Here is a 57,671-nt window from a genome sequence, read left to right as displayed (position 1 = left end):
TTTCGACGCCATATATCTGGCCTCGAGCTGTGACTGGGCTAAATCTTCGCTGTCAAAACCCTCATCCATGGATTCAGGCTCCGGTTCACTCTTATCATTTCCTTCAAGATCAATAATGGCAAGCTCCACAGGGTGCTCCTGATCCTCTGAATAGGGAGCTCCTTTAATAAGTTCAGCTGCCTGGTCATACTCAATTTCACCGACTGACGTCCCCATTATCTGCTTAAAGATATAATTGGTCCCATGCAGAACTTCTTTACGGCTTCTAAAATTTCGTGCCAGATCAATTCTAAGCCCTGCTCTTTCTCCGTCCCTGTCAAACCGGGTGTACTTGCCCAGAAACAGATTAGGCTCTGCAAGGCGGAAACGGTAGATCGACTGCTTAACATCCCCTACCATGAATAAATTCCCGTTCTCTTCTGAATCTGCCGTTACCAGCTGCAAAATAGCTTCCTGAACCATGTTGGTATCCTGATACTCATCAACCAGAACTTCTTTGAACTGATTTCTGCAGACAAGAGCCGCTTCTGAAGGCAAAAGCCTTCCCTCCTCATCTGGTGATGAAAGAATTTCAAGGCAATAATGCTCAAGATCAGCAAAGTCAACAAGCCCTTTTTCAGTTTTAATCTGTTCGAAGCGAATGGAAAAATCTTTAACTAACGAAACAAGCTCTTCGATATGGGGTTTCATTTCCGCCATATCACGCATGAAGCTTTCCTGTCTGCGGAAAAACAGTTCTTCCTGCAGGCCGGTAATGATTTTCTTGGCCTGATCCCTAAGTTTCTTTGCTTTTTCGACCAGATCTTCATCATAATCATCGCCCTTACACGTTTTGGCTCTGCCAAAAGACCAAGTTTGCATCGCTTCATACAGCATCGTCCATGAATCTTTTTTCGCTTCAATTAGTGTATTTACAACGTGCAGATCTGCGATAAAGTTCTCTGCTCTCGGAGCCGGCCCCCCTGGAAGCTTGGTCAGCTCAAGCCCATATTCAAGCAGCTGTTTGGCTCCTTTCAGTTGAAGATCAATATCCTCCAAAAGTGAACGGACAAATGGAAGCTGCTCTAGACTGCTGACTCCGTCCACATTATACATCTCCACAATTGAATCAAGATATTGATCAGGTGAAGGGTTGGAACGGGCAAAATCGTATAAATCCCTTATTATATCCTGAAGGGCCGTATCGCTTCTGTCATTTGTAAAAGTGTCCACTAGTGCAAAGAATCCTTCATTTCCCTCTTTGCCGTATTCCTCTTCAAAAAGCTCTTCGAGTACTTCATCCCTCAAAAGCTGTGCTTCTGTTTCATCAGCAATCCGAAACCCCGGATCAATATCGGTCATGTAGTAATATTTGCGGATCATCTCTAAGCAAAATGAGTGCAAGGTCGAGATGGATGCCCTGTTTAATAAGCTTACCTGCTTTCTGAGGTGAGCAGATCGCGGATTATCATTAATAGCTTTTTCAAGAGCCTCGCCGATTCTGTGCCTCATTTCTGCTGCCGAGGCATTTGTGAAGGTCACAACAAGCAGTTCATCGACATTTATAGGATCATCATCCTCGATAATCTTATTGATAATCCTTTCAACCAAAACAGCTGTTTTCCCTGATCCGGCGGCTGCAGCCACAAGGATATCCTGGCCCTTGGCCATAATTGCTTTCCATTGGTCATCAGTCCAGGTTGCATCTTCCGGCTTAGGCGGTATGGTCATTTTCATCGCCCTCCACCTCCTTCTTGATGATTTCAATCATGTCTTCTTTTGGCTTAGGAGTAAATACTCTGTAATCATTTGTTTCAAGAGATTCGTCAAATTGGCATACAGATTTATAGGCACAAAATGTACATGGTGTCTTTTCCTTCATTTTATATGGGGCAATTTCAACATTGCCCTCTGTAATCTTATTGCCTGTATTCCTATACATCTTTCTTACATAGCGGCGCAAATAATCAAACTCCTGCTTGCTTGCCACTTTAGACCGCTTCGAAAGAGTGCCGTCCTTTTTGAACCCGGCAGAGATAATGGATGAGTCGCCTGTCTCAAGCGTCTGGTCCATTAACCTGATAACATTTTCATCTCCAAGCAGCAGGCCATTCATTTTGAATTTCTTATAGAGTTCCTGCTCGATATCCTCCAGGGTCAGCATTTTTGATGTGCTGACGATTGGATTATGAACATGGAAGTAAAGGACTCCTGCCGGATCGGCTTTTGTTCCTATTAAAGAGCTGGAATGGGCAATTATGATGTCCAGATAGGTCAGCATCTGCAGGGCAATGCCATAGTAAACCTCACTTACATTCAGATCCTTGGAGCTGGATTTATAGTCAATTACCCGTAAAAATGTTCCGTTTGCATCCTGAGCCTTGTCTACTCTGTCAATTCTTCCGACAAGCTCCATTTTAGCCCCGTTTTTAAGAGGAAAAGCAAGCGAAGGAAGCTCTCCTTTCGGACCAAACCCCAATTCAAGGCCCACTGGCGAGAATCCGCTTGATTTGGCATGCTCGCTGATGACATAGGAAGCCCTGCTGATAATTTGCTCAAGCTTTCTCTTAATATAGTGATGCCTGTTAGAGCTTAAGAGAATTTCATTTTGAAGTTTAGGAGCAAGCATTTCAACTGCTTCTTTTGCAAGGATCTCACACTGTTCCCTCGTCATATCTGTCCATGAAAGTTTATGAGTCATAACTGTTTCTGCAATAAATTTCAAAGCAGCATGGAAAAGATCCCCTATATCCGGTGCCTCCAGGCGGTATACCTGTCTTTCCCGCAGCCTTAGTCCATGCTGTGCAAAATGGGAAAATGGACAGCTATGGAATAATTCCATTCTCGAAACACTCGCCTGAATATGGTCGCCATATAATTCCTTACTGACGTCCTCACCAAGCTGAAGTGTCCTGTTTTCATAATTAAGGCTGGAAAGCACCTTCAATGCAGGCCTTCTCCACTGCTCATTTTTAAGGTAATAGTTATAAACATCCCACCAAAGGTCATAGATTGGATAACTGCGTTTTTTGAGCTGAAGCTGTGAAGTCAAATACGATAATGCTGTATTAAGGTTATCAGCATACTCCAGCTGCTCCGTTTCCTTAAGCTCTGCCGGATCAGACATGAAGGAATGATGCCTGCAATCAGGAAATAAATCTCCCAATCTTTTAATATAAGGAGACGGCATAAGTGCTTTACCTTCTTCATTTGCCAATGGATAGCTGATATAAAGTTTTTCTGATGGAGTAACAAACGCTTTATAAGCTATAAATTCCTCATCAAGCAGACGTGTGCGGCTTCCCGGCGCCAGTTTCATTCCGTTTGTGTTCAGTATTTCCCTGTCGTCATCCGCCAGCACACCATCCTCCGAGAATTTGGCAGGAAGTACTCCTTCATTAAGCCCAATGACAAAAGCAGCTTTAATATCGGTTAGCCTTGATCTTTCCAAATCAGCCGCCATGACCTGATCAATGGCAGGCGGAACAAGCGTAAAGCGAAGCGACTCCAGTCCGGCATCAAGAATGGAAGCAAAACGCTTAAGCGTCACTTCTTCTTCACCAAGCATTTCTACATATTGATCCAGAAGCTCCATAATGGCATTCCATGCTTGACCATGTTCCCTGGACTTAACCAGGTTCCCTTTCTCCTCCTGGGCAGTTTTCCACCTTTCAATCTTCACAGGCACATCCAATTCTTCCAGGTATAAAAATAAAGCTTCACAAAAGCCGCGGCCATCAGCAGCCTTTCTTAAGCGCTTGTGCAGCCTTAATATTGGGCCTGTAATCTTTTCGCGCAGATCATTTAACTCATCTTCTACTTTTTTCTCGGCATCAGTCTGGGCAACTGCTTCAAACTCCAGCCCCCTGATTCTTCTGTATGTCCATCTCTTTTTCTTCGTCCATTTGTCTCCTTGAATGCCATAAGCAAGAACATAGTTCTCAAGTCTGTCCATTTGCTCACGAAGCTTTCCGGGGTTTAACCTGGACGGAAAAATCAGCTCTGTTTTTATAGCTCTGAAAATTGGTTCATAGCGCCAATTCCCATTGATTATTTCAAGTGTTGACCTGATTAACTCAACGAGCGGGTGATTCAGCATGGTTCTTTTCTGATCAATAAAAAATGGGATCTCATAGTCACGGAACACTGTTTCAATCATGTCATGATAATCCTGGCCGTTTCTTGCCAGTACGGCAATATCACGGTAACGATAACCATGTGTGCGAACAAGCTTGTTAATTTTCCTGGCAACGCCCTCAATTTCGGCCCTCCTGCTGACAGCCTGTCCAATGTGAATGTCCGCTTCCCCTGTAAATGCCTTTGCAGGCCTGCTGTCAAAATGTGCCTCAAGATGCTTAAGTGAAGGCTTAATCCACCTTTTTTGCTCGGAAAGGAGTATCTCTTCCACATCCAGCCTGTTGCTGGAAGCCAATTCTTTAATTGTCTGATAGTTCTCTCCCGGCATTCTGAATAAATGAAGCTCATCAGAAGCATTATTCTTAAACGGCTGGTCAAGCGTTAATGTGATTGTGACGTTTTTACAATGATTCATCAGCTGTTCAACAATTGCATATTCCTGTGGTGTAAAACTGTAAAACCCATCTATATAAACCTCGGAATTTTTTAGATACTCTGAATGGGAGGCTTTTTCCGCAAGCAGGCGGAAATAATCCTCGGAATCTGTATATTTGCCAGAAAGGGATTCCTCAAAATTTTTATAGATTATCTCAAGATCATGCAGCTTGTCCTGGAGTGCCTTATTTGACTTCCCGCTTGCCGAGAGCTGATTTTGCCTTTCCGCCAGTTCATCAGGAGCTACACAATAACGTTTGAATTCGGTCATTATTTGTTCAACTTGCTGAATAAAGCCATTTTTGTCTGCAGCCCTTTGAAATAGCTTAAGTTCATCCTTTTTATCTTCAATGATTTTGCGGATTAGCATGCTGATGCCTACACTATTAAGATGGTATCTGCTCATGCCTCCCGTTTCCTGAAGAATTCTCCAGGCAAGACGCGTGAAAGAGTATACCTGGCTGCGGATCATTCCGCCAAGGCCAGGTGTTGTTATTAATTTATATTCTGATAGGAACGTCATTTGTTCCGGCACTAAATAAATGATGGGATCTCCATCCGGATTAAACCGCAGTTCATCACGGATTTGGTTAAGGCAGTATTCCGTTTTACCGCTCCCGGAACGGCCTATCAATAAACGTACGGTCATATTACTCCTCCTTAAAAAAGCTCTCTCTCTATCATTATTTTATCATATCAGCTGTTCAATTTTTTGTATGGGGTTCTTCAAAATTGTGGAAATGACAACTTTCCTATACGGGGTATGGTGCATAAAGTATATCGGCAGGTGATAAGGATGATTTCAAAACAAATCCTGATTGCAACTTCAGTCATTTTGACAGTTACAGGGATTTTCGTAGCCAGCAACATTTATACACTAATCCCTATTTACGGGGATATTGCTGACTCATTTAAAGTAAATGAAAATTATATTGTTGGCGGAGGAAGCCTGTTTGCATTTTTTTATGCAGCCGGCCTGCTGTTCTTTGGTCCTGCCTCTGATACGTTTGGCAGGCGCAGAATTATTATTACAGGTTTGTTTGCTTCTGCTTTGTCCACTTTTGCCGTCGGTCTCTCTCCTAATGTAGAAGCTCTCTATATAACCAGGTCGATTCAGGGGCTGACTCTTGGGAGCTTTGCTCCTGTTGCCTTCGCTTATTCCTTTGATCTTTTTCAGCCGAGGAGCCGCACCCTGCTGCTTGTTTTTATCAATACAGGATTCCTTGTCGCCGGCATCCTTGGACAGCTGATCAGTTCGACAATTACATTTTATTTTAAATGGAACTATGCTTTTTATTTCTTTGCGTTTTGCTATTTAATTCTTTTCCTTGTATCGTATAAAATACTACCAGGCACTTCTCCCCCTTCCAAGTCAGGGGTTTCCGTTATTTCTATTATGAAAAAACTATTAATGAATGGAAGCCTGCTCCAAAGCTATGCTATTACCTTTACTTTGCTGTTTACCTTTGTAGCTTTTTACGATGCAATAGGAAGGAATTTCGAGGGAACCATGGAGGAGCTGTTCACATTAAGAGCTGTGGGACTAATCGGGGCGCTGCTGTCTCTCTTTACGGGAAAATTAATTGAGCGGATTGGTGCTCATTTGACATTAAAGCTTGGTTTATTTTTAGGAATCTTCAGCATCATAAATATGTTTTTCTTCAGCAGCACCATTGCATTAATGGCTATTTCAATAATGTTCGTGGCCTCTATATCTCTTCTTGTTCCCACAGTTATCACCCTGATTGGCATGATTGCAGGAGGTGATCGTGCAAAAGCGCTTTCTCTCTATTCTTTTTTTCTATTAACCGGAGCAAGCATTGCGCCGCCGGCGGTTATGATTCTGGAATATCATGATGTACTGTTTCTGCTTCTTGCCTTTTTCCTTACGAATATCGTTCTTAGCTATTTCTTGTCAAAAGATATTATTTTTGTCAGTCAGCCAGAATAAATCTTGAGCGCGGAATGTTTCCGCGCTTCTTCACTCTTTCCACTCCTTTCTCAGGAGCCCGTATAAATACATATCATGCCGTTTCCCATCGCGCTCAAGAAACTCTCTATAGCATCCTTCTTTCTGGAATCCAAGACTTTCATAAAGATTTTTAGCTCTAGCGTTATAGGAAAATACTGTAAGTTGGAGCCTGTACAGATTCAGTTCCCTAAAAGCATAGCGGATCAGGCATTGCATAGCTTCTTTTCCATACCCTTTTCCCCATTTGGATTCATGTGCAATGGCTATGGTAACCCAGCCTGTTCTGTGCGGCCATAAAATACCGTTTAACTCTGCAAAGCCGATTAATTCATTTCCTTCTTTTAACCTGAGCGAAAACCTGAAGGTGTCTTGCGGGCACTCATCAAGCCACTTCTTAATTTCTGTTTCCTGTTTAGGTTTTACCGGAAGAGCATCGAGATTTCTCATGATTTTTTCGTCCGTATGCCACTCGATTATTTTATTGATATCTTCGTCAATAAATGACCCGAGAATAATATTTTCCCCTGATAATACTGTTCTGCTTAACACTTTCTTCACTCCCATAAAAAATCAATTAATCAGAAGAGAAATCTCTTAGATAAATAAAGAGCTCCCGAAGGAACTCTTTATTCGTACGTTTCCACAAATACTGTGGCTCCCATTCCACCTCCGACACATAAAGATGCTATTCCTTTATGGCCTCCTCTTCTCTTTAACTCATGAACAAGACTCACCACAAGACGGGCACCTGTACATCCAATAGGGTGTCCAAGGCTGATTCCGCTTCCATTTACATTTACTTTTTCCCGGTTTAGGCCAAGTTCTCTCTCAACCGCCAAATATTGGGCCGCAAAGGCCTCATTAACTTCAATCAAATCAGCTTCTTCAAGCGACCAATTGACACTGGCAAGACCATTTTTAACTGCCGGAACAGGTCCTCTTCCCATTACTTTCGGATCAACTCCCGCAACAGAGAAGCCAGCAATCTTTGCCAGCGGCTCCAGTCCTCTTTCCAGAGCCAGCTCTTCCGGCATGAGGACTAGTGCTGCCCCGCCGTCATTGAGGCTGGATGAGTTTCCTGCTGTTACCGTTCCGCCCTTTCTAAAGACCGGCTTCAAGCTGCTCAGCTTTTCCGCTGTTAAGTCCGCACGCGGGTTTTCATCTTTTGCAACGGTTACTTCTCCTTTCCGGGTCTTCACAGTAATTGGAACGATTTGCGAATCAAAGTAACCGCTTTCAATCGCGTGCAGGGCTCTTTTATGGCTAAGCAATGCGACTTCATCTTGCTCTTCCCTTGTGATGGAATGAATTTCTGCCAGGTTTTCTGCTGTTTCCCCCATCATGATATGATGGATTGGATCTTCGAGAATCTCCCATACTGTGTCGGTTACCTGTCCATGCTGCATGCGGGCGCCCCAGCGATGCTGTTTTAATACATATGGACTGGAGCTCATGGCTTCTACTCCTCCGGCAATCACGATATCTGACATCCCTGATGCAATCTGCAGGGCAGCGGAAATAATGGCCTGCATACCGGATGCACACTGTCTCTGGACTGTGAACCCTGTTGTCGTATTGTCAAAGCCTGCAAGCAATGCTGCTGTCCTTGCTGTGTTCGGTTCATCTGTACGCTGAATGCAGTGTCCCAAAATGACTTCATCCACCTCACTGCTCTCCAAGCCGCTTCTTCCGGCAGCCTCTTTTAATATAGGTACAATCAAATCTGTTGGCAGAAGATCTTTAAAAGCTCCGCCAAATGTCCCGACTGGTGTTCTTACTGCTGACGTTATTACAACATTTCTCATTCTTATCCACCTCTTTTATTATCTGACTATCGAGCACTCGCTCGGATTCAGGTTATTACATCATAATACCGCCATCTACATGCAGGACTGTGCCATTCACATAATCAGATTCATCCGAAGCCAGAAACACATATGCATTCGCGATATCTTCCGGTTTTCCCAGCCTGCCCAGCGGAACCATGCCCTGCATTTGGCCAATCACCTTTTCCGGCACTTTTGCTGTCATGCCTGTAGAGATAAATCCTGGGGCCACGGCATTAACGTTAATTCCTTTTCGGCCGAGTTCTTTTGCCCATGTTTTAGTCATTCCAACCACACCCGCTTTGGCTGCAGCGTAGTTTGTCTGTCCGACATTCCCATAAATTCCGGAAACAGAAGATGTATTGATAATTTTTCCGCTTCCCTGCTCCAGCATGAATGGAAGCACTGCTTGTGTACAATGGAAAACACCTGACAGATTCACATCCACAACCGCCTGAAAATCATCCGGGGATAACTTTGAAAGCATCCCGTCCCTGGTTATTCCTGCATTATTGATAAGGATGTCAATTTTCCCAAATGCCGCTTTTACAGCTACCGCCATACTGTCTATGCTTTTCCTGTCAGCTACATTAACCTGAAAAAACTCTACTTTTAAGCCTTTTTCCTTGAGCTCTTGAGCCCTGGTTATTCCCATATCTGCATCATAATCTGCCATGGCGACTGCGGCTCCTTCACGTGCGAACCTTTCTGCTGCAGCGAGACCAATCCCATTGGCAGCACCCGTAATTATAGCGACTTTATCCTTAAGCCTCATTATTTGCACCTCACTTTTTGTTCCAATATTCCGACAACAAAAACCAAAACAAATCCGTTAACGTGTACATCAGCTTTAATTCGACAAAGCCCGCAGATTCTCCTGTATCCCCTTGCAATTATTATTTAAAAACGCTCCTAGTCTTCCAAGGGAGCTGATGGGAATTTTTTGAATCGGTTTAACTGCAGCTAAAAAAGGCTAAGAAATATAAACAATAGACAGCAAATTGGAAAGGGGCATTTATCATGAAAGTTGTTTATGGATTGATGGCACAAAACGGAGACGCCCAAGAGCTGTTGTGGGACTTGGGATTCTGGGAAAGTGAAGAATCCGCAAAGGAATACTTAAATGCCGAAATGGCCAATTCACGCGGAATTACAGTAGAGCCTATTAATATTAATGACGCTATACCCATTTACCCGGAAGAACTGGAAGAAGAGAAAATGGTTGCCTGCTCCCTTTGCGGAATTGAATACAATCGTGAAGATGTGAATATGACTGACTATGATGAAAACGTGTGTGTAAACTGTGAACCTGAATATAGGAATAATCCCAATTTGCATGTTATCTAAGACGAGTCTTTTCTGCAATAAGAAAAGCGCAAGCACCTTGCCCACGAAGGAACGCAGACTAAGAACGCCACGTCCTGTGGCAACGTCTGCATGACCCGCATCCTCTCAAAAGCTGTCGCTTTTGGTCGGGCGATGATTATGCTGACGAAGCCTTCCTTGTCCTGCGGGCCTCAGGCATAAGACGGTTCCTGTAAGAAGGTGTTTTTCCTTCTGAAAGGAAACGGCTTATGACCCCGAGTCCCTAGGAGCCGCAACTAGACAGGCTTGTGACCTCGAGGGGGTAGGCTGCTTGCGCTAGACAGTTATCGACGTTCAAAAATTATATACTTTCTTATCTTTAAATAAAAGGACTCGAATATATCGAGTCCCTTTTACTAAAAGTCTGTTAGAATGAAGCATCCATTTCATCAAGCGGCCAATAGCGCAGGTTTACTTTTCCTACAACCTGGCCGGCAGAAATAAATCCGAAATGCCGGCTGTCCCAGCTTCCTAGTCGATTATCCCCCATGACAAAAAGTTTGCCCTCTGGTACCGTTTCTGTGCCTGTCATCTCCAGCAATGTAAAATCACCTGTCAGTTTGCCACCTGAGGCTGCTTTCCGGTATTTATCCAAGTAAGGTTCATCCACTTTCCTGCCATTAATAAATAATTCATCATTGCGGTATGCAATTTCATCCCCTGGCATTCCTATTATTCTTTTTACAAAATCCTCTTCATCATTATGATGGAAAACAATTACGTCAAAGCGCTCTAAATCGCTGACCTGATAGCCGATTTTATTGACAATCAGCTTATTTCCATCCTGAAGGGTAGGCATCATGGATTCACCTTCGACAACGTAATTGGAGAAGAAAAAAGTCCGTATAAAAGCAAAGATGATGATGCCTATTGCAAAAGCCTTCAGCCATTCCGCTCCTTCTTTTCTCAATCCTTCCTTCACCATTCATCTCCCCTAGTGCTTATGCATTCAATGCTTTTTATTTCCGCGATCTTTTTCTACGCTCATATTCATCTTTATTTCAATAATTTTGCCAACATACCAAAGAATGAAAATGACCAGTGCAACAATGGCAGTCCGAATTGGCTGCGTTATTAATGATCTGATATCATATCCGACAAAGCTTATTGTAAAAATCATCACTATTTTTCCAGTCAGGACTGCCAGCATATATTGAGCAATACTGATATTTGAAAGCCCAGCCACAATATTGACAACCGCTGAAGGAGTAAACGGAAAGCAAAGCAGGATGAACAATGGCCCGAATCCGTGCTTTTCAACCCATTTCATAAGCTTCTGTACCTGCTTATGATTTTTCAGAAAACGGAGTATTCGTTTCTGGCCATATTTTCTGACCAGCAGGAAAACAATCAGCGCTCCTGCAACCGCACCGACCCAGGAGTATAAAAACCCCAGCCAGAGACCAAATGCACTCGCATTTGCCATAACAAACAAAAATAGAGGCAGAAAAGGCAGAAATGCTTCTAGCATTGGAAGCAGAATACCGGGAAGAGGCCCAAATGAACGATATTCCCGGATTAAATCCATTACATTCTCTAATGTAAACCAATCTTTGAGCAGTTCAAAATCCATTAGTATCTCCTTGTCAAATATGCAGCAATACCTTAGTCGGAATGCTTTGATAAAGTGAAACTTCAATCAGCGGGGGGTCTTTTTCCCCCACTGATTGTTAGTTGAGGCCCACAGGACAAGGAAGGCTTCGTCAGCATGATCATCGCACGACCGAAAGCGGCAGCTTTTGGGAGGATGTGGCGTTCTTAGTCCTTGTCCTTCTTTTGGGCCTTCTCCGGACTGTTTGCCTCCACTTACCCTCTTTTGATTCCCCTGATTCTTAAAGTGAGAAACTTCTTGCCCGTTAGACTGCAGTTTTACCATTTCCCCTTTTATTGTACACCTAATCCGCCAAAAACTGTGTTTCTGCCTCTTTATTTTGAGAGAAATTCATGGATTGCCGCTTTATTCGCCTCTTTATCTATTCCCAAGACCGCAGCACCATTAATTCTCTCGTTCTCAAATGTTCCATCAACAGGAACACGAAGAGTCTCGACATTTCTGTTATCCTTAGATAAGAAATCTTTTCCGATATACAGAATATCGCCCGTGTTCATATTGGTATTTACAAAAGGCGTTACCACTCCGATCAGTTTTGGAAGCTTAGTAATGGTCTGAAGGCTTGTAAACTGGCTTGCTACTTCTTTCATTACTTTCTGCTGGCGTTCTACTCTTCCAAAATCCCCTACTGCATCCTGCCTGAACCTTACATACCCAAGGAGATGCTCGCCATCAAGCCGCTGCAGCCCCGGTTCCAGAGTAACACCGATATTGGCAGACATTCTTTTTTCCACATCAATTTCTACCCCTCTGGGAAAAGCTTCATCAATTAGATGGACAAAGCCTTCGAAATCAATAATGGAGTAATATTTAATATCAATATCAAAGTTTTCCTTAATCGTCTGCCTCAATAACTCAGGACCTCCATAAGCAAGAGCAGAATTTATTCTGTTTTGCCCATGGCCCGGTATGTCCACATACATATCTCTCATAAAAGAAATAAGCTTATATGTGCCCTTTTCAGGATGATATTGTGCAACCATAATGGTATCAGCCCTTGATTGCTCATCTCCCCTTGCATCACTTCCAAGAATCAGGATATTCGTCCCGCCATATTTATCTTTTTCGCCATTGAATTCAAACTCTTCTGTCTGTATATTTGCATCTCCTTCTGTCTGGGAAACACCTTGCTTGAACTGAAAATACGAATAACCAAGGGTTCCTGCAATCAACAGAAGCAGAATTAAGAGGATAGATTTCCACTTTCCTTTCTTTTTCTTCTTTTCATATCTATCTGATCTCATAAGAATAAGTCCTTTCTTTAAAACAAATTATGGAACAGTGTAAACACCTTCACTTATATTTGACTGCGGAGTTCAATAAAAAGTTTCGATAGCTATGCTGGTATATCCTGTATACCTTATATTTTGCAGATGAATTGAATTCTTTGCAATTTATTTTAAATAGTTTATTGCATTAAAAAATGACATCATTGTTATATCGGCAAGTTTTGTGTCCCTTTACAGCCTTATGAAAAAACCGCAAACCCGAAGGTCTGCGGTTTTTTCATAAGGCTCTTTTCGTATAAGTTGTTATTTTCCGCCAACATATTGTCCATTGATTTCCGCTCCAGGATGCTCAGCGAACCGCGGGGCGGGCAGTGAGCATCCTCGCCGCTGCGCGTCTGTGGGGTCTCACCTGTCCCGCTACTCCCGCAGGACGTTGAATAAGTTCCCCCCGAGAAACACCGCACGAAGAAAAAGCGATAGCATTTTCGAGGATCTCGCACCTTCTGCTCCAATCAACTCAGTAAATAATATTTAAAAAGCAACAAACCTTGCCAAAACAGCCTTCCTTAAAGATATTCATCAAACCAGCCGGCTATATAGTTTAGGCGGCTGATTCTTAAATTCGGTTTTCCGCTTCTTGAAAGCTCATGATTGGCTTCAGGGAACCGGACAAATTTTGCTGTTTTCTTCCGATGCTTTAAGGCAATGAATAATTGCTCTGCCTGTTCAATTGGACAGCGATAGTCTTTTTCACTGTGCAGAATCAGGAGTGGTGTATTTATTTCATTCACATAAGCAAGCGGAGAGTGTTTCCATAGTTTTTCTATATCATTCATATCACTTTTGATTTGCCAATCAGTAAAATAGTAGCCGATATCACTTACTCCGTAAAAGCTGATCCAGTTGGAAATGGAGCGCTGAGTGACTGCTGCCTTGAACCGGCTGGTGTGTCCAATAATCCAGTTGGTCATAAAGCCCCCATAGCTCCCGCCCGTTACACCAAGCCGTTCTTTATCGATGAAATCGAAGTGCTCAAGCGCGTAATCGACTGCATCCATTATATCCTCATAATCCTTGCCCCCGTAATCTCCTCTGACAGCGTCTACAAAATGCTGCCCATATCCATGGCTTCCCCGCGGGTTGATAAATAAAACCGCATAGCCTTTTGCAGCGAGGCACTGGAATTCATGGAAATAAGAATTGGCATACATAGCATGAGGGCCGCCATGGATCTCTAGCACAAGCGGTGCTTTTTGGCCCTCTTTCAGATGGACCGGTTTCATAATCCAGCCATGCAGGTCCCACTCATCCGAAGATTTAAACTGAATGGGCTCAGCATCTGCCAGCTCCACTCCGCTCAGGAACTCTTCATTGACCTTTGTCAGCTGTTTTAATTCCCCTGTCGGAACATCAAGTAAAAATAACTCCCCGGGAGATGACGGCCTGCTGATGGCTACAACGGCTTTATTGATAGTTCCGCCTGTAGTTAGTCCATATACATGCTGCTGATCCAGCAGGGCAGGATATAATTCCCCATCTAAAGAGCCATAATAAACAACTGTATTGCCATGATCAGTTGCAAGGAAATAAAAGCTTCTGCTGTCCCCTGCCCAAAGAATTCCCGGTGTTACAGCACCCTGCTGGAAATCTCCGATGGCATAATCACCAGCCAATATATCCGATTCTGCAGTCAGGCACTGCAGCTCTCCAAATTCGAGGTTATACACCCATACTTTGGTATGCGTAGCATTTTCGAATTCCCTTTCATGCCCGAACAATCCTATGTGTTGTCCATCAGGGGACCATGCAGCGCTTCCGAAATAACCTTTTCCATTTGTAATCTTTTTCATGTCTTTTGTTTCAAGATGGATGATATACACATCGCTTAGAAAAGAAAAATCCTTATCTTCACTCAAATCTGCCGAAACAGCAACCCATTTCCCATCTGGAGACCAGTCCTGCAATTGGAAATCATGTTCTCCTGATGTCAGCTGCTCCATCTCACCAGTTTCTATATCTATTAATGCAACCTGGCTGTACCTTCCGTTCCAAAAACCATGGGCATCAGATTTGTGTTTCATTTTTTCAATTTCAATCGGAACGGGCTTTTCTTCCTTTTTTTCCTGATTTACTATTATTTCTGCTTCTTCACCTGGTTTTATTGAAAGATTGAAGGCAAGCTTCTTTCCATCAGGGGACCAAACAGGATTTGAAGCACCATTTGCACAATGTGTCAGCTGCCTGGCTTCTCCGCCTGCTTTGCTCATCACATAAATCTGTGACTTCCCGCCTCTGTCTGATACAAATGCAATTAACTCCCCGTCTGGAGACCAGCGGGGTGAATGATTACGGTGTTTGCCGTAAGTCCACTGAACCGGCTTATTGCTTTCAGCAGTATTTATATAAAAAATATTTGAACTATATGTATTTTCCTCTTCAAGCATTCTGGTCTCGACAAAAGCCAAATCATTTCCATTCATGGAAAGCTGCGGATCAGCTACAGATTTTAAATGATAAAGGTCTTCTGATTTAATTGTTCTTTTTTGCGTCATTTATTTCATCCTTTCTAACTGTGCTGTTCTACTTATTTCGACATCAGAAATAAAATCCCTTCCCAATTAACTGCAGGCTGAAACTTTTTTTAATTATTGGAAATGATGAAGTATAACAGTATTTCGACAAATATAGGCTCTTGCAAGATAAAACATTCCTCTGTAAAATTAAATAAGAACATTTGTTCTTTTTTTACTGACAGGATACTATTGATTAAGGGGAGCAGACAATATGACCAGAATTCCTGAGGAAGACCGTAATATCATGGAACAGGCTATTTATCTGCCAATGGTGCTGACCGTTTTAAATAGAGACTCCATTGTCATTAATAAAAGCCCGTTTAAACTTAAGCAGCCTTATCTTGATTTGGTTGAAGAAACAATGAAGGTCATTCAAAGTGAACTCTCTGAGGTAAAACGCTATATGAATAAAAATCAGCTAAAGGTACAGGAAATAAAGAGGGATGAGGCATTTACTATGTTTATGTTCCTGTACAAAGGATATGAGGAACACCATAATTATTTTAATCCCCGTATCCGCAATAAAGTTCAGGAGCTAATGACCTATTATCTCATTAAAAAACCTTTGCCGGGACCAGGGAAAAATCTGAAGGCCAATTAATTTTTGTAATAAGAAAAGCCTGCGCCTAATAAGGTAATATACACGGAAAACAGAAGCATGAAATTCTGCATGCTTCTTGGTTATCCTTCAATTCTAATCCCTTCTCTATTGGTAGGCTCCATTTTTCTCCGAAGCATTCATTAGTTTGGAACCATTCACATAGTACAGTGCCTTTCTCTCTGAATCTTCTATCCTTTTATTCAATGTCGTTTTCAGCAGTGCTGTTCTGAGCACCTGATTATTAAGAGTCGTATGAGATACTGGAATGATAAAGCTTTGCTTATTCTTAAAAACCACTTGTGTTTGTGCGTTTTCCGCTCGCTTGAGGTAATTGATGTGATCCAATGCAATCCAGATGCATTCAGGATTGTTTGGAGAGGCCGTCGGGAAAAAATAAATAAAATTTGTGGGGTCAATCGTTATCGGAGCTTTATGGGTGAAGCCGGTTAATTGGCGTGTACCCTCTTTTCTTCCTTCATAGCTTGATCCAAAATATTTGCAGCTGCTTTTAATTATTTCGATCGGCTTGAAGGGGGAAGTTATTTCATCATCAAGCTCCCAGATTTGCGAATAAACTTTTATACCATAAGAGAGAGGTTTAATAATCATCGTATTTGGATTGATTTCATATTCTTCGATTATTTGAATATTTTGGCTCATATATCTTCATCTCCTTTTTCTATTTCACGCCCGCTTTTCCATATTACCACCAATTTATCTAAAAATTACTAATTTATTCAATAGTTTTGAAATTGTTCACAATTTCGACATTCTCAAAATATTTTCTAATAATTTAAAAAATTTAGTTGAATATTCAAAGGCAATTCCATATAATATTAAAAAGCTCAGGGGTGATTTCCATGAAGGAAAAATCATACACCGAATTAATGAAGACGAGTGGATCTAAGCGGAAAAACCATAAGGAAACTTTTGTACTGGACCTTTACCTTGATATGCTGATTTCCGAGATTCTGCTGAATAATGAAAAAGAAAAGCTGATGAAAAAAGTAGACGCGGCGATTGATGAAGGAAATAAACCGGCATTTATGCATTTTTCGAAGCAGTATAAAGAACTTTCCAAGCGTTTTGGCACTTAAAAAGCCAGTTTGCCCCCGCCAATCAGCGGGGTATTTTATTTTTAGGGGGGAAGGCGAGGTATAATGAACAGCAGGCATTTATTTTTAATGGGCGGAAGCCCTCCATTCGGGCATAAGTTTGGAAGAAGGTTTACAGAACTGGCCTGCGGAGCGGATGGCAAAATAGCTATACTCTATTTGGAAAGGAAAGGCTGGGAGGTGTATATGAATAAGTATACTTCTGCCTTAATTCCTAATGGTGCGAGGAATTTCTGCTATCTGCCGCTTTCCCCTGACCCAGCAGAATCTTTTCTTCAAGAATTGATGTCCTGTTCCGGCATCATTATTGGAGGCGGTGAAACAGAAAATTACAGAAGGTTTATTGTGGATAGTGAAACCGGAGAATGCATTAGGAGAATGTACATGAACGGTATTCCTGTAGCAGGCTTTTCGGCAGGCGCCCTCATCATCCCGGAGCATTGCATCATCCCCCCTATTGATACACCTAAAAGACAGCACCTCTTTTTGAAAGGGATTGGGTTAATCAGTGATTGCGCCATCAGTGTCCATTTAACCAAGTGGAATGAACGGGAAAATCTAAAGGCAGCGGCAGGGAAAGTCAATGCCGCGACTGGTTATGGAATTGACGATGATGCAGGCATCTATTTTCACAATGAAAATTTTGCTGACAATGAAGGCAGTATACATATTTATAAAAATGAAATTTAAAAAAGCAAGCCGTTTGGCCTGCTTTTTTAGCTATAATAAAGCAAATCAGTCTGCTGTCTGCTTCCGTTCTTTCTGCCGCTGTTCCATTTCAAATTCTTCAAGCATAGAAATGCGCTCCAGCATCGTTGGATGCCCATACCGGAATACTTTCACAAGAAGCGGCGGATTTACCTGGCTTAAACCGGCCCGTGTCAGCTCCTGAAATGTTTCTATTGCGGCTTTTGAATCCTTTGTCATTTCAATGGCATAGCGGTCTGCCCTTGTTTCCTGATACCGTGAAACAAGATTGGATAGAGGACTTGAAATAAAGAGCAGCATCGAAAGAATCATCAAAAACAGCGGCAGGGAACGTATATCATTTACTGCAGGAATTTTTAGCGCCCTTCCCCATTTATCTACTGCTTTTTCCATTAATTTAGCTGTCAAATACAGACCCAGCAGAGAAAGCAGCAAGTATCCCCCAATTCCGATGTAAATATGCTTCTCCACGTAGTGGGCCATTTCATGTGCCATGATAAACAGGATTTGATCTTCAGTTAATTTATTCAGAGTTGTGTCCCAAAGAACAATTCTTGAATTTGAGCCGATTCCTGTTACATATGCATTCAGCGCATTCGTTTTCTCGGCCATATCGACCTCAAAGACATGTTCAGCCGGTATTTTAGCCTGATTGGCCAAATCAAGAATTTTCGTTTCAAGTTCCTTGTTTTTCAAAGGATAGAAATCATTATACAGAGGGTCAATGACAACCGGCTGCAGGAACATCATAAATAAGGTAAATGGAACAGACAATAGCCAGGCATAAAGCCACCATCTCTTCCTGCTCTTATTAATCAGCCAGTATAGTACAGACACAATGAGAACCATCATTCCATAATTCACCCAAAAATCAATGAGCTCATCCTTCATCCATCCGCTGAAGCTCTGAGTTGAAATATTATACGTTTTTGAAAGTGAAAAGCTGATGTAGCTTAATGGCATTGTGGCAATAAACGCGAAAAAAGAAAGCCAAATCAAATAGATCGCCGTTTGAAGGAACTTATAGGGTGCAGTCTGATCAGCCCACTTCTTAAAAGCCTTTGATAAGCCAAATAAAAGAATGAATAAATAGAAAATCCATTCAAAAGGTGTAGAAATAAAAAACAGCAGGTTTCTTATTTTAGAATATTCCTCACTGAGCATCAGTTCCCTGCCGTTCAGGAAAGATGCCGGATCTGCCCGTGAGCCTTCATATTCAAAGGGCAGACTGCTGTCAGCAAAATAGAATAAATACCAATAAAAAAATAAACCGTATACGAAAAAGGCCAACGCCCCGTAAAAGCCTAATTTCCTCGCCATCTGATCCCCCCTTATGGTACAACCTTTCTATATTTAGTTTAGTATAAAATTCTGGAATTAGAACTATTTTAATGGGACATTCCAAGTTATTAGCCTATTAGAACAGTTCTATTGAAAAAGCCGGTTCTAGAAGGAACCGGCAAAAGAACATCATAATTATCTTTTCTAAACTAAGAAAGAATATACAGATAACACAGCAATCGAACCTAATACAACAACAATTACATTTGCACCTAATAAGGCTGCCAGAAAAGCAGCAGCTGCCCCTATTATCCCAAACCAAATATCTTCATTTATTAACAGAATGCCAGGAAAAATGAGTGCCCCTAATGTCGCATACGGCACATTCTTTAGTATTCCCTGAACAAATCCGGGAAGCTCCTTTCCCTTAAAAAGCACAAAAGGCAGCAGCCGCGGGATATAAGTAACTGCCGCCATCCCAATAATCATCCACACGATATGGCTACTCATGCCCCTGCCCCCTGTGCCTGTTTTTTACATTTTCAATCCATTCTACTATTACAGCTGATAAAAGCGTGGCCAGTACAATTGCCCAGCCTGTCGATAACGTATTAGTGAAAGTGAAAATTGTGTTAAAACAAGCTGCCAGTGCCGCAAGAAATACAACTTTTGCACTTTTTCTCATAGACGGAACAAGAAGGCCCACAAACATGGCATAAAGGGCAACAGACATGCTTTCCTGCAAGGTTTGCGGAAGGCTTGCACCAATTAGGTGCCCAAGTCCCGAGCAAATGACCCAGCTTGCATAGGAAACCGAGATAAGCCCAAGCATATAACCGCTTGTTACCTTTTCTTCACGTACTGCTGCAACTGAGAAAGTTTCGTCCGTAATCCCAAAAGATAAAATTACCTTGTTTGCAGCCCGTCCATCATCCCACTTTTCGTTAAGAGAGGTTGACATTAAGAAGTGCCTGATATTCACAATAAATGTTGTCAAAACAATTTCAAATATGCCCGTTCCCAATGAAAGAAGGCTCAAGGATATGTACTGTGCTGCTCCTGCAAATACGAGCAAACTCATTAAAGCTGTTTCACCAATTGAAAGACCAGTTGTTTTGGCGAGCAGCCCAAATGTTAAAGCGATGGGTGCATATCCTATCGCGATGCTGATTCCCGACTGCACCCCTTTCCTATACTCCCCGTAAGGCTTGCCGACTGCAAGTTCTGCCATATTGCTCACCGCCTTAAAAAATAAAATACCAGGACTGAAAAATATACTATAATAGACTTACTATTGAAGAATGGGGCATTGATATATTATATTATACATTCGTGCGTTATATTACACAACAAGTTTGGAGGATATAATGGAGAATATTCAAAAAAGTATTGGGGAAAACCTAAGGAATATTCGAAAAACAAGAGGTTACAGTCTCGATGCAGCGGCAGAAATAACCGGGGTCAGCAAGGCAATGCTGGGGCAGATTGAGCGAGGGGAATCCAACCCGACTGTCACTACTCTTTGGAAAATTGCGAGTGGCCTTCAAGTTTCATTTTCCTCACTTATTCATGAGGAACCATCAGATGTCCAACTCATAGAACTGAAGACACTAACTCCAATAATGGAGAGTATGGGCAGGTACAGGGTTTATCCTGTTTTCCCTTTTGACCCCCGCAAGAAATTCGAGATCTTTACAGTCGAAATTGACCCGGGCTGCCAGCATACATCTGATAAACATAATGACGGTGTTGAAGAATATATTACTGTCATGTCCGGAACGCTTGAAATAGAGATAGGAGATCAGAGAATCACTGTCCGCCCCGGCAATTCAATAAAATTCTCAGCAAATAAAGCGCATACATATAAAAATATCGGAGACGATCTGATTCGCTACCAGGCAGTCATGTATTATCCATGAAAAGGTGGCATATCGCTGCGGGCGATATGCTTTTTTACCGGAATATGTCCAAAAACAAACAAGCCGGACAAAGCTAAAAGCCTTTGTCCGGTCTCTTTTTAGATTAATACAGCCTTATCGCTGCTCATTTTCTCTCCACGGATTTTCTGGAATTCTTCAAGCAGTTTTTCGACAGTCAAATCTTTCTTTTGGTCTTCATTTGTTTCAAAAATGATCTGGCCCTTGTCCATCATGATAAGTCTATTTCCCAGGTCAAGTGCCTGCTGCATATTGTGGGTCACCATTAATGTGGTAAGTTTATATGTTTCCACAATTTCTTTCGTAAGGCTGGTAATCAATTCTGCACGAGCCGGGTCCAAGGCAGCGGTATGTTCGTCTAAAAGCAATATTTTAGGCTCTGTGAAAGTCGCCATCAACAGGGATAATGCCTGCCTTTCTCCCCCTGACAGCAGTCCGACTTTTGCTGAAAGCCTGTTTTCCAATCCAAGATGCAGCATTTCAAGCTTTTCCTGGAAAAAATCGCGGCGCTTCTTGGAAACTCCTTTGCGAAGGCCACGCGCCTTAGTTCTCGAATAAGCAATGGCAAGATTTTCCTCTATCGTCATAGAAGGGGCTGTTCCCGCCATTGGATCCTGGAAAACACGTCCAATCAGCCTGGATCTTTTATGTTCCTTCACAAGAGTGACATCAGTGCCATCAACCAGCACTTCTCCTATATCAGGAATCAATTTGCCTGAAATCATATTCATAAGAGTAGATTTTCCCGCTCCATTACTGCCGATAACCGTCATGAAGTCGCCTGGCTTTAAATGAAGATCGATTCTGTGAAGTGCTGTTTTTTCGTCTGGAGTTCCCTCATTAAATACTTTATGAATCTGATTTAATTGCAGCAAGATGGTCACCACTTTTCCCGTAAGCATTTGTTTTTTTCGCTTCTGCCAATCTCCGGCTCTTTCTCTGCTTTTCTTTCTGCTGCTGAATAAGCTTTGGCAGAATCAGCGCACCAATCACGATTACTGCTGTGATTAGCTTCATATCTCCTGTTTCAAGGAATTCTACTCTTAATGCCAGAGTGACTATAATACGATATAAAATGGCTCCTCCGATGACAGCCAGTGTTGCCCGGACAATTGTTTTTGCACCAAAGATTGCTTCTCCAATGATTACAGATGCAAGTCCGATGATAATCATCCCAATTCCCATTCCGACGTCACTGAATCCGTTATACTGTGCCACTAATGCCCCAGAAAAAGCAACCAGTGCATTTGAAATGCCCAATCCGGCTATCTTCAAAAGGTCTGTATCAGCAGAAAAGCTTCGGATCATTGTCTCATTGTCGCCTGTTGCACGTATAGCCAGGCCAATATCTGTCTTTAAGAAAAGATCAATCAATACTTTCACAGCAAAGGCTAATATTAGCATTAAAACTAGAATCCCCCAGGTCTTTGGGATGAAACCCATTCCCAGCGCTCCAAGCAGGCTTTGGATAGCCTGATCAATTCCAAGTCCCTGCCAGAATACTGTAATCTTTGTGATAACCGTTTCCTCAGACAGCAGAGGAACATTTGACTTACCCATAATCCTGAGATTGATAGAGTATAATGCAATCATCATTAATATTCCGGACAAAAGGGCGTTAATTTTTCCTTTTGTATGAAGAAGGCCTGTAAGGCAGCCTGCTGCAAAACCCGCAAGCAATGCTGTCATTGTTGCCAAAAATGGATTGTACCCTCCTACTATCATGACAGCAGCAACAGATGCACCTGTTACAAAGCTTCCATCCACCGTCAAATCGGGGAAATCCAATATTCTGAATGAGAGGTAAACGCCCAGCGCCATTAAGGCATAAATCGCACCTGCTTCAATGGAGCCAAAGATGGCAGTTGGCATAGTAATCTTCCTTTCTATTTAGAAAAGCGTAAGCGCCTTGCTCACCCCCGACAAGCACAAGACGAGCCTCACGGAAAGGCGTCCTTTGCCTTTTTGAGAGGATTGGCTTGTGACCTCGAGGGGGTAGGCGCTGAAGCTAGACAGTTATCGAGTAGAAAAGCGCTATTTATTTGCTGAAATTACTCCACAAACTCAGCTAGCTCGTTCCATTCCTCTTTTAAGTCAATGCCCATTTCTTCTGCAGCCTTTTTATTGATTACCAGCTTTAGGTTCTGCGGATATTGGACAGGCAGTTCGGATGGCTTCTTGTCTTCTTTTAAAATTTTTGCCGCCATTTCCCCGGCTTCATATCCGATATCCTCATAATCAAACCCGTAAGCAGCAAATCCCCCGCGTTTAACAGAGTCCAGTTCTCCCACGAAAAGCGGGATATCATTGTCGTTTGATACTTGAATGACAGATTCCAAAGCGGAAACGACCGTATTATCGGTAATAATATAGATGGCATCTGCTTTTCCGACAAGTGATTCTGCAGCCTGTTTCACTTCAGAAGAATTGGATACGGTAGCTTCGGCCAATTTCATATCTGTACCTGAAAGAGCTTCCTTCACCTTTTCAATCTGCACCTCTGAATTTTGTTCACCGGAATTGTAAATAACACCCACCGTTCCAGCCTCAAACTGTTCCTCTATAAATTTAACCATGTTGGGTATCGCATCAGGATGCGTATCTGTTGTACCAGTTATATTTCCTTCAGGTGAATCCATTGATTTTACTAATTGCGCACCGACTGGATCAGTTACTGAAGTAAATACTATTGGTATATCCTTCGTTGCATTGAGTGCACTTAATGCACTGGGGGTAGAGTTGGCAAAGATCAGGTCTACTCCATCTCCGGCAAAATTATTGGCAATGGATTGATTATTATTCTGGTCCCCCTGGGCAATCTGGACATCGTAGCTTGCTTCAATGCCTGAATCCTCTAATGCCTTTTTAAAACCCTCCAGTGCCGCATCTAACGAAGGATGCTCGACAATCTGCGTAACTCCTATATTAATTGACTCTTTCTTTTCTTTATCCGATGAGCCGGCTTCGCCATTTGTACTTTCACTTCCGCAGCCGCTTAACAGCAAAGTTCCTATAAGACCTGCCGCAGCTATTGCTTTAAATGGTTTTATTCTCTCTAACATACTAGATGATCCCCCTCTTATCTCTATCTTTTCACTTCAACACTTTTATGCTTTTATGCTTTTATTCACTAAATTATATAGTCAATAGCTGTATGATTCAAGATATTTTTTAATAATTTTCAAAAAATTATTATTTTAATAGAAAAGACACAGCAAAATTCTGCCGTGTCCCATTACTTGCTTATTCATTTTATTTTCCTTTAAACTCAGGTTTTCTTTTTTCAGCAAAGGCTGAAAGAGCTTCAACTCTATCTTCTGTTGGGATAATGACTTCATATGCCTTCCTTTCAATCTGAAGCCCAGTCTGCAGATCGACGCCCATGCCATGCTTTACAGCAAATTTGGCCTGCTGAAGGGCAAGCGGGCCGTTATTAAGCATTTGTCCGGCAAATTCAAAACAATCATTCAAGAGATTTTCTTTTTCAGTCACTTTAGTTAGGATGCCGTATTCAAGCGCTTCTTCAGAAGTAAGCCTTTTAGCCGTTAAAATTAATTCAAGGGCTTTAGCCTGGCCAATCAGTCTTGGCAGCCTCTGTGTGCCTCCTGCACCCGGTATTATGGCTAAGCTTGTTTCTGTAAGTCCCATGGAAGTGCCGGAAACTGCAATGCGGAAATCGCAGGATAGAGCCAGTTCCATCCCCCCTCCGAAGGCAAAACCATTTATAGCAGCGATAGTAGGCTGCGGTAGCTGATCAACCAGGGAGAATACCTCACCTATTTTATATACATTCCTGCGTACTTCCTCATCAGATAGTGTCCTGCGCTCTTTAAGATCCGCTCCGACGCTGAATGCTTTTTCTCCAGCCCCTGTAAAAATAACAACACGAACATCATGACTGGTGCGCAGTTTTTCAACTGATTCCTGGAGCTCCGACAAAGTTTCATAATTAAAAGCATTCATTGCATCAGGGCGGTTAATCGTTACTACCGCAATATGACCTTTTTTTTCGACTGCAATAGAACTCATATGTATCTCTCCTCTTTCTTTTGCTACCTAATAATTCGATAAATTTCGCGAAAACCCTTTCAAATTTAGCAATTCAACTGAAGAATAGAAAAGGACAGACACATGCCATGTCTGCCCTTAAAAGCCTATTTAGCCTGAAGAATCTGATTCTTCAATGCCCTTCGTAAGATTTTGCCAGTTGTATTCTTTGGAAGCTCCTCTAAAAATTCGATCGATGATGGCACTTTATATCTAGCCAGATGCTCTTCACAGTATGCAAGCAGCAATTCTTCAGTCAGCTGGGGATTATTTGTTACTACATAACACTTTACCGCTTCACCCAGATTCGGGTCAGGCACGCCCAATACAGCAGCTTCTACAACCTCCCTGTGATTATAGAGCACCTCTTCTACTTCCCGCGGATACACATTATAGCCGCCGACTAAAATAAGGTCCTTTTTACGGTCAACGATATAAAAATAGCCTTCCTCATCCCTTTTTGCAAGGTCTCCTGTATAAAGCCAGCCATCACGGATTGTGGCCGCGGTTTCTTCCGGCAGCTTGTAGTACCCCTTCATTACGTTTGGCCCGCGTACGATCAATTCACCAACTTCGCCAACAGAAACTTCCTCTCCCAATTCATTTACGACTTTATTCTCAACGTTCATAATGGATTGCCCGATCGAGCCTGCTTTACGCGGTTTATCAAGCGGATTGAAGCATGTCACCGGGGAGGCTTCTGAAAGACCGTATCCTTCCGAGACAATGACATTGAATTTTTTCTCAAAGCCATGAAGAAGTGCAACCGGCATGGCAGCACCGCCTGATATGCACAGCCTTAACGATTTCAGATCTTCCGGATTGCCATCTTCATACTGAAGAAGGAAATTGTACATGGTCGGAACTCCGGCAAAAACAGTAGGGTCATATTTTTTTGCGAGCCTGAAAACCTCTTTCGGGCTGAATTTTGGATCTATTAAAATGGTAGCCCCATTCATCAGAGGTGCATTGAGAGCAACCGTTAAACAGAAAACATGGAACATAGGCAGAGTAGTAATAACCCGGTCATTCTCATTCATGTGTAAATAGTCACTTACATCCTTTGCATTGCTGTAGAGGTTTTTATGTGTAAGCATGGCACCTTTTGGCTTTCCTGTCGTACCGGATGTATATAGGATAACGGCTGTATCATCTTCTTCGAGTTCAGGGCCTTTAAACCCAATATCTCCTGAAGCAATTAATTGTGTAAACGATTTCATTTTTGAAAAAGCAGATAATGCAGACAGATCCTGTTCTGAAGCTTGTCCCTGGGGTGTATCACAAATAATATAGTTTTCCACCTTTGGAAGCGCCTGATGCATCTTCTCAATTAAAGGCACTAATAGATCAAGCGTAACAACCGCTTTGACATCACCATTATTTACAATGTAGCCAATTTCATCTGGTGTATAGATTGGGTTTATCGGTATAACAGTTGCTCCAAGCCGCAGTGCACCATGCAGGCCGATGACAAAATGCGGTGAATTCCCCAGTAAAAGAGCGATATGATCTCCTTTTTTCACTCCCAGCTTTGAAAGCCCTTCCGCAAATTTGGTTACAGCACCATCAAGCTCCGCATACGTACTGGACTGATCCATAAAATAATAGGCAGTCTTATCGCCCATCTTAATCGCCGTTTCATGCAGCTGCTCTGTTAAATTCATTTACACTCCCCCTATAATGAATGAATAGTCATTCATTTTTATTAAATAAAGTGAAACTTCAATCAGCGGGGAGTGCTTTTCTCCCTGCTGATTGTTAGTTGAACCAATCGGGCCTTTACGGGCAGTTTGACCCTCACTCATCCTCCTTTGATTCCTCTGAGTCTGAAGGGGGGTCTTACTGCCCGTTAGACTGCGATAAATTTTCTAAATATATTATATTGAAAGAAATTTTTGTATTCAAGTAGGAAAGCGAATCTTTCACAATTTCTTTTTTTACAGGGTGACTGGCTCGCAAGACCTTCTATAAGAATAAGAAAAGCCGGCATTATGCGAGCTCTCTCTTATTAATACACCAGGTTGAAGAATTCTTCTTTAGTCACATTACCGAAGTAATGCTTAATTTCCACTCCTTCAAGAGCCTTTTCAATCTCTGTCTTTTCATAGCGAATTCCTGTCAGCTTGTTTTCAATTTCATTTACATCGCCAACCCCAAAGAAGTCCCCATATATTTTGCATCCCTCAATTTTTCCTTTTGTGACATTAAGTCTGATATCAATTTGACCAACTGGGAAGCGATGTGAATGCTGGAGATCAAATTTAGGTGATCTTCCATAATTCCAATCCCAGTTCTGATAGCGCTCCCTGGACAGCTTGTGAATTCTTTCCCAGTCTTCATCCGTAAGCTTGTACTCCGGAATTTCATCTAAATGCCCAAAGATATTCTTTAGAAGCAAAGTGCGAAATTCTTCAATCGTGATTTTTTCGTCCAGGAACTCCGAGATATTAGCAACCCGGCTTCGAATTGATTTAATGCCCTTTGATTCAATTTTATCCTTCTTTACCTTTAGCGCTGAAACGACACTTTCAATTTCGGAATCAAACAAGAGAGTGCCATGGCTAAACATTCTCCCTTTAGTGGAAAACTGGGCATTCCCGGATATTTTTCTGCCTTCTGCCATCAGATCATTCCGGCCGCTTAATTCAGCATTCACACCAAGCTTCTGCAAAGCTTCTGTAACTGGTTCGGTAAACTTTTGGAAGTTGTGAAAGCTATCACCATCATCTTTTGTAATAAAACTGAAGTTGAGATTGCCTAAATCATGATAAACGGCCCCTCCTCCAGATAGCCTTCTGACAACATGGATGCCATTATCCTCAACGTATTCCGTATTAATCTCTTCTACTGTATTCTGGTTTTTTCCGATAATAATGGAAGGTTCATTAATATAAAACAGCAAATAGGTTTCTTCAATATCAAGATTCTTTAGTGCATATTCCTCAATAGCAAGGTTAATCCTGGGATCTGTAATTCCCTGGTTGTCGATAAAAAGCATCTGTTTTCCTCCTTAAAATATATGAGACCATTGGTAATCCGCTATAGAAATAGGACCGGCATATTTAGTCGATGCCTCCTCCTTCAGCATCTGAAGTTCACCATAATGAGGCAAATGTGTCAGCAGCAGATTATTCACCTTTGCTTTGCTTGCCAATGTTCCAGCATCCAGGCTTGTCATATGCCCCGCATTTTTCCCGTTCTGATGACCATAAAAATTACACTCGCAAACCAATAGATCAGCATTTTCGCTAAATGCCACCAGCTCTTCTTTATAAGAAGTATCTGCCGTGTAAACAAGTGATTTGCCGCCTGCTTCAATTCTCATTGCATAGCATGGAACAGGATGATTGGTTTTCATAAAGCGAATTTGAAATGGTCCTGCTGTGAGAGTGCCTTCAGGATCATAGGCGACTCCTTTTGTAATATCCTTATATGTAAGTTTGGCAAATTCAGGCTGGTCGAAAGAATGTCCATAAATCGGGAGTGCAGCTGTTTTCTTGCCCAGGAAGCCCTGAATGAGTCTGGCATGCTGCAGCACTCCTATATCCGCAATATGATCTGGATGGTAATGCGAGATAATCAGTCCATCTAAGTCTTCTGGCTGGAAAAAATTCTGCATTTTTGAAAGCACGCCGCTTCCGCAGTCTACCAGCAAATGAAATCCTTCATGCTCCAGCAAATACCCGGAACTGGCCCCATCAGCTTTAGGATAACCGCCCCAGCTGCCGATTACAGTTAACTTCATCACAAATTCCTCCTACTTATAACTGGATAACCTGGCTTTCCTATGTCCAATATACTCGATTATGCCTATTTTTTCACTTTTTTAAAATTGTATTGAAACAGTTGTTGACATGAAAATTCTGTTATAATACAATGGATTTAAATAATCAAACTATTTAGAACAAAAACACAAATTAGGAGGCTTCAACATGATTCAAAACATTATGGAGTTTTTCAGAAACCTGCCGTCAAAACAATGTTCAGAATGCGGGAAGTCGATCGAAGAACAGCATGAATGCTACGGAAATAAGTGTGAAAAATGCATGGGAATGACAGATTTATAGAATAATATATTTAAAGCCAGCCCAAACAGGGCTGGCTTTGCTTTTACTTATAATCAATCAGTCTGCTCTGCAGCAGCTGCAAATCTTTTCTTGTGCATGGCAGTAAAGTAAACAAAAGATCCTGCAATGAACAAGGCTCCAAAGCCCAGGAGAATTGCCGCATTCTCCCACATAAAATCAAAATTGCCGCTTGAAATAACTGCCTTAAAACCGGAAACAGAATAGGTCATAGGCAAATATGAACTGATTGGCTGAAGTGCATTAGGAATCAGCTCAAGCGGAAAAGTACCGGCACTTGTTGTCAGCTGGAGTATTAAAATAATGATCGCAACAAACCTGCCTGGATCACCCATGACAGTGACAAAGAATTGAATAAGCGCTATGAAAGTCAGGCTGGTTAGGATTGTAAACAGAAGAAACAATGGTACACTCTGCACTTCCAGGCCAAGTCCCAGCAATAGAATCATCGCTGCAATAAGACCCTGAATAATGCCTATTCCTGCAAGTATTCCGAACTTGCTTGCAAACCAGCTGAATCCTGAGCGCGGAACGCCAGCCGGTTCCCTGAGCGGGAATACAATGGAAAGCAGCAGAGCACCAACAAAAAGACCAAGAGATAGAAAATAAGGTGCAAATCCTGTACCGTAGTTTGGAACTTCTGTAATCTTCTCATTATCTATTTCTACCGGATTTGCCATCATGTTATACGTTTTATCGCTGGCATTTACTGATGAAGCATTTTCAGCGCCATCAGCTAATTTATTTGCTAACTCAGAAGATCCTTTATAAATTTGTGAATTGCCCTCAGCAACTTTGTCTGCACCAGCTTCAAGCTGCTTCGAGCCATCTGCAAATGCAGCTGAACCTTGTGTCAGTTTGCCAAGACCGCCTGACAAATCTGCTGCACCGCCTGCCAGCATGTCTGCTCCGGCCTGTGCATCACCAAACTTCTGAGCAAATGTTTCCATTCCCGCATCGAAATCTTTATGGCCCTGTACCAGCTTAAGAGAGCCATTTTCCAGCTCGGCTGTTCCCTCGGCAAGCTGATTTATTCCCTGCTGGAGCTGCTGCTGTCCTGCCTTTAACTGCCCCATTCTTTGGGACAATTCGGCTCCTCCAGCAGATAGTTTGCCGGCTGATTCGGCAAGCTGGGCTGATCCGGTCTTAAGCTGTGCAAGTACAGTCTGAAGCTCAGCCTTTTCAGGAGAACCTTCTGGAAGCTGCGATAGGATGCCCTGCAGCCTTTGTTCTAAAAGAGCAGTGCCTCCGCTTAGTTTTTGCGCTTCCGTCTGCCATTGCTCCAGAGATGAAGACAATGTGTTTGCTCCATTTTCAAGCTGTTCGGTTCCATCGATCATAACTGGAAGTTTTTCTTTTACTGTTAAGATTCCTTCTTTTGTTTGTGTAACGCCTGCAGAAAGATCTTCACTACCTGACTTTAGCTGACCAGAAGCATTTCTCAATTCCGATTGGCCTCCCGCAAGTTTGCCTAAACCTTCTGAAAGAGATTTTGCTCCTTCTGCCATTTCCTTAGAACCCTTGCTTGCTGTCCTTACGCCGTTATTGAACTCAATGGACTTATTGGCCAAAAGCTCAAGCTTCTCATGCAGGGTTTTGGAGCCGTCCTTAAGATCAGCTGCTCCTTCACTGATATGAAGGGCACCATCACTTGCCTGTCCAATGCCATCTGCAAGTTCCCCTACCTTATCAAACATGGTTTCTGCATATGTTTCAGTTACTTTTTCTGACAGTGCCGCTTTAATTTTTTCAACAGCTGTCCCGCCAATTTGAGCAGATAAGAAATTGTAGCTCTCATTGGGAACGTAAATCAGATTCATTTTCTGCGGCGTGTCTTCCAGCAGAGTGGTAGCATTCTTGGAAAAATCCTTGGGAATTTCAACCAGCATATAGTATTGCTGATTATTTAGATCCTTATATGCTTCTTCTTTATCAACAAATTGAAAGTTAAAGTCCTTGCTTTCCTTTAAATTATCAACAAGATCTTTGCCCAGGTGCAATTCATTTCCTTCCAATACAGCACCGGCATCTTCATTAACGATGGCAACCGGGAGATCATCTAAATGATCGTATGGATCCCAGAATGCCCACAGGAACATTCCACTGTATAAAACCGGAATAAACATGACTGCTATAATCGGAATCAGCAGCTTTTTGTTTTTTATAATGGCTGAAAACTCCTTAAGGAAAAGTTTGTTTTTCACCGTAAATCCCTCCAAATTACTTTTTGACTATTTTTCTCACTTGGTCATTTTTCTGAAAAAATAGAGGACTATCTAGTTCGATAATCCTTTCATAATGTATTGCTCAAACAGAAGAGCTATTTTTTCTTTTTCCAATGGTTCATGACGCTGTTCCCAATCAAAAATAAGAGCAATATAAAGCTTAAGCATGACAAAGGAAGTCAGTTCCGGATCGCATTCCCGGATTTCTCCTCTTTCAATGGCAAGTGTAACTTTATCTTTTACATATTTAATTATCGCATCCTCCACTTTCCCAATTACATCTGTAACAGCAGGAGTTCCCATTTCCTTTGCTTCCTGGAAAAGCTTGATTGTCAGCTGATGCTTCATGCGGAATTCAAGTATTTTATACAATCCCCGATGAACATTTTTGTGAAAGGGCAAAGAAGGATCAAGCGCTTCATCGGCTGCATTTTTCATTTCCGTGATAAGCGTATGGATAATTTCATCAAACAGCTCTTCTTTATTTTTAAAGAAATTATAGATAGTGCCTTTTCCAACATTCGCAAGCTTTGCAACCTGATCCATAGTGGTTGCTTTATAGCCGAAAAGAGAAAATGATTTTGTGGCTGCTTCAAGAATCTGCTGTTTCCGATCTGCTGACATAAACTCACCTCTTCGAAAATGACTAATTGAACAATTTGGTCATTAGTACAAGAAGTAATTTATCATACTCTATTTGAAAAAGCAACCTGAAATGATGCCAATTTAAAAAGCTGTCACACACGGACAGCTTTTGGCTTGTTGATTTGCAGGTATTCTAATGTATTTCGAACTGCCTCTTCTGCCTGATCTATGCAGTCAGGAACACCAAGACCTTCATACGAACTTCCTGCCAGAAAAATGCCCGGCAGCTCACCCTGCGCCTGTTTCTTTGCCAATCCGACGCGTTCTTTATGTCCAACGGTATACTGAGGCATTGAATCCTTCCATCTTGTTACATAACTAAATTCAGGATTCATATTAATATTCATCGTTTTATTTAAGTCATCAAGCACAACTTTAACAATTTGATCATCTGACAGATCCACAACTGCTTCATCACCGGCTTTGCCAACGTAACAGCGCAGAAGCACTTTTCCTTTTGGGGTAGAATGAGGCCATTTTTTATGTGTCCAGGTACAGGCAGTAATAGTATAATCACTGTGGCGTGAAACAACAAAACCCGTTCCGTCTATATCCCTTTCAATCGCATCCTCCGGAAAAGCCAGAGCTACAGTTGCCACTGAAGTGGACGGCATTTCTTTAAACTGCTCAAAAAGTCCCCAGCCGGAGAAAATGCTGCACAACGCAAGGTGGGGGACAGCCATAACTATGCAATCTGCATTAAGGCTTTCTCCCCCATTTATTTCAACGGTATAGCTTTTGCCATTCTTAATAACCGATTCAATGCGATGGCCTTTCAGCACAGTCCCGGGTTCAAGCTTGCTTTCGAGAGCATCGACAAGTGATTGAAGCCCTGATTTGAAAGTAAGAAACATTCCTTCTTTGCTTTTGCTGTTTCCGGCTTGTTTCGGCTGAGATCCTGCAGCCTTCTTCATTCCCATTATTAAGCTTCTATACTTCTGCTCAACCTGATAAAACTGCGGGAAAGTGGCCATAAGGCTCAATTGATCAATATCGCCTGCATATATGCCAGAGAGAAGCGGTTCAATCAAATTATCGACAACTTCGTCACCAAGCCTTCTTCTGAAAAAGGCACCCAAAGACTGATCTGTGGAAGGATTGGAGCGCGGCAGCACAAAATCTGCCGCAGCTCTTGCCTTTCCTGCAGGAGAGAATAAGCCGGTTGTTATAAAGGGAGCAATTTGTGTCGGGATGCCCATGATGGATCCGCCAGGCATTGGATATAGTCGCTGCCTTACAAGGACATAGGACTTGCCAGAAGTATTTCTCACAAGTTCCTTTTCAAGGCCCGCTTCCATGGCAAGGCGCGCTGCACTTTGCTTACGGGCCAAAAAGGAGTCTGGCCCTCGTTCGATCACAAAACCGTCTCGTAGTATTGTTTGAATCTTGCCTCCAAGGCGATGGGAAGCCTCTATGAGCTTAACGTCCAGAGCCAAGCCCTTTTCTATAGCTTCCTTCTGCAGATAGTAAGCTGCAGCAAGACCCGTAATTCCTCCTCCGGCAACAATAACTTTCTGTCTCTCTCCCTGCACGGTAAATCGCCTTCTTTTCTAATTTTTTGCATTATTGCAGTCTACAGGCAGTAATCCCCCACTGAGGGAAGTTTCGCTTATCTATTCAGCAATTTAAAAATGGCATCTGACATTGCATCAATGAACTCAGGCTGAGAATTCGGCATTTCAGGGCGGTAATAGCTTGCTCCCAGCTCATCAGTTACAACTTTGCATTCATAATCATTATCGTACAGCACTTCAAGATGATCTGACACAAAACCTACTGGTGTGTAAACGAATGCTTTGTAGCCTTTATTCTGATAAAGATCTCTTGTCAAATCCTGTACATCTGGCCCAAGCCATGGCTCAGGTGTGTTTCCTGCACTTTGCCAGCCGACAGCATAGTTTTTGACACCAGCCTGTTCGGCTATGAGATCAGCTGTTTCCTGTAGCTGAAGCGGATATGGATCCCCTGATTGCAGGATTTTTTCCGGCAAACTATGTGCAGAAACAATTAACACTGCAGAATCTTTTTCTTCAGCAGGCATTTTATCGAAGGTTTCCTTTACCCGATCAGCCCAATATTTAATAAACTTAGGCTCTTTATACCAGCTTTCAACTGACCTTATTTCAAGGCCGCCAAGCTTTTCAGCCTCTTCTTTGGCTCTGCCGTTATATGATTTCACGCTGAAGGTTGAGAAATGAGGCGCAAGAACAATGCTGACAGCTTCCTCTATCCCATCCTCATGCATTTGTTTAACCGCATCTTCTATGAAAGGTTCGATATGCTTCAACCCAATATACATTTTGAATTCATACTCGTCCTGAATTTCATTTAAATGCTGTTCAAGTTTTTCAGCCTGATCTTTAGTAATTTCTGCAAGCGGCGATATTCCGCCGATCGCTTCATACCTGCTTCTTAAATCTTCAAGCATTTCCTCAGAAGGCTTTCTTCCTCTGCGGATATGTGTATAGTAACGCTCAATGTCTTCTTCCTTATAGGGAGTTCCATAAGCCATTACAAGTAAACCCATTCTCTTTTTACCCATGTCATCCACCTCAAATTCTGTCTCCAGTTTTTATTGTGCCAAAAAACAAATCGATTACCAAAACTAATGCTCATAGCAATATGCAAGTACACCTGCTATCGCTTTAAGCCAGCCGGAGGCTATTTGCTTAATTTTGAGGCAGAGTATTCGTGGATAAAAGCAGTTAATTTCTTTAATGTATCAGGATTAACCTCCGGGAAAACACCGTGTCCAAGGTTGAAAATATAACCCGGCTGAGCCATTCCCTGATCAAGAATAGCTTTTGCTTTTTCCTCGATAACCTCCCAAGGTGCAAGGAGAATCGCAGGGTCTAGATTACCCTGAACTGTTTTGGTGATGCCTTTTGCCCTTGCTTCCTGAATCGGAAGTCTCCAATCAAGCCCCACTACATCAAGCGGCAAATCATGCCACTCCAGTGCAAGATGGCTTGCGCCTACACCGAACATGATCAGCGGAACGTTCTCTTCTTTCAAGGCAGAGAAAATGCGATTCATTACCGGCTTAATAAAATAGCGGTAATCTTCCACATTCAGGGCACCAACCCAAGAATCGAAAATCTGGATGGCTTTTGCACCTGCTTTGACCTGGGACTTCACGTAGGTAATAGTCATTTCTCCAAGCTTATCCATTAACGCAAACCAGGCTTCAGGCTCTGCATACATAAATGATTTTGTTTTGTTGTAATTCTTCGATGGACCGCCTTCGATCATATAACTTGCAAGAGTAAACGGAGCACCTGCAAAACCGATAAGAGGAACAGTCAGCTGCTCTTGAGTAAGAAGCTTAATGGTATCCAGGACATATGGAACATCCTCTTCCGGATGGATTTCACCAAGCTTTTCTACATCTGCTTTGGAACGGATTGGATTTGATATAACAGGGCCGATTCCTGATTTAATTTCTACATCCACCCCAATGGCTGGAAGCGGTGACATAATGTCTTTATAAAGAATGGCAGCATCATTGTTATACTGCTCTACCGGCAGCCTTGTTACATAAGCACAAAGTTCAGGCTGGTGTGTAATTTCGAATAGGGAGTATTTTTCTTTAATTGCTCTATACTCTGGCTGTGAGCGGCCAGCCTGGCGCATATACCATACAGGAACATGCTCGGTCTGTTCTCCTCTTGCTGCCTTCAAAAATGTATCATTAAATGAGTTCGTCATTAAATTTTATCCACCTTTCAAGTCTTGTCTGCGTATTATTGTAATATATATGTAACCAAATTAGAAATCTCGAATATCTATCCTTTATGACTATATCCTTTTTTCTCTGTTTTTGTATAGATTTGAACGCCAAATGTCAAAAAATTGACGTTTTTAACTGTTTAAATAAGGGAAAATTGAAGATTGTAAGGATATAAGCACACTATAAATATATTTTAAATAATTTAGTGTTTATACTTCAGAGAGAACAATATAAAACTTATCCAAGTGGAGTGAAGAAAAATGAAGCTTTATATGGCCAGAGGAACTTACGATTTTTTGAAAAAAATTGAGGATAAGCACCCTGATGAAACCATGGTTACAATGCAGAATACTGATAGTGCCTTATTAATTCATGAAACTTCAGGCGCCTCCATCTTTAAGGAGCCCCGTTCCTATGAAGTAATTGATTCTTCGGGAACTTTCTCGGGCGCAGGATTTGCCGTTCTGAACAATATACCCGTTACAGAGGAAGGCAGGCCGCTTTTTGAGCACAGGTTTAAAAACAGGGCCGGACTTATCGAAAATGAACCGGGATTTTCGGCCATCCGGGTTTTGCGTCCTCTTGAATTAAACACATATATCATTCTCACGCTATGGCGGGATGAAAAATCCTTTAAGAACTGGCAGAATTCCAAAGCATATGAAAAAGCACATGAAAAGCGCGGGACGGAGAGCGGCATTGATAAGACACCGAATATTTTCTCCAGTCCTTCATATGTGACCCAATATTATATCCCTGAAGAAGAGTAATAAGAAAAGAATGCTGGAGCCAGATGTTCTAAGTTATCTTTCTTATCTATTAAAAAAGGATGAGCCCTTATAGCTCATCCTTTTTTCGCCTGTTTTTTTATGATTCCATTTCGGTTGGCATAAACGGCTGCCTGTGTACGGTCTGTAACGCCCAGTTTACTGAGGATATTGCTTACGTGTGTTTTGACGGTTTTGATGCCAATGAACAATTCCTCACTGATTTCCTGGTTTGTCATCCCTTCCCCAATGCAGAGCAGAACATCAAATTCCCTTTCAGTTAAATCATCATGAGGCTTTTTCTCTTTTTCTCTGAAACGACTTACCATTTTCCCCGCTACCTTTGACTCAATGACAGGCTCACCCTGCGCAGCTTTCTTAATGGCATTTACAACTTCGGCAGCATTTGCCGTTTTCAGCATATAGCTGAATGCACCCGCTTCAATGGCAGGAAAAACCTGTTCATCATCGTAAAAGCTGGTTATGATAATAACCTTGCATTCAGGATAGCTTTTTAATATCTCCCTTGTTGCCTCTATTCCGTTCCCATTTTCCATCAGGAGATCCATCAAAACGATTTCCGGCCGTTCTTTGAGCACAAGCTTTACAGCTTCATTTCCACTGCCTGCTTCTCCAATAACCTCTATGCCAGACTCAGTTGCCAAATAAGAAATAATTCCCCTTCTTACCATTTCATGATCATCTACAACTGCTACCCTGATCATTTAAGCCTCTCCCCTTTTGCCGGAATTTTTATATCTATATAGGTTCCTTCGTTTTCTTTGGATCGTATTTTAAATATTCCGCCAACCTCCTCGCAGCGTTCCCTCATTGTCTTCAGCCCGTAAGAAGTGATTCTCTCTTTATGAGGATTAAACCCTTTCCCATTATCTGCAATAAAAAGATAGATATAATCTTCCTCTTCCGTTAGCGTTACTTTTATCGTTCCTGCATCCGCATGGCGGAGCACATTAGATAGGGCCTCCTGGACAATCCGGAACAAATGCTCTTCCGCTGCTTTGGAAAGGTTCTCAATCTCATCAATGCTTGCATGAAATTCGATGTTTGTCTTTGCCTTTAACTCCTGAATCAGCTTAATAATACCATCACAGAGTCTGTCATTACTCAGCTGCACAGGCCTAAGATGGAGGAGAAGCGCTCTCATTTCCCCCTGGGCTTTCGCAGCGATTTCAGAGATTTCATTTAACTGCTCTCTCGCTTTATCACTATCCAAATCAAAAACTCTCAGGGCTGCTGAAGACATCATACTTAATGCGAAAAGCTGCTGGCTCACTACATCATGCAGATCCCTGGCCAGGCGCTGTCTTTCTTCCATTACAGCTGCTGAATGGGCGGTTTGTGCCAATGCAGACTTTTCATCAGCAAGCCGCTGCATGAAAAAAACCTGCTCCTGAATATTTTCGGCCAGCTGATTCAGTTCATCTGATATTAATCCTATTTCATCTTTTTCATAAGATTCCATCCGATCAGCATACTTGCCGCTTCTTAAGGTCGAAACAAATAATAAAATATCACCGAGCCGCCCTTTTATTAAGTAGCTGCCCTTGAGCCCAAAATAGGCACCCGTAAGGAGTAATACCGTTAAAACATACAAAAACAGCCAAAAGGTGCTCTTTATAGTCAATGGCGATTCAGAATTGTAAAATAGATAGACCTGCAATCCGACAAAAAAGATTAATGAACTTATAATGGCCATCATAATAAAGCTCTGCACAAACCAATACCTGATTCCGCTTTTTTTCATCTTATACCCCTATACTTTATCGATCCGAATGGATCCAATTTTTACTTGTACAGCGATTTTCAGCTTTCTGGATGCTTCATCATAACCGGGTGACTTATATTGAAGACTGCGGTTGATGTCACCTGTCTTTTGATCAAAAATGCGGATGTCTCCTATATTAATATTTGACTGGATCATCACCGGAATGTTTTCGGGGATGATCATTTTCACATCCCCAATCCACCCTCTCACAATGACTGGCGTCTCTTTCTCCGGGATGAAAGCTTTGCTGAAATCGATAAAATAATCACCGATCATTGTATATAAATCCATCGGCTCGAGAGACCAATTCGGCTGTTTAAAATCCACATCGCCAATTGAAAAGCCTCTGATATTTTTAAGCGGCTGAGGGCTTTCATATTTTGAGATATTAATAACTTTTTTCTCCGCTCCACCTTTGTCTTTCGCATAGATATCAGCCGGGAAATCCTGTTCAAAATGTATCTTTAAACGATCTTTTTTCAATAGAATTTTAATGCCGATAAAAATAAGAAACAGGGGCCAGAGTTTCCAGATTTCCATAAACCTGAATTCAATTACTCCTAGACGATCAAGGATTAATAGAAATGAAAATACGATTAGAAATAACCCGGGAAACATCCCGCTCCGGCTTTTCTTCAGTATGTATGACAGCAGGTAATGAACCCCTGCAGCCAATAGGATTAAGGGGTAAATTACGACAAATACCTCTTTTATTTCCAAGGAAATGACACCTATGTTCATAAGAAGAAGCAAACCTCCAACAGCTGATAAAGTTATCGCGAAGATTATTTGATTAACTGACCTGTATCTCATAGGCTTTCCCTTCCCTCTTTTCTCCTATTCTTGTATTCGCTAATGCAAAAACATTTTCCTCCTGTACATTCATTTTATCAGTCAGCAATTCTATTGAAACATCCCCCGGTGTGTTTCAGCCTCCTCCTCTGGACGGATTCAATTCATATCACCATTTATTTCTATCCATCATATTCTGTACTACATTCCGAATAGGGTGATTCGCCTAAACCGGCGCTTCTCTTAGGGAATTATGAAAGGGGGAAAATTAAGTGGGAGTTGAACTGACAGCCATCCATTGGATATATGTTCTTTTTATTCTCTTCATCATCGGCTTCATGGTTATGAGGAGAGATACAACGCTTGTCTGTATTGCGGGCATCTTTTTAATTGCCATTACGGCTACCGGCTCTTTAAGCGGTTCAATCAGCAGTATTTTTACAAGTTTTATATTTGCGATAACAGAACTCCTTTCCACTATACTGGTCATTTCAATTATAGTCGCCATGAGCCGGACACTGGCCACAACCGGAATTAATGATGTCATGATCTCTCCTTTTACCAGATTAATCAGAACACCGGCACTTGCCTACTGGACGATCGGGATTTTGATGATGGTCATCTCCTGGTTTTTTTGGCCATCTCCTGCAGTTGCCTTAATGGGGGCAGTCCTTCTTCCCGTAGCCATCCGGGTAGGATTACCTGCTTTGGGTGTGGCGATGGCCATGAACCTGTTCGGCCACGGCATCGCACTATCCGGAGATTTTATAATCCAGGCTGCACCGAAATTAACTGCCGACGCAGCCGGCCTTCCTGTAGGTGAAGTCATATCAGCCAGTGTTCCGCTTGTTATTATTATGGGTACAGTCACGACTATTACCGCTTTTTACCTTATCAAGAGAGATATGAAAAGCGGCAAGCTGACTGCAGATACAGGGCTTACTGGGGATATACCAGCTGAACTTCAGGCTGATGCCAGTCAAAAACAGTTGCTTTCACTTAAACACAAGCGTTTTTTTGCGTTATTAATTCCAACGTTATTTGCTGCTGATGTTGCAGCCATGTTTGCATTGGATCTTCAGGGCGGTGACGCAACGGCTTTGGTAGGCGGGACATCGATATTTATCCTCCTGATGATTACACTTGCAGCCCATCGTAATAAAGGTCTTGAAAAAACAACAGCCTATTTAGTTGAAGGCTTCCAGTTTGGATTCAGAGTATTTGGCCCTGTCATTCCAATTGCAGCTTTCTTTTATCTGGGGGACGCTGGATTTTCTCAGATGATAGGAGACTTTTTGCCAAAGGGTTCTCATGGAATCGTTAATGATCTTGGAGTGGGGCTTGCATCTGTTGTCCCTTTAAGCAAAGAGGTAGGCGCCATTACACTGACTGCCGTTGGAGCCATTACGGGGCTTGATGGATCTGGTTTTTCCGGCATCTCACTTGCCGGCTCCATTGCTAATCTATTTGCGACAGCTATAGGTACAGGTGCTGCAACCTTAACGGCTCTCGGGCAGGTAGCTGCCATCTGGGTAGGCGGTGGCACACTGGTCCCCTGGGCCCTTATACCCGCAGCCGCAATTTGTAATGTAGATGCTTTTGAACTGGCTCGCCGGAACCTGCTTCCGGTCACAATTGGCTTAATCGTGACAACTATTGCAGCCATGTTCCTCATTTAATACAGCAAAGAGACTATCGGGCGATAGTCTCTGCTTTTATACTGATTCTTCTTGCTCATATGAATTCCTTCTGAACATTGACTTTAATGCTGCGTAAAGGGAAATTGAAATGAACACCCAAATATAGCCTGCTGCAAATCCTGCTGCGATATCAGACGGATAATGAACACCCATCACAATCCGGCTGATCCCCATTAAAAAAATCCAGCTGCCAGCTATAATCCCTGTGATCCATTTCGCTTGCGAGGACTTCAGCTCGTTAATGATAAAATAGGCGATGAAGGTATACAGAATCATCCCAATCATCGCGTGTCCGCTCGGAAAGCTGAGACTTGCCACATCAACCAGATGCTCCTGATCAGGGCGCGGCCTTCCAACAGCCTCTTTAAGCCACTTATTAACTTCATTGCCCGCTGCAACAGCAAAAACAAGAGCTGCCATCGCTTCATAATTCCTATACTTGAGCCAAAGCAGCAATAAGAATGCCAATGTGATAATTCCTACTCCGGTCTTATCACCCAAATGATCCAATGCTTCAAAGAATGGATGGGTGCTTTCTGAAAACAAACCTGTAAAGAGTTTTGAAAAATAACGGTCAAAATCAAGGGGTTGTCCGTTAGTAACGGCAACAAGAAAATAAAGAAAAATTGATGTGGATACAGCCAGGAAAAAATATGTCCATTTAGATTTAATCATTTCCAATCTTACGAATACCTCCCATTTTGGTCTTAATTTATAGTATCATCTCATCTGCACTTTTATTATGTTAAGTTTGCAGAAATAAACATTTTCCCCTTTATTCTATTAAAGAATGTTATAATAATGAAAAAATTATGTCGATAGGAGAGGAAATCATGTCTGAAACATTATTTAAAAAACTGGAAAGTTATTACAATGAAATGGTCTCCATCCGGCGCTATCTTCATCAGAACCCTGAAGTATCATTTAAGGAAGAGAAGACGGCTCACTACATCAAAACCTTTTATGAAAATCTGGGGATTGAAGTTCGGGGTCATGTTGGGGGAAATGGAGTGGTAGCAAAGATTATTGGAAGCAAACCCGGAAAGACCACCGCTTTGAGAGCTGATTTTGATGCACTTCCTATCCAGGATGAAAAGGATGTCCCATATAAATCATTGGTCCCGGGGGTTATGCATGCTTGCGGACATGATGGACACACGGCCACATTACTTGTACTGGCGAAGGCGCTGAATGAACTTCGCGATGAATTAGAAGGTACATATATCATGATTCATCAGCACGCCGAGGAATATGCTCCAGGCGGAGCGAAGTCGATGATCGAAGATGGCTGCCTTGAGGGTGTCGATGCCATTTTCGGAACTCACCTGTGGGCATCAGAACCAACAGGAAAAATCCAATATCGAGTTGGCCCATTTATGGCGGCAGCAGACAGGTTTGAAGTTACCATCCAAGGAAAAGGCGGGCATGGAGCACAGCCTCACAAAACAAAAGATGCGATTGTAACTGCCTCCCAGCTGGTTGTCAATCTCCAGCAAATCGTCAGCAGAAAGGTAAATCCAATTGACTCTGCCGTTGTAACAGTTGGTTCCTTCGTTGCTGATAACGCATTTAATGTAATTGCCGATAGAGCAAAATTGATCGGTACTGTCCGCACATTTAACGAAGACGTCCGCACTAATATCGAACAGGAAATCGAGCGCACTGTTAAAGGAACATGCTACACTGCAGATAGCAGCTATGAGTATCGGTTCCACAGAGGCTACCCTGCTGTTGTGAATCATAAAAGGGAAACTGAATACCTGGCTGAACTGGCAGGGAAAATTGAAGAAGTCAAATGGGTAGAAGAGACAGACCCTGAAATGGGTGGTGAAGATTTCGCATACTATCTGCAGCATGTGAAAGGCACCTTCTTCTTTACCGGGGCAAGACCTGAAAATACATCAGAAAATTACCCGCACCATCATCCAAAGTTTGATATAGATGAGAAAGCCATGCTGATCGCAGCCAAAACATTGGGAGCAGCAGCTTTAAACTATCATAGCTATCAGGAAAACAAGGATACTGTTGAGGTAGGATAGCAAGGAGAAAGTCCCAAAAAAACGGCCCCAAGCCTAATCAGGCCTCGGGGCTGTTTTTAATATCCGCAGACGGTAAGCATTTTTAGCGGTTTCTCCTAAGTGGTCAAGCAAATTATAGTTTGCATATGCCCCGACAGCAGCACCTATACCCGGCACCAGCTGGAGCATTTTAACAAAGTCGATATAATCCCGGTATTCCTGCTGAAATGCCTTCCAGTCCATGTCAGCCAGTTTTTCTTTCCTGTCATCCCATTCTTCAATCAGCTTTAACGTTTCTTTCCTTTTATCATCACTGGAAAATGCAAGCTGAAAGACGTGGAGGAGAAACAGGCGCTCTTCATAATCAGTTGTATCAAATCCATATATGGGAGCAGATTCAAAAAGAAATTTCATCTTAATGCTCAGCAGCAAGGGAAAATCAGCAATGCCAAGGAGTATTCCCCCTGCCCCGGTTCCGGCACCTTCGACAGCAGCTGTTTTGCGGTATGTCGAAATCTTCTCTTCAAGCATGTGATCCATCATTTCCAGGCTGCGTCCGGCAGATTGTTTTTTTCTGGTGAGTGCATTCGATCCAACCACAGTTGCCTTTACCATATTCTTTATGCTGTCTGTGATAATTTGATGAGCTTTTTCAGGTATTATACTATTTACCTTTGTCTGAGCTTTTTTGGAAAGGCGATTCAGCATACTGGAGCGCTTATTGATCCGTCTCTTCCATTCTTCAATTTCATAATATGCCTTTAATTCATACTCATTCATTTTCCTGCCTGCCTTTTTTCAGGATGACTCTATATACGCACAAAAGACAGCAAAGGTTTCATTTTAAGCTTGGCTGCCTGCCAGCCGTTTCTGAATATAGATATGAGTATATACATATGCAAATAAAACTCCAACGGCTAAAGCCAAAAGCGAAGCCAGCCATCCGCCATTTGCCAGTACAGCAAGCGATAATAAGAGTGCCTGAACATAAAGTATTCCTGTCAGCAGCTGTTTAAAGGACTTCTCCTTTATATCCCCTTTAACCGGATATAATTTCACCCACAGCTTATCCTGATGGTGATTCCATAGCGGCAGCAGCTGAAAGCCGGTTAGGTACATGAATAGGGGCACAAGCAGGATTTGTCCCATTCCATACGAAATTAAATAAATTGCTCCAGCCCCAATAAGGGTTAAACGAATGAATAAACCGAAGTAATCACCGGAACGGAGAAATGTACGGACATAAAGATTTTTAAAAGTTGCATCCTGTCTGAATGGAATACCTGAAAGCAGCCAATCAAGCCACTTCCGTCTTTTTACGCGGTCTTTCAGCTTTGGAACATCTGTAAACATATTGGCCAGCCTGTAGAAGGACGTCATTCTCCTCTCTTCCTGATCAATCAAATATTCCCATTTCAGCCCTTTATCTCTGGATTTTATGCTGAAGAACAAATACAGCAGGATCAGCAGAACACCCGCTGCCATCATGAAAATGGGGGAAGCGCCGCTAAAAAGAAAATACAGAAACACAGAGTTAACAGCATAACGGACACATGCATCCAGGATATGCACGCTTGTTTCAATGTAATATTGTATCTTCCAGCGTATCAGCAAATTGATCATTTTTAGAATCAGCAGGATCAGCAGAAAGGGTAAAAACACTTTAAAATTGTCACTATTCACCGCTGCATACAAGGGCATTAAAATTCCCAGACCCATAACAAGGAGATACGCATGCACAAAAAAACTTACTGCCATCGAACGTCTGAAATAACCTGAAAGCCTGTCTTCAAGCGGCAGCAGAAAAATTTTGTCTGCTTCAGAAAAGAATGTATAAATCGGACTGTATGTAACCAGGAGAGCTAAGATGATTGCGATAATCTCTGCAGCAGGAAAATCACCGGGCAGGGTTTTTATCCACTCCTGATAATAAAAAGCTGCAGTTCCCAGAAGAAACACCATGACAATGACAATATGGCCATTAAAAATATAACGGAGATAGCGGGAAAGCTCTTTGACGGTCCTCCCGAATCTTTCCTTCCATAATTGTTTTTCATCAAACATAATCTTCTTCCTTTGTGAGCTGGATATATAAATCATCGAGGGTTGCTCCCGGCATTGCAAATTGCTGCTGCAGCTCTTCTAATGTTCCCTTCGCCCTTACTTTGCCTTCATGTAAAATCACAAAACGATCACAATACCTTTCAGCGGTTGCCAGAATATGGGTGGACATAAGAATGCCGGCACCGCTCTCTTTCATTTTCTTCATCAAATCAAGAAGTGACTGAATGCCAAGCGGGTCCAGGCCTACAAAAGGTTCATCAACAATGTATAATGACGGCTGTACCAAAAAAGCGCACATAATCATCACTTTCTGCTTCATCCCTTTAGAAAAGTGAGCCGGAAACCATTTCAGTCTTTTTTCCATTCTGAATTCCTTCAGGAGTCTTTCCACTCTTGGTTTATACTCTGTTTCTGACAGACTGTATGCCATGGCTGTAATACGCAAATGCTCTTCAAGTGTTAGTTCATCATACAAAATCGGGGTTTCCGGAACAAAAGTGAATTGCTTGCGATACCCTTCCTTATCTTTAAGGAATTGCATGCCATTGATCGCTATTTCACCCTCCTTCGGTTCCATTAAGCCAATTACATGTTTGATGGTCGTACTTTTTCCGGCTCCATTAAGGCCAATCAGGCCAACGATTTCATTTTCTCCCACCTCAAAGGAAACATCCTTTAAGACCGGGTTTCTCGTATAGCCGCCGGTTACGTTTTTAATCTCAAGCAGCGCCATTCTCAACGTCCTTCCTACTATATATAAGTCCATTGTAAAAAAAGCCAAAGTAAATTGTCCAGTTTGGGCAAATTTCCTGTATATAAATTACGAGGCAGGACATTCTAATCTATGAAGGGGAAACAAATCATTTGAACACCATTCAGATGATCAAAACTTGAAATGAGGTGTCTGTCGCAGACAGTTTCCTTTCAGTATAAGCTTCAAACGTTCCTAATAAGGGGATGGTTGCATTGCACATGAAACCTGATGATCTTAAACACTTGATCGCTTTTCCCGTAAGTGGTCACTAAGTCATTTTTAAATGAGGTGTTTGTTAAAGACTATCATCCATGCTTTATACGCATATAAAAGCATATAAAGAAAATAAGGGGATGGTCCGATTGAACAAAGATCGATTTTCTCTAGATATGAACACAATTCATTCATAAATGAGGTGTTTGTTAAAGAGAATTTACCTGAATCAGAAACGTTCCAATAGAAGCTTCCCCTTCACGAAGGCAGGATTCCAATCGGATCCTGCCTTTTTTTATGAATAGAACAATCCTTCCCCATTTGCTTTTTTGTTTTTTGGCGAATATGGTAGAATTGTGAAAAAGATATTTGGTTAGGAGCTGACATAATGAACGATTGTATCTTCTGTAAAATAATAAATGGCGAGATTCCTTCAGCCAAGGTATTCGAAAACGAGCATGTGATGGCATTTCTGGACATAAGCCAGGTCACAAAAGGGCATACACTTGTTATTCCGAAAGTACATAAAGAAAACTTATATGAAATGGATGCTGAAGCAGCCCGGAACTATTTCGAAGCAGTTCCTGAGATTGCCAGAGCCATCAAGGCCGAATTTGATCCAATTGGCTTGAATTTAATTAATAACAACGGTGAACACGCCGGACAGACCGTTTTCCATTTCCACTCCCACCTAATTCCCCGTTATGGTGACGGAGATGGCTTAGGAGTGGTGTGGAAATCACATCAATCTGATTATTCAGCTTCAGATCTTAAAGAAATCTCTGATGCCATAAAAAAGCATCTGTAACCCTCTGATCCTCCTGTTTCTGCAGGGGGAATTTTTCGCCTCTTTTATCTCTGATTTTTCAAAATGTTCATTTTTTTCTCTGTACAAATCAGTAAATTTTGTTAACATATTAACTATCTTTATTTCTTCACAGCGTTATAGTGAATTGATTTTATTTTTGGAGGGAGAAAAATGTACCGTGCTCTAAATTTTAATGCAGGTCCCGCGGCCCTGCCGGAAGAGGTATTAAAAGAAGCGGAAAAGAGTTTGCTGAACTTCAGCAATACAGGTATGGGCATTATGGAGCTGAGTCATAGAAGCAAGGAATATCAGGCAGTACATGATCAGGCAATCACACGCTTAAGAAGACTGCTGGCCATCCCGGATGATTTTGAGGTCCTTTTTATCCAGGGCGGTGCAAGTCTCCAGTTTTCCATGGTGCCGATGAACCTGCTGGGAAAAGACCAGGCAGCCCATTATATTCTAAGCGGTTCCTGGTCGGAGAAAGCTTTAAAAGAAGCAGATAAAATTGGCGAAACCGTCATTTCTGCCACCAGCAAGGATCAAAAATACAGCTTTATCCCCAAATACAGTCAAGATGAAATTTCGGACAATGCTGCCTATCTTCATATTACCAGCAACAATACAATTTACGGCACACAATGGCAAAAATTTCCTTCAAATAAAAAAACACCACTAGTAGCAGATATGTCAAGCGATATTTTAAGCCGTCCATTGAAAGTAGAACAATTTGACTTGATCTATGCAGGTGCCCAGAAAAATCTCGGCCCATCCGGTGTAACAGTAGTCATTATCCGAAAAGAACTTTTAAAAAGATCATCGGAAACGCTCCCTGTAATGCTGAATTACAATACATTTGCCAATAATAACTCTTTATATAACACACCCCCTACTCTTTCAATCTATTTGCTGTCTCTTGTGCTCCAATGGGCAGAGCAGATAGGCGGCCTTGAACAGATTGAAAAGGCCAATGAGAAGAAGGCAAAAATGCTTTATGATGTTATTGATGAAAGCGAAGGCTTTTACATAGGGCATGCCCATAAAAACAGCAGGTCCCGTATGAATGTCACTTTTAATCTTCAAAGCGAGGGTCTCTCCAGGGAATTTCAGAAACAGGCAAAAGAAGCAGGGTTCGTCGGGCTTGGCGGACACCGTTCTATCGGGGGGTGCCGCGCATCTATTTACAATGCTGTACCGGAACACCATGTTGAAAAGCTGGCCGCATTTATGGAAGCTTTTAAAAATAATAATTAAAAAATATAACACCTATGAATTCCTGTGATATATGTTATAATGAGTTAAAGTTTTTCGCTGCAGGCAAAGAGCGCACTGCAGGAGAGACGACAGAGCTTAGTCAGAGAATAGCAGAGGAGAGATGAGAAATGAATACAAAAAATTTAGTGGCCTTATCCCTATTGGTGGGGATGGGCGCAGTGCTTCATGCAGTTGTTCCAGGGTTCTTCCTTGGAATGAAACCGGACATGATGCTAACCATGATGTTTTTAGGCATAATCCTTTTTCCAGACACCAGAAGCGTTTTGCTTTTAGGTTTAGTTACAGGCCTGATTTCCGGATTTACCACAACCTTTCCTGGAGGATTAATCCCGAATATCATTGATAAGCCTGTTACTGCATTCACCTTTTTCGCCTTGTTCCTGATCGTAAAGAAATTCAGGAAGAATATCGTCAGCACAGCTGTCTTAACAGCAGCAGGAACAATCGTATCCGGAATTGTGTTTTTAACTTCGGCATACCTGATTGTCGGACTGCCGGGACCTTTCACAGCATTATTTGCAGCAGTTGTACTTCCTGCAGCTGCAGTTAACACCGCTGCTATGGTAATCCTTTATCCTGTAGCACAATCAATCGCAAACAGAACGAAGCTGACTCAGCAGACGATCAGCCAATAATTATACAGAAAAGCCCGCAAATAAGCGGGCTTTTTTATTTGGAAATTATTTAGAAACTGCCGACAATCAGACCCAGCAAGAACAAAAACGCCCCGCCTGCTGCTAAAGCAGCTGCCCTTTTTTTCAGAACATACTTCGGAGGATAGACTCCGGGTTTCTTTATTGAAAGGAAAAAATGAATACCTCCTAAAAACAGCACCACACTTAATGCAAAAATTCCAGCCGCTGCTCCGGACAACCTGCCTCCCCCTTTCGCAAAATATCCTTCTACTGAATTGTATGCCTGTTTGCCAGGAGCTATGAGGATATGGTTTACTCTTATATATTTTGTGATATAGATATAGATAGAACACTTTTCATTTTCAGCTTTAGAAAAATGAATATTGTAGTAAAATAGACATAGAAATAAGATTTCGAGGTGATGGTTATGAAAGCCAAATCTTTATTGCTTGGACTATTAGCTGGCGGTGCTGCAGCCGGCATATCCACACTATTAACTGCACCTGCTTCAGGTAGGGATACCAGACAGCAGTTAAAAGAAAACACAAACCTTCTGAAAGAGCAGCTTTTAGAATTAAAATCCGAATTGACAGCCATTAAGGAGTCAGCTTCATTTGCTTCTAAGGAAGGTAAAACAGCCTTTAAGGAATTCTCAAACGACATCAAATATTCAATCAGCAATTGGAAAAACGAGATTCTTCCCCATCAGCACAGGCTGCAGCGGGAATTGCAGGAAATTGAAGCAGCCATACATGAACTTGAAACAAGTATAAAGTGAAACTTCACAGTGGGGTTTTCCTTCCCCCACTGATTGTTAGTTGAGGCCCACAGGAAGTGTGTCACAAAAACGTGGCCACTGGGCTTGGCGTTCTTAGTCTTTGTTCCTTTTTCGGGCATTTACGGGCAGTTTGACCCCCACTATTCTCCTTTGATTCCTCTGAGTCTTGAATTGGGGGTCTTACTGCCCGTTAGACTGCAATAAATAAATAGTAAATAAATAATCCTTCTTTTTTCTTTTGTTAAAAAGGAGGATTTTTTTATTTTTGAACGAAAACTAATATATTATTAAAATGCTTCAAAATTTTTTAAAACTTTATATTGGCTCTCATCCCTTGACCTTAAGCCTTTTATAGAAATATTTGATTATATTTCTAAAAATTTTGTAAATTTATATCTTTATTAATTTTTGTTTTATTGGCATAATGATACTATAAAAGAAAATGATCTTCCGGCTGTATGGCCAGAAATAATTAATTTTACAAAGTAGGTGAACTTTTGAATGTCGGACAAAGCAATTTCTATAAAGGAAGCAATGATTTTCAGCCAGCGAGTGGCACAGCTTAGTAAAGCCCTGTGGAAGTCTATAGAAAAAGATTGGCAGCAATGGATAAAACCCTACGATTTAAACATTAATGAACATCATATTTTATGGATTGCCTATCATTTAAACGGAGCATCGATTTCCGATGTTGCCAAGTTTGGTGTAATGCATGTTTCTACTGCATTCAACTTCTCCAAAAAGCTCGAAGAACGGGGTTTTCTCCAATTCTCTAAGAAAGAAAGCGATAAAAGAAATACCTATATTAAATTGACTGAAGATGGCGAAAAGGTATTATTAAGCCTTATGGAAACCTATTCACCTGAGAAAAATGCCGTGTTCTCTGGTGCAATGCCACTAAGAGAGCTTTATGGAAAATTTCCTGATATCATCGAAATTATGGCGATCGTCCGCAATATATATGGTGACGATTTCATGGAGATCTTTGAGAAATCCTTTGCAAACCTTGAAAATCAATTTGATGAAGATGAGGGCAAATTAAAGAAAAAACAAGCAGCAGAAAAGGAACTTGTTTAAAAAGAGAAAGTTCCTTTCACATTATGTAAACCCTTACAAAGCGAATCGCTTGCATTCGCTTTGTATTTATGAAAACGGTTGCTCACAGCTTCACATTACTTTCATTTTATTAAAGTTTTTTTCGACAAAATCTGTTTGTTTTCCCTATTGATTTTTTTATTTATTCATCGTAAAGTATCATAAGTGAGTTTGAAAGATTACTATTTTACTCCTTGTGGAGGTATTTTTATGATGAATTGCTGGAAGACTATTAACTTCACGAAGCAATATGGATCGCAGAGGCTTTTTATTTTGTCTTCCTTAACCATGCTGGCTACTTTCATATTTACATATGTTCCTGCAACATATGTATTTACGCCAGGTTCCTTTTACGATAATTATTTTATTTCCTTTGCAGCGGGATTATGGCTGATGTATCCTGTTCATAAGCTGCTTCACTATCTCCCGATTGCACACCTTGGAATTATTGTTAAAAAACAGCTGATAATTAAATATGGCTTAATGCCAATTATATATATTCGAATAACGGAGCCTATTTCAAAACAGCTTTTCCTGACTGCCACTCTGGCGCCTATGTTCATTATAAACAGCCTGCTTCTGGCTGCTTGCTTTGTTATTCCTCATTATGTACATTATTTAGTCATTCTGTTCGCTTTCCATGCAGGCCTGTCTTTTTCTGACATTGTCTGCGCCAAAAACGTGCTTAATGCTCCAAATCAATCTTATGTAGAAGAAAATGAAGATGGATTTGAGATTTTACTTCGTTCGAACCATTAGCAAAAATTCCGGGTATCCTGACAAAGGATACCTTTTATTTACCTGACAGGCAATCTTAAATACTATCTTTTTTGTGTGAACTTTGTTATTGTAAATAACAGACAAAACATGTAATAGCAATCATATGACTGCCCAAGGAGGGAATCTTGGATGATCTCCATCTTTATTATTTTTGCCGTTTTTATTTTATTTTATATCAACAAGATGACAAATTCGCTTTGTCTCCAAAAAGAGATTCCTGAGGAACGGCAGCCCAAAGTATTCAGAACCATTAACATTCTTATCACCATATTGCTGATCTCTTCATTTGTTGAAATCTTGTATGCTTAGGGTATCCTGTGAGCGCTCTTACCATGAGCAAAAGCGGCGGAACATTTTCCGCCGCTTTTTATATATTGTGAATGTTTTTATCTTAGTAAAGCCAAGATGCTCCTATGATGATCAGCAAAATGAATAACACGACAATTAGCGCAAAACCTCCGCCGTATCCGCTTCCTCCGGACATTTGGAATCCTCCTTTCGATTTGCGGCACAGAGCCCACAAGATGGTCTCTATGCCCAAACTAGGCTTACAGCCAAGCTGCGCCTACAATTATCAATAAGATAAATAATACAACGATTAACGCGAAACCTCCGCCGTATCCTGCACCCATGGATAACACCTCCCCTTTAGGCTGCTACCATATCCTATTCATTTGCCTCTGTGGTCGGATAGGCTACTATCCCGGCTATCCAAACTTTTTAGGCTGCTTGAATTTGAAACCTCCCATCAGAGGGTTCCATGTATCATATGTACAATTGTCCTGAATGGGATGGGCGAATACCCAAATTTTTTTAAAAAACAATGGTTTATGAACCAAGCATTACTTTCTTCTTTTGTTATTTTTTTCATTTATGGTATAGTAGAGAATGTGATAAATAAAGGCACTGTGAAGGCAATTGCTGGCCTTTAGAAGTCTAAAAATTCCAGCAGAAGACAGCAGTCCAGCTCACCAGAGCCGAATTTGAAAATTATTTTAGGAGTGTTCAACATGAAGAAATGGATGATATCGCTCTCCATTGCAGCCGGAGTAATTGGATTAAGCGCATGCAGCAGCACCGGCGGCGAATCAGGAGATGTTGTTGTTGAAACAAAGAGCGGAAACATTACGAAGGACGAGCTTTATGAAGCAATGAAGGAAAAATACGGCGAACAGGCGCTCCAGGAACTCATTTATGAAAAAGTTCTTTCTGATAAATACAAAGTAACAGACGAGGAACTTAACGAGAAGATTGATGAATTAAAACAGCAGCTTGGCGCTAACTTTGAAATGGCGCTTATGCAATATGGCTATAAAGATGAAGAAGATTTAAGGGAAACCTTCAAAACAGGCTTGCTTCAGGAAAAAGCAGCGATTAAAGATATTGAAGCAACAGAAAAGGAAGTAAAAGAATACTACGATAACTACAAGCCGGAAATTAAAGCACGCCACATCCTGGTTGAGGATGAAAAAACGGCGAACGAAGTCAAGAAAAAGCTTGATGAAGGCGGAAAGTTTGAAGATTTGGCCAAAGAATATTCTAAAGACCCTGGATCTGCTGCAAATGGCGGAGATTTAGGCTGGTTCGGCCCAGGTAAAATGGTTCCTGAATTCGAAGAGGCAGCTTATGCCCTTGATGTGAATGAAATCAGCGCTCCTGTACAATCAGAACATGGTTTCCATATCATTCAAGTAACAGAGAAAAAAGAGAAAAAGTCATTTGATGAAATGAAGAAGGAAATGGAATATCAAGTGAAAGTCTCCAAGCTTGATGGCGAGAAAATACAGCAGGCAATGGATCGTGAACTAAAGGCTGCTGATGTTGATATTAAAGATAAGGAACTAAAAGGAGTTCTTGATAAACCTGAAGCTGAAGGTGAAGCTGGAACTGAAGCGAAATAAAAAAAACGGGGCTCCATGCTGGAGTCCCGTTTCTTATGTGTTATTATAATCAGCCTGCCGATTGCTGAGCTGATTTCCGCTCTTCTTTTTCCCGTTCAAGACGCTTCATATAAATTTCACCCTCGCGTTCTATGCTGTCATGCTCCACTTTTTTCTCTTCTCTTCCTGTCCTTACCGCCATATATGCACTTATAACGATTCCGGCTGCAACAAAATATACCCAAATTGGAATCATAGTTTCCCCTCTTTCTTTTCATAATGGTTGTCCATTTACTATAAAATGTATGCAGAACCAGAAAAAATATGATAGACAGCCATTAAAGTGAAACTTCAAACAGTGGGGGGGTTCCTTATCCCCCACTGATTATTAGTCGCGTTCTAGTGTCGCTAAGATCTCGCTAGCGCTTCGATCAATCGACACTACGAACCCGATTGGTTCAACTAAGCCTCTGCCTGCGCGTCGGCAAGTTTCACTGTATTTCACCAATCGGGCCTTTACGGGCAGTTTGACACCCACTTATCCACCTTTGATTCCTCCGAGTCTTGAAGTGGGGGTCTTACTGCCTGTTAGACTGCGATAAAAATGCCATCCTTTCCCATTAGGAAGGATGGCATTTATTATTTATGAAAACTAGGCTTATAGAATGAACGGTTATCCAGAGCAAATACCCTCTCCGAGAACTCTCCCGGCTTTACCCTCTCAAGAGCTCTATCAAGCATATTCATTTTTGCATCAATATTATCAATATAATGAAGAATTTCTGCTTCCTTGATTAACGGCGGCTTCGGGCTTCCCCATTCTGCTTTGCCGTGATGGGACAAGACCATATGCTGAAGGACCATAATCTCTTCACCGCTGATTCCCAGTTCCTCAGCAGCTTTTCCTATTTCATTGATCATAATGGTTATATGTCCAAGCAAGTTTCCTTCTATTGTGTAAGAAGTTGATATCGGTCCTGACAGCTCTGTTATTTTACCTAAATCGTGCAAGATCACACCGGCATATAGTAAGTCCTTATCCAGACTTGGATACAAACCGGATATTACTTTAGCCAGATCCAGCATAGAAACAACATGATAGGCAAGGCCTGAAACGAACTCATGATGATTCTTGGTAGCAGCCGGATATTCAAGAAAGTCCTTTTGATGCTTCTTCAATAAATGGCGAGTGATCCTTTGGATATTCGGATTTTTCATTTCAAATATATATTGAGTGATTTTACTCATCATTTCATCAGTACTTAAGGGTGCTGTTTCGAGAAAGTCTGCCAGCTTCACCGGATCAGATGGAGATGCCGGCCGTATTTGGCGGATTCTTAACTGATTGCGTCCACGGTAATTTAAAATATCTCCCGCCACTTTTACGATGGTTTCAGGACTGTAGTTTTTGGCATCATCTTCAGACACATCCCAAAGCTTTGCTTCAATTTCCCCGCTTTGGTCCTGGAAGATAAGGGTCAAGAACGGCTTTCCATTACTCGCAATCCCTTTAGCTGCACTTTTGATGAGCAGAAAAAGCTCGATTTGTTCTCCTACTTCGTAATAAACAATTCCTTTCGACATACGCGCGCCGACGCTCCCTTCACGAGGTTGTTTAAAAAGGGCATTCACAAACAGACAAATCTTTTGCAGCCTCTTTAAACATGCAATTCTATTAACCTAGTATACCATACAGATACGGCTCTCTCCTAAATAAATCATGTCATTTGCCCACCGTAAAAACCCATTCACGTTTTCATGAATGGGTTTTTTGATATTTTCAGGTTACAGCAAAAGCAGCAATATTGGTATGAATAACGAAAGAATAATGGCAGAAGTTGTCATGGCAATACACCCCATGGCACCTTCTTCCTCTCCCCACATGAGTGATCGGCTGGCTCCCAGCATCTGTGCTGAAGTGCCCATTGCCAATCCCTTTGCGGCTTTACTATTTATTCCTAGCCACTTCAATAGCTTCGGTCCCATCATAACTGAAAATAGACCAGAAAATAGCACAAAGAAAACAGTAAAGGCCGTTGTCCCTCCCAGGCCATCCGACACCGTTAAAGCTACCGGGAGTGTTACCGAACGCGGAATAAGAGATGCCATAATCTCCTGATTAAAGTGAAAAAGCTGTGACATGATGTAAACCGTAAATATGCCTAAAGATGTCCCGGCAAAGACTCCTGAGAATATTTTCTTAAGATGTCTTTTCATTAAGGGCCACTCCTTATATAAAGGAACAGCAAAAGAGACAACCGAAAGCTGGAGGAGCAGTTCAAACAGACTGCTTCCTTTTTGATAGGCTGATAGAGGGATGTTGCAAAATAATAGAATGATAAGCAAGAGCGCAGTTCCGGTATATAAAGGATTTAACCAGCTCTTCTTAAATCTCCTGAAAACTTGCAGGCTTGCAATATAACTGGCAAGAGTCATCAAGATGCACCCTAAACTATTGAAAAAAACAGAACTCATTTTTGACTCCTCCTTTTTATGTTCTCATACAATTGAACTGAATACGCTGTGCCCAATAAACTGCAAAAGCTGCTTAGAATAAGGACCAGAAGGAAATGAAAATTTAACAGAGGAATAAAATTGGGAGACAAAAATAATCCAATGACAAAGGGGATAAACAGCAGGGACATGTGTTTAATTTGAAAAGATGCTGCTTTTTCTATCCATTCTAATTTAATCAAATTAGTTACCAATAGGATTAATAACATAATCATCCCTATGACACTTCCAGGAAGCGGAATATGAAAGAACTCAGCAGCAAAATTCCCTGCAATCAGAAAAATAGCGAGTAACAATATTTGAATCAGCCAGGGCAATTGATTTTCTCCTTCCTAACCGCTTTTTATCATCTTACTGGATAAAAAAAGAAAAAACATGATACTTGTAAGGTTTCTTTACACACTTTTTTTAATACTTGTTAGTTTTTGTTAGATTTGCTTACCATATAGATAAAAAGCTGCCTGTTTTAATTAGACAGACAGCTTTTCCTTTGCAACTGATTGTATTTGTTCTTCCTGAAAATGTGGCAGAAGATGCTTATGACAGGTGAAAAATAAAATTTGCCTGCCTGTAAGGTTCTTTAACAGGTTAATCATTCTTTCCGTTCGGACATGATCAAAATTCACGAAGCTATCATCAATAATAATGGGGAACGGGTATTTGCTATAAATCGTCATGGCGAGTGCAAGCCTAAAGGAGACGTATATCTGTTCCGCAGTCGCCTGGCTCAGTTCTTTCGCTTCAAAAACTGCTCCTGTCCTGCTTTCTATCAGAAAACCGCTTCCTTCCTGTTTAGGAAAAATCCGTACATATCGGCCATTGGTTAAATAAGAAAGATATTGCTCTGCCTTTCCCAGTATTTTGGGCAAACGCTCATTTTTAAAACTGTTTATTGTTCGATCTAATATATCCTTGGCAGCAGCATATTTTGCCCACTCCCTTGCTTCTGCTTCAAACTCAGATTTCAGCAAAGCGAACTTATGGAGTAGTTCCGTATATGTTCCGCCCTCTTCAAGAATTCCAATTTCATGTTTTACTTCTGCAAGTTTGCTCTGCAGACCAGGAATACTTTCCTTCAGCTGAGCAGCTTTTTCGCTAACAGCTCGAATCTCCGCTTCCGGTCTTCTCAGATTGGAGTATTTTTCGATTTCTTCCTGTGAATAAGAGTTAAGATTCATTTGCTTGCGGACCTGTATTATCTGTTCTTCAAGTTCTGTTAATTTCTGTGCTTCTTCTGCTTTTTCCCGGTATTCCTCGGCATCGTCAGTGCCTGCGCTTGAGAGCAGGTGCTCGCATTCTTTTTTGAAGTGGCTAAGTTCGGCAAGCACTGTGCTGTGTTCAAGCTTTAACTCCCGAAGCTTGGTTTCTCTTTCACCCTGCTTGATTTGTTTTTCCGTTTCTTCCTTTAGCCTTTTTTTCAGCTGATAGCCGATTTCCTGAACACTTCCCGGCTCGCCATCCAATAGAGAATTTAGCTCTTGAAAAGATTGGAGCTTCTCATTAATTCCCTTTTCTGCTGATGCCTTTCTTTCAAGGGTATATTTCTTTTCCCTGTTAAGGACTTTCAGTTTTTCAATCAGACTAAAAGCCTCGCTTAAATAGTTCTTGGCAATTTCAGAAGGAAGCAACAGCTGTTTTCCCAGCTGCAGGAGTTCAGATTCAAGTACGGCAGATTCCTTTTCCCATTTTTCAAAAGAGCTAATGACCTTTTCGTATTTTTCATTTGTCTGTTCAAGCTGAAATTGTAATTGGATAAGCTGATTTTGCCTTTCGCTGTCTTTCTTCAGCTGTACCTCCAGCCTAGCAGCATGCTGTATGTCAGGATGCTTCAATTTTTCCAGCAGTGATTGTTCTTTTTCAATCAGGGCTTTTATCTCATCTTTAATAAAGCTGTCCTCACCCTTAGGCTCCTTTTTGTTTGCAACAGCAAAACAAAAGGCTGCTCCTATCAGCCCTGCACCTGCAATCACCCATAATTGACTAAAGATTCCCCAGCCGGCAAAAACTGCAAAAAGAACTCCCAAAAACAAAAGCTGCCTTTTTTCCTGGTATGTTTTTTGCTGTCTTTTTTCCTGTTCCTTTTTTTCTGTTTTTAGAAGGAACTGAAGCCTTTCCTGTGTATCCTGCAGCTCTTTTTCGATATTATGCTTATTTGCAGTGAAGCTTAGTGTTTCTTTAATGGCCGCACGTTCATCCTCCGTAAGAATCTGCTTTTTCAATTCGCCAATTTTCTGTTCCGTATTCACAAGCGCCGTCTTTTCATCGTTAAACCGATCATCCAACTCCAGTTTCATAGCTTGCAGGTGGTTT

59 protein-coding genes (2 of these 59 only partly in view) are annotated in these 57,671 nt (G+C 41.7%); 18 read left to right on the top strand and 41 right to left on the bottom strand.

The window, feature by feature from the left end:
* Both addA and addB read right to left on the bottom strand, forming a co-directional pair.
* On the bottom strand, positions 1–1,716 hold the start of the coding sequence (gene addA, locus PBF_RS03315) for a helicase-exonuclease AddAB subunit AddA (RefSeq protein ID WP_035327070.1). 2,043 nt of this gene lie to the left of the window's left edge; only the first 1,716 of its 3,759 coding nucleotides appear in the window; it begins with the start codon at positions 1,714–1,716; its stop codon lies beyond the left edge, outside the window.
* A complete protein-coding gene (gene addB / locus PBF_RS03310) occupies positions 1,694–5,200 on the bottom strand; it encodes a helicase-exonuclease AddAB subunit AddB (protein ID WP_035327068.1) in 3,507 nt (1,168 codons plus the stop codon). The genes addA and addB overlap by 23 nt, the downstream gene beginning before the upstream one ends.
* Positions 5,201–5,347: 147 nt before the next feature.
* On the opposite strand from addB, the gene PBF_RS03305 reads away from it, so the two are divergent.
* Positions 5,348–6,502 carry an MFS transporter gene (locus tag PBF_RS03305; protein WP_035327066.1) on the top strand — a complete coding sequence of 385 codons (1,155 nt, stop codon included), beginning with the start codon at positions 5,348–5,350 and terminating at the stop codon, positions 6,500–6,502.
* Positions 6,503–6,532: 30 nt separating this feature from the next.
* On the opposite strand, the gene PBF_RS03300 is transcribed toward PBF_RS03305, so the two are convergent.
* The 3 genes from PBF_RS03300 to fabG all read right to left on the bottom strand — a co-directional run bounded on the left by PBF_RS03300 (position 6,533) and on the right by fabG (position 9,124).
* The gene (locus PBF_RS03300) at positions 6,533–7,072 is read right to left on the bottom strand and encodes a GNAT family N-acetyltransferase (protein ID WP_235192192.1); all 540 of its coding nucleotides are present in this window, start codon (positions 7,070–7,072) and stop codon (positions 6,533–6,535) included.
* A 77-nt stretch (positions 7,073–7,149) separates the two neighbouring features.
* Entirely contained in the window at positions 7,150–8,328 is a 1,179-nt protein-coding gene (locus PBF_RS03295; protein WP_035327063.1) for a thiolase family protein, read from the bottom strand.
* Positions 8,329–8,383: 55 nt separating this feature from the next.
* A complete protein-coding gene (fabG, locus tag PBF_RS03290) occupies positions 8,384–9,124 on the bottom strand; it encodes a 3-oxoacyl-ACP reductase FabG (RefSeq protein WP_035327061.1) in 741 nt (246 codons plus the stop codon).
* Positions 9,125–9,369: 245 nt separating this feature from the next.
* On the opposite strand from fabG, the gene PBF_RS03285 reads away from it, so the two are divergent.
* Positions 9,370–9,696, top strand: coding sequence for a hypothetical protein (locus PBF_RS03285; RefSeq protein WP_035327059.1), 327 nt, complete (start codon positions 9,370–9,372; stop codon positions 9,694–9,696).
* Between the two features lie 385 nt (positions 9,697–10,081).
* On the opposite strand, the gene lepB is transcribed toward PBF_RS03285, so the two are convergent.
* From lepB to PBF_RS03260, 4 genes are all read right to left on the bottom strand, one after another.
* Entirely contained in the window at positions 10,082–10,636 is a 555-nt protein-coding gene (gene lepB / locus PBF_RS03280) for a signal peptidase I (RefSeq protein ID WP_035327582.1), read from the bottom strand.
* Between the two features lie 27 nt (positions 10,637–10,663).
* On the bottom strand, positions 10,664–11,287 hold the full coding sequence (locus PBF_RS03275) for a TVP38/TMEM64 family protein (protein ID WP_035327057.1): 624 nt from the start codon (positions 11,285–11,287) through the stop codon (positions 10,664–10,666).
* A 353-nt stretch (positions 11,288–11,640) separates the two neighbouring features.
* Positions 11,641–12,570, bottom strand: coding sequence for an LCP family protein (locus PBF_RS03265; RefSeq protein WP_035327053.1), 930 nt, complete (start codon positions 12,568–12,570; stop codon positions 11,641–11,643).
* A 551-nt stretch (positions 12,571–13,121) separates the two neighbouring features.
* On the bottom strand, positions 13,122–15,107 hold the full coding sequence (locus PBF_RS03260; protein WP_035327051.1) for a S9 family peptidase: 1,986 nt from the start codon (positions 15,105–15,107) through the stop codon (positions 13,122–13,124).
* Between the two features lie 232 nt (positions 15,108–15,339).
* Between PBF_RS03260 and PBF_RS03255 the strand changes: the two genes are divergently transcribed.
* Positions 15,340–15,729 (top strand): hypothetical protein, encoded by a 390-nt coding sequence (locus PBF_RS03255; protein ID WP_035327049.1) that lies wholly within the window; start codon positions 15,340–15,342, stop codon positions 15,727–15,729.
* Between the two features lie 105 nt (positions 15,730–15,834).
* Here PBF_RS03255 and PBF_RS03250 read toward each other — a convergent pair whose 3' ends face one another.
* The gene (locus tag PBF_RS03250) at positions 15,835–16,389 is read right to left on the bottom strand and encodes a competence protein ComK (RefSeq protein WP_035327047.1); all 555 of its coding nucleotides are present in this window, start codon (positions 16,387–16,389) and stop codon (positions 15,835–15,837) included.
* A 200-nt stretch (positions 16,390–16,589) separates the two neighbouring features.
* On the opposite strand from PBF_RS03250, the gene PBF_RS03245 reads away from it, so the two are divergent.
* Together PBF_RS03245 and PBF_RS03240 are read left to right on the top strand one after the other, a co-directional pair.
* Entirely contained in the window at positions 16,590–16,826 is a 237-nt protein-coding gene (locus tag PBF_RS03245; RefSeq protein WP_035327045.1) for an IDEAL domain-containing protein, read from the top strand.
* A 63-nt stretch (positions 16,827–16,889) separates the two neighbouring features.
* A complete protein-coding gene (locus PBF_RS03240; protein WP_035327043.1) occupies positions 16,890–17,534 on the top strand; it encodes a Type 1 glutamine amidotransferase-like domain-containing protein in 645 nt (214 codons plus the stop codon).
* A 45-nt stretch (positions 17,535–17,579) separates the two neighbouring features.
* Here PBF_RS03240 and PBF_RS03235 read toward each other — a convergent pair whose 3' ends face one another.
* The 3 genes from PBF_RS03235 to PBF_RS03225 form a co-directional block, all read right to left on the bottom strand.
* Positions 17,580–18,872, bottom strand: coding sequence for a M48 family metallopeptidase (locus PBF_RS03235; protein ID WP_035327040.1), 1,293 nt, complete (start codon positions 18,870–18,872; stop codon positions 17,580–17,582).
* Positions 18,873–19,037: 165 nt separating this feature from the next.
* Complete coding sequence (locus PBF_RS03230) at positions 19,038–19,343, bottom strand: AzlD domain-containing protein (protein WP_035327037.1); 306 nt, start codon at positions 19,341–19,343, stop codon at positions 19,038–19,040.
* The gene (locus PBF_RS03225; protein ID WP_035327035.1) at positions 19,336–20,064 is read right to left on the bottom strand and encodes an AzlC family ABC transporter permease; all 729 of its coding nucleotides are present in this window, start codon (positions 20,062–20,064) and stop codon (positions 19,336–19,338) included. The genes PBF_RS03230 and PBF_RS03225 overlap by 8 nt, the downstream gene beginning before the upstream one ends.
* Positions 20,065–20,200: 136 nt before the next feature.
* On the opposite strand from PBF_RS03225, the gene PBF_RS03220 reads away from it, so the two are divergent.
* Positions 20,201–20,752, top strand: coding sequence for a helix-turn-helix domain-containing protein (locus PBF_RS03220; RefSeq protein ID WP_035327033.1), 552 nt, complete (start codon positions 20,201–20,203; stop codon positions 20,750–20,752).
* A gap of 98 nt (positions 20,753–20,850) precedes the next feature.
* Here the strand turns inward: PBF_RS03220 and PBF_RS03215 are convergent, their stop codons facing one another.
* The 8 genes from PBF_RS03215 to PBF_RS03185 form a co-directional block, all read right to left on the bottom strand.
* Positions 20,851–21,645 (bottom strand): ABC transporter ATP-binding protein, encoded by a 795-nt coding sequence (locus PBF_RS03215; RefSeq protein ID WP_035327031.1) that lies wholly within the window; start codon positions 21,643–21,645, stop codon positions 20,851–20,853.
* Positions 21,620–22,642, bottom strand: a complete 1,023-nt coding sequence (locus PBF_RS03210; RefSeq protein WP_035327029.1) for an ABC transporter permease — start codon at positions 22,640–22,642, stop codon at positions 21,620–21,622. Before PBF_RS03210 ends, PBF_RS03215 begins: the two co-directional genes overlap by 26 nt.
* 179 nt (positions 22,643–22,821) lie before the next feature.
* On the bottom strand, positions 22,822–23,832 hold the full coding sequence (locus tag PBF_RS03205) for an ABC transporter substrate-binding protein (RefSeq protein WP_035327028.1): 1,011 nt from the start codon (positions 23,830–23,832) through the stop codon (positions 22,822–22,824).
* Positions 23,833–24,022: 190 nt separating this feature from the next.
* Positions 24,023–24,799 carry an enoyl-CoA hydratase-related protein gene (locus PBF_RS03200; protein WP_035327026.1) on the bottom strand — a complete coding sequence of 259 codons (777 nt, stop codon included), beginning with the start codon at positions 24,797–24,799 and terminating at the stop codon, positions 24,023–24,025.
* A 125-nt stretch (positions 24,800–24,924) separates the two neighbouring features.
* Positions 24,925–26,481 (bottom strand): fatty acid--CoA ligase family protein, encoded by a 1,557-nt coding sequence (locus PBF_RS03195; protein ID WP_035327024.1) that lies wholly within the window; start codon positions 26,479–26,481, stop codon positions 24,925–24,927.
* Complete coding sequence (locus PBF_RS26375; protein WP_200870004.1) at positions 26,482–26,622, bottom strand: hypothetical protein; 141 nt, start codon at positions 26,620–26,622, stop codon at positions 26,482–26,484.
* Positions 26,623–26,825: 203 nt separating this feature from the next.
* Positions 26,826–27,815 carry a lipoate--protein ligase gene (locus PBF_RS03190; RefSeq protein WP_035327014.1) on the bottom strand — a complete coding sequence of 330 codons (990 nt, stop codon included), beginning with the start codon at positions 27,813–27,815 and terminating at the stop codon, positions 26,826–26,828.
* Positions 27,816–27,827: 12 nt separating this feature from the next.
* The gene (locus PBF_RS03185; RefSeq protein WP_035327011.1) at positions 27,828–28,562 is read right to left on the bottom strand and encodes an MBL fold metallo-hydrolase; all 735 of its coding nucleotides are present in this window, start codon (positions 28,560–28,562) and stop codon (positions 27,828–27,830) included.
* A 187-nt stretch (positions 28,563–28,749) separates the two neighbouring features.
* On the opposite strand from PBF_RS03185, the gene yhfH reads away from it, so the two are divergent.
* The gene (gene yhfH, locus PBF_RS25120; RefSeq protein ID WP_064503398.1) at positions 28,750–28,884 is read left to right on the top strand and encodes a protein YhfH; all 135 of its coding nucleotides are present in this window, start codon (positions 28,750–28,752) and stop codon (positions 28,882–28,884) included.
* 53 nt (positions 28,885–28,937) lie between these two features.
* Here the strand turns inward: yhfH and PBF_RS03180 are convergent, their stop codons facing one another.
* The 5 genes from PBF_RS03180 to hemE form a co-directional block, all read right to left on the bottom strand.
* A complete protein-coding gene (locus PBF_RS03180) occupies positions 28,938–31,106 on the bottom strand; it encodes a YhgE/Pip family protein (RefSeq protein WP_035327008.1) in 2,169 nt (722 codons plus the stop codon).
* A 72-nt stretch (positions 31,107–31,178) separates the two neighbouring features.
* Positions 31,179–31,751 (bottom strand): TetR/AcrR family transcriptional regulator, encoded by a 573-nt coding sequence (locus PBF_RS03175; protein WP_035327005.1) that lies wholly within the window; start codon positions 31,749–31,751, stop codon positions 31,179–31,181.
* A 113-nt stretch (positions 31,752–31,864) separates the two neighbouring features.
* On the bottom strand, positions 31,865–33,304 hold the full coding sequence (gene hemY, locus PBF_RS03170) for a protoporphyrinogen oxidase (RefSeq protein ID WP_035327003.1): 1,440 nt from the start codon (positions 33,302–33,304) through the stop codon (positions 31,865–31,867).
* A gap of 77 nt (positions 33,305–33,381) precedes the next feature.
* Positions 33,382–34,314, bottom strand: coding sequence for a ferrochelatase (hemH, locus tag PBF_RS03165; protein ID WP_035327001.1), 933 nt, complete (start codon positions 34,312–34,314; stop codon positions 33,382–33,384).
* A 119-nt stretch (positions 34,315–34,433) separates the two neighbouring features.
* A complete protein-coding gene (gene hemE, locus PBF_RS03160; protein ID WP_035326998.1) occupies positions 34,434–35,480 on the bottom strand; it encodes a uroporphyrinogen decarboxylase in 1,047 nt (348 codons plus the stop codon).
* A 282-nt stretch (positions 35,481–35,762) separates the two neighbouring features.
* Between hemE and PBF_RS03155 the strand changes: the two genes are divergently transcribed.
* Complete coding sequence (locus PBF_RS03155) at positions 35,763–36,272, top strand: antibiotic biosynthesis monooxygenase family protein (RefSeq protein ID WP_035326995.1); 510 nt, start codon at positions 35,763–35,765, stop codon at positions 36,270–36,272.
* 74 nt (positions 36,273–36,346) lie between these two features.
* Here PBF_RS03155 and PBF_RS03150 read toward each other — a convergent pair whose 3' ends face one another.
* Genes PBF_RS03150 through liaF form a run of 3 tightly spaced genes read right to left on the bottom strand, consistent with a single transcriptional unit; the run spans position 36,347 to position 38,868 of the window.
* A complete protein-coding gene (locus tag PBF_RS03150) occupies positions 36,347–36,994 on the bottom strand; it encodes a response regulator transcription factor (protein WP_035326992.1) in 648 nt (215 codons plus the stop codon).
* Entirely contained in the window at positions 36,991–38,034 is a 1,044-nt protein-coding gene (locus tag PBF_RS03145; RefSeq protein ID WP_035326989.1) for a sensor histidine kinase, read from the bottom strand. Before PBF_RS03145 ends, PBF_RS03150 begins: the two co-directional genes overlap by 4 nt.
* 9 nt (positions 38,035–38,043) lie before the next feature.
* Positions 38,044–38,868, bottom strand: coding sequence for a cell wall-active antibiotics response protein LiaF (gene liaF, locus PBF_RS03140; protein ID WP_035326986.1), 825 nt, complete (start codon positions 38,866–38,868; stop codon positions 38,044–38,046).
* Between the two features lie 251 nt (positions 38,869–39,119).
* On the opposite strand from liaF, the gene PBF_RS03135 reads away from it, so the two are divergent.
* Positions 39,120–40,526: a hypothetical protein gene (locus PBF_RS03135; protein WP_035326981.1), complete on the top strand. Its 1,407-nt coding sequence runs from the start codon at positions 39,120–39,122 to the stop codon at positions 40,524–40,526.
* 36 nt (positions 40,527–40,562) lie between these two features.
* Here PBF_RS03135 and PBF_RS03130 read toward each other — a convergent pair whose 3' ends face one another.
* Positions 40,563–41,222 carry a phosphatase PAP2 family protein gene (locus PBF_RS03130; RefSeq protein ID WP_235192196.1) on the bottom strand — a complete coding sequence of 220 codons (660 nt, stop codon included), beginning with the start codon at positions 41,220–41,222 and terminating at the stop codon, positions 40,563–40,565.
* Between the two features lie 158 nt (positions 41,223–41,380).
* Between PBF_RS03130 and PBF_RS03125 the strand changes: the two genes are divergently transcribed.
* Positions 41,381–42,586, top strand: a complete 1,206-nt coding sequence (locus PBF_RS03125) for a M20 family metallopeptidase (RefSeq protein ID WP_035326975.1) — start codon at positions 41,381–41,383, stop codon at positions 42,584–42,586.
* A gap of 33 nt (positions 42,587–42,619) precedes the next feature.
* Here PBF_RS03125 and PBF_RS03120 read toward each other — a convergent pair whose 3' ends face one another.
* From PBF_RS03120 to PBF_RS03110, 3 genes are all read right to left on the bottom strand, one after another.
* Complete coding sequence (locus tag PBF_RS03120) at positions 42,620–43,345, bottom strand: EcsC family protein (protein WP_035326966.1); 726 nt, start codon at positions 43,343–43,345, stop codon at positions 42,620–42,622.
* Between the two features lie 63 nt (positions 43,346–43,408).
* Complete coding sequence (locus tag PBF_RS03115; RefSeq protein ID WP_035326963.1) at positions 43,409–44,629, bottom strand: ABC transporter permease; 1,221 nt, start codon at positions 44,627–44,629, stop codon at positions 43,409–43,411.
* Positions 44,622–45,362, bottom strand: coding sequence for an ABC transporter ATP-binding protein (locus PBF_RS03110; protein WP_035326960.1), 741 nt, complete (start codon positions 45,360–45,362; stop codon positions 44,622–44,624). The genes PBF_RS03115 and PBF_RS03110 overlap by 8 nt, the downstream gene beginning before the upstream one ends.
* 622 nt (positions 45,363–45,984) lie before the next feature.
* Between PBF_RS03110 and PBF_RS03105 the strand changes: the two genes are divergently transcribed.
* From PBF_RS03105 to PBF_RS03095, 3 genes are all read left to right on the top strand, one after another.
* Entirely contained in the window at positions 45,985–46,404 is a 420-nt protein-coding gene (locus tag PBF_RS03105) for an HIT family protein (RefSeq protein WP_035326957.1), read from the top strand.
* A gap of 171 nt (positions 46,405–46,575) precedes the next feature.
* Positions 46,576–47,658 (top strand): 3-phosphoserine/phosphohydroxythreonine transaminase, encoded by a 1,083-nt coding sequence (gene serC / locus PBF_RS03100; protein WP_035326947.1) that lies wholly within the window; start codon positions 46,576–46,578, stop codon positions 47,656–47,658.
* 128 nt (positions 47,659–47,786) lie between these two features.
* Positions 47,787–48,314 carry a tryptophan transporter gene (locus tag PBF_RS03095; RefSeq protein WP_035326945.1) on the top strand — a complete coding sequence of 176 codons (528 nt, stop codon included), beginning with the start codon at positions 47,787–47,789 and terminating at the stop codon, positions 48,312–48,314.
* Between the two features lie 49 nt (positions 48,315–48,363).
* Here the strand turns inward: PBF_RS03095 and PBF_RS03090 are convergent, their stop codons facing one another.
* A complete protein-coding gene (locus tag PBF_RS03090; RefSeq protein WP_035326942.1) occupies positions 48,364–48,552 on the bottom strand; it encodes a hypothetical protein in 189 nt (62 codons plus the stop codon).
* Between the two features lie 189 nt (positions 48,553–48,741).
* On the opposite strand from PBF_RS03090, the gene PBF_RS03085 reads away from it, so the two are divergent.
* The 4 genes from PBF_RS03085 to PBF_RS03070 all read left to right on the top strand — a co-directional run bounded on the left by PBF_RS03085 (position 48,742) and on the right by PBF_RS03070 (position 51,276).
* On the top strand, positions 48,742–49,092 hold the full coding sequence (locus tag PBF_RS03085; RefSeq protein ID WP_035326939.1) for a YtxH domain-containing protein: 351 nt from the start codon (positions 48,742–48,744) through the stop codon (positions 49,090–49,092).
* Positions 49,093–49,593: 501 nt separating this feature from the next.
* Entirely contained in the window at positions 49,594–50,169 is a 576-nt protein-coding gene (locus tag PBF_RS03080; protein WP_035326936.1) for an HTH-type transcriptional regulator Hpr, read from the top strand.
* Positions 50,170–50,397: 228 nt separating this feature from the next.
* Entirely contained in the window at positions 50,398–50,946 is a 549-nt protein-coding gene (locus tag PBF_RS03075) for a DUF3267 domain-containing protein (RefSeq protein WP_035326933.1), read from the top strand.
* A 150-nt stretch (positions 50,947–51,096) separates the two neighbouring features.
* A complete protein-coding gene (locus tag PBF_RS03070) occupies positions 51,097–51,276 on the top strand; it encodes a hypothetical protein (RefSeq protein ID WP_009331432.1) in 180 nt (59 codons plus the stop codon).
* A gap of 82 nt (positions 51,277–51,358) precedes the next feature.
* Here the strand turns inward: PBF_RS03070 and PBF_RS03065 are convergent, their stop codons facing one another.
* On the bottom strand, positions 51,359–51,451 hold the full coding sequence (locus tag PBF_RS03065; protein ID WP_035326930.1) for a YjcZ family sporulation protein: 93 nt from the start codon (positions 51,449–51,451) through the stop codon (positions 51,359–51,361).
* A 64-nt stretch (positions 51,452–51,515) separates the two neighbouring features.
* Positions 51,516–51,599, bottom strand: a complete 84-nt coding sequence (locus PBF_RS25115) for a YjcZ family sporulation protein (RefSeq protein ID WP_064503397.1) — start codon at positions 51,597–51,599, stop codon at positions 51,516–51,518.
* Between the two features lie 378 nt (positions 51,600–51,977).
* On the opposite strand from PBF_RS25115, the gene PBF_RS03060 reads away from it, so the two are divergent.
* Positions 51,978–52,868: a peptidylprolyl isomerase gene (locus PBF_RS03060; protein ID WP_035326927.1), complete on the top strand. Its 891-nt coding sequence runs from the start codon at positions 51,978–51,980 to the stop codon at positions 52,866–52,868.
* Positions 52,869–52,917: 49 nt separating this feature from the next.
* On the opposite strand, the gene PBF_RS03055 is transcribed toward PBF_RS03060, so the two are convergent.
* The 5 genes from PBF_RS03055 to PBF_RS03035 all read right to left on the bottom strand — a co-directional run.
* Positions 52,918–53,103 (bottom strand): sporulation YhaL family protein, encoded by a 186-nt coding sequence (locus PBF_RS03055; protein WP_035326924.1) that lies wholly within the window; start codon positions 53,101–53,103, stop codon positions 52,918–52,920.
* Between the two features lie 383 nt (positions 53,104–53,486).
* Positions 53,487–54,431: a 3'-5' exoribonuclease YhaM gene (gene yhaM, locus PBF_RS03050; RefSeq protein WP_035326921.1), complete on the bottom strand. Its 945-nt coding sequence runs from the start codon at positions 54,429–54,431 to the stop codon at positions 53,487–53,489.
* Positions 54,432–54,632: 201 nt separating this feature from the next.
* The gene (locus PBF_RS03045; protein ID WP_035326918.1) at positions 54,633–55,322 is read right to left on the bottom strand and encodes an LrgB family protein; all 690 of its coding nucleotides are present in this window, start codon (positions 55,320–55,322) and stop codon (positions 54,633–54,635) included.
* Entirely contained in the window at positions 55,319–55,657 is a 339-nt protein-coding gene (locus tag PBF_RS03040; RefSeq protein WP_268745096.1) for a CidA/LrgA family protein, read from the bottom strand. Before PBF_RS03040 ends, PBF_RS03045 begins: the two co-directional genes overlap by 4 nt.
* Before the next feature lie 174 nt (positions 55,658–55,831).
* Positions 55,832–57,671, bottom strand: partial view of an ATP-binding protein gene (locus PBF_RS03035; protein ID WP_035326912.1) — the 3' portion only. 1,154 nt of this gene lie beyond the right edge of the window; 1,840 of the gene's 2,994 nt are visible here — the last part of the coding sequence; the start codon falls outside the window, past its right edge — the gene reads right to left on this strand; the stop codon is at positions 55,832–55,834.

Source organism: Cytobacillus firmus DS1, assembly GCF_000565285.1.
GTDB classification, from domain to species: domain Bacteria; phylum Bacillota; class Bacilli; order Bacillales; family Cytobacillaceae; genus Cytobacillus; species Cytobacillus firmus_A.
Note: the sequence above shows the minus strand (reverse complement) of the source record. Positions and strands in the feature narration are given on the sequence as shown.

Bases quoted from the DNA above. Each gene is read 5' to 3' on its own strand.
- PBF_RS03260 (WP_035327051.1), bottom strand. From the start codon at position 15,107: ATGACGCAAAAAAGAACAATTAAATCAGAAGACCTTTATCATTTAAAA.
- PBF_RS03285 (WP_035327059.1), top strand. From the start codon at position 9,370: ATGAAAGTTGTTTATGGATTGATGGCACAAAACGGAGACGCCCAAGAG.
- PBF_RS03120 (WP_035326966.1), bottom strand. From the start codon at position 43,345: ATGAATGAGTATGAATTAAAGGCATATTATGAAATTGAAGAATGGAAG.
- yhfH (WP_064503398.1), top strand. From the start codon at position 28,750: ATGATTCAAAACATTATGGAGTTTTTCAGAAACCTGCCGTCAAAACAA.
- serC (WP_035326947.1), top strand. From the start codon at position 46,576: ATGTACCGTGCTCTAAATTTTAATGCAGGTCCCGCGGCCCTGCCGGAA.
- PBF_RS03245 (WP_035327045.1), top strand. From the start codon at position 16,590: ATGAAGGAAAAATCATACACCGAATTAATGAAGACGAGTGGATCTAAG.
- PBF_RS03275 (WP_035327057.1), bottom strand. From the start codon at position 11,287: ATGGATTTTGAACTGCTCAAAGATTGGTTTACATTAGAGAATGTAATG.
- addB (WP_035327068.1), bottom strand. From the start codon at position 5,200: ATGACCGTACGTTTATTGATAGGCCGTTCCGGGAGCGGTAAAACGGAA.
- PBF_RS03055 (WP_035326924.1), bottom strand. From the start codon at position 53,103: ATGATTCCAATTTGGGTATATTTTGTTGCAGCCGGAATCGTTATAAGT.
- PBF_RS03205 (WP_035327028.1), bottom strand. From the start codon at position 23,832: ATGTTAGAGAGAATAAAACCATTTAAAGCAATAGCTGCGGCAGGTCTT.
- PBF_RS03210 (WP_035327029.1), bottom strand. From the start codon at position 22,642: ATGCCAACTGCCATCTTTGGCTCCATTGAAGCAGGTGCGATTTATGCC.
- PBF_RS03065 (WP_035326930.1), bottom strand. From the start codon at position 51,451: ATGTCCGGAGGAAGCGGATACGGCGGAGGTTTTGCGCTAATTGTCGTG.
- PBF_RS03235 (WP_035327040.1), bottom strand. From the start codon at position 18,872: ATGGCGAGGAAATTAGGCTTTTACGGGGCGTTGGCCTTTTTCGTATAC.
- PBF_RS03075 (WP_035326933.1), top strand. From the start codon at position 50,398: ATGATGAATTGCTGGAAGACTATTAACTTCACGAAGCAATATGGATCG.
- PBF_RS03195 (WP_035327024.1), bottom strand. From the start codon at position 26,481: ATGAATTTAACAGAGCAGCTGCATGAAACGGCGATTAAGATGGGCGAT.
- PBF_RS03095 (WP_035326945.1), top strand. From the start codon at position 47,787: ATGAATACAAAAAATTTAGTGGCCTTATCCCTATTGGTGGGGATGGGC.
- fabG (WP_035327061.1), bottom strand. From the start codon at position 9,124: ATGAGGCTTAAGGATAAAGTCGCTATAATTACGGGTGCTGCCAATGGG.
- PBF_RS03200 (WP_035327026.1), bottom strand. From the start codon at position 24,799: ATGAGTTCTATTGCAGTCGAAAAAAAAGGTCATATTGCGGTAGTAACG.
- PBF_RS03150 (WP_035326992.1), bottom strand. From the start codon at position 36,994: ATGATCAGGGTAGCAGTTGTAGATGATCATGAAATGGTAAGAAGGGGA.
- PBF_RS03250 (WP_035327047.1), bottom strand. From the start codon at position 16,389: ATGAGCCAAAATATTCAAATAATCGAAGAATATGAAATCAATCCAAAT.
- PBF_RS25115 (WP_064503397.1), bottom strand. From the start codon at position 51,599: ATGGGTGCAGGATACGGCGGAGGTTTCGCGTTAATCGTTGTATTATTT.
- PBF_RS03220 (WP_035327033.1), top strand. From the start codon at position 20,201: ATGGAGAATATTCAAAAAAGTATTGGGGAAAACCTAAGGAATATTCGA.
- PBF_RS03240 (WP_035327043.1), top strand. From the start codon at position 16,890: ATGAACAGCAGGCATTTATTTTTAATGGGCGGAAGCCCTCCATTCGGG.
- liaF (WP_035326986.1), bottom strand. From the start codon at position 38,868: ATGAGATACAGGTCAGTTAATCAAATAATCTTCGCGATAACTTTATCA.
- yhaM (WP_035326921.1), bottom strand. From the start codon at position 54,431: ATGTCGAAAGGAATTGTTTATTACGAAGTAGGAGAACAAATCGAGCTT.
- PBF_RS03295 (WP_035327063.1), bottom strand. From the start codon at position 8,328: ATGAGAAATGTTGTAATAACGTCAGCAGTAAGAACACCAGTCGGGACA.
- PBF_RS03070 (WP_009331432.1), top strand. From the start codon at position 51,097: ATGATCTCCATCTTTATTATTTTTGCCGTTTTTATTTTATTTTATATC.
- PBF_RS03185 (WP_035327011.1), bottom strand. From the start codon at position 28,562: ATGAAGTTAACTGTAATCGGCAGCTGGGGCGGTTATCCTAAAGCTGAT.
- PBF_RS03105 (WP_035326957.1), top strand. From the start codon at position 45,985: ATGAACGATTGTATCTTCTGTAAAATAATAAATGGCGAGATTCCTTCA.
- PBF_RS03155 (WP_035326995.1), top strand. From the start codon at position 35,763: ATGAAGCTTTATATGGCCAGAGGAACTTACGATTTTTTGAAAAAAATT.
- PBF_RS26375 (WP_200870004.1), bottom strand. From the start codon at position 26,622: ATGAGTGAGGGTCAAACTGCCCGTAAAGGCCCGATTGGTTCAACTAAC.
- PBF_RS03305 (WP_035327066.1), top strand. From the start codon at position 5,348: ATGATTTCAAAACAAATCCTGATTGCAACTTCAGTCATTTTGACAGTT.
- PBF_RS03145 (WP_035326989.1), bottom strand. From the start codon at position 38,034: ATGAAAAAAAGCGGAATCAGGTATTGGTTTGTGCAGAGCTTTATTATG.
- hemE (WP_035326998.1), bottom strand. From the start codon at position 35,480: ATGACGAACTCATTTAATGATACATTTTTGAAGGCAGCAAGAGGAGAA.
- PBF_RS03110 (WP_035326960.1), bottom strand. From the start codon at position 45,362: ATGGCGCTGCTTGAGATTAAAAACGTAACCGGCGGCTATACGAGAAAC.
- PBF_RS03130 (WP_235192196.1), bottom strand. From the start codon at position 41,222: ATGATTAAATCTAAATGGACATATTTTTTCCTGGCTGTATCCACATCA.
- PBF_RS03080 (WP_035326936.1), top strand. From the start codon at position 49,594: ATGTCGGACAAAGCAATTTCTATAAAGGAAGCAATGATTTTCAGCCAG.
- PBF_RS03060 (WP_035326927.1), top strand. From the start codon at position 51,978: ATGAAGAAATGGATGATATCGCTCTCCATTGCAGCCGGAGTAATTGGA.
- PBF_RS03190 (WP_035327014.1), bottom strand. From the start codon at position 27,815: ATGCTTTTTATCGACAACCAGGGAATTACAGATCCCAGGATTAACCTT.
- hemH (WP_035327001.1), bottom strand. From the start codon at position 34,314: ATGGGTAAAAAGAGAATGGGTTTACTTGTAATGGCTTATGGAACTCCC.
- PBF_RS03125 (WP_035326975.1), top strand. From the start codon at position 41,381: ATGTCTGAAACATTATTTAAAAAACTGGAAAGTTATTACAATGAAATG.
- PBF_RS03230 (WP_035327037.1), bottom strand. From the start codon at position 19,343: ATGAGTAGCCATATCGTGTGGATGATTATTGGGATGGCGGCAGTTACT.
- PBF_RS03085 (WP_035326939.1), top strand. From the start codon at position 48,742: ATGAAAGCCAAATCTTTATTGCTTGGACTATTAGCTGGCGGTGCTGCA.
- PBF_RS03045 (WP_035326918.1), bottom strand. From the start codon at position 55,322: ATGAGTTCTGTTTTTTTCAATAGTTTAGGGTGCATCTTGATGACTCTT.
- PBF_RS03175 (WP_035327005.1), bottom strand. From the start codon at position 31,751: ATGTCAGCAGATCGGAAACAGCAGATTCTTGAAGCAGCCACAAAATCA.
- PBF_RS03225 (WP_035327035.1), bottom strand. From the start codon at position 20,064: ATGGCAGAACTTGCAGTCGGCAAGCCTTACGGGGAGTATAGGAAAGGG.
- PBF_RS03265 (WP_035327053.1), bottom strand. From the start codon at position 12,570: ATGAGATCAGATAGATATGAAAAGAAGAAAAAGAAAGGAAAGTGGAAA.
- PBF_RS03255 (WP_035327049.1), top strand. From the start codon at position 15,340: ATGACCAGAATTCCTGAGGAAGACCGTAATATCATGGAACAGGCTATT.
- PBF_RS03115 (WP_035326963.1), bottom strand. From the start codon at position 44,629: ATGTTTGATGAAAAACAATTATGGAAGGAAAGATTCGGGAGGACCGTC.